This window comes from Bradyrhizobium sp. CCH5-F6 (assembly GCF_001556045.1).
In the GTDB taxonomy this organism is placed as follows: domain Bacteria; phylum Pseudomonadota; class Alphaproteobacteria; order Rhizobiales; family Xanthobacteraceae; genus Bradyrhizobium.
Genome location: NZ_LSIC01000056.1, coordinates 1 through 46,480 on the forward strand (window position 1 = coordinate 1; position 46,480 = coordinate 46,480).

At 65.3% G+C, this 46,480-nt stretch carries 50 protein-coding genes, 1 tRNA gene and 1 pseudogene; 26 read left to right on the plus strand and 26 right to left on the minus strand.

Annotated elements, in window-relative coordinates:
• Positions 1-129: 129 nt before the first annotated feature.
• Positions 130-642 carry a MarR family winged helix-turn-helix transcriptional regulator gene (locus tag AX729_RS09985; protein ID WP_061022474.1) on the minus strand — a complete coding sequence of 171 codons (513 nt, stop codon included), beginning with the start codon at positions 640-642 and terminating at the stop codon, positions 130-132.
• Positions 632-1,264 carry a maleylacetoacetate isomerase gene (maiA, locus tag AX729_RS09990; RefSeq protein ID WP_061022477.1) on the minus strand — a complete coding sequence of 211 codons (633 nt, stop codon included), beginning with the start codon at positions 1,262-1,264 and terminating at the stop codon, positions 632-634. The genes AX729_RS09985 and maiA overlap by 11 nt, the downstream gene beginning before the upstream one ends.
• A 179-nt stretch (positions 1,265-1,443) precedes the next feature.
• Between maiA and gtdA the strand changes: the two genes are divergently transcribed.
• The gene (gtdA, locus tag AX729_RS09995) at positions 1,444-2,484 is read left to right on the plus strand and encodes a gentisate 1,2-dioxygenase (protein ID WP_061022479.1); all 1,041 of its coding nucleotides are present in this window, start codon (positions 1,444-1,446) and stop codon (positions 2,482-2,484) included.
• A gap of 112 nt (positions 2,485-2,596) precedes the next feature.
• On the opposite strand, the gene AX729_RS10000 is transcribed toward gtdA, so the two are convergent.
• The 3 genes from AX729_RS10000 to AX729_RS10010 all read right to left on the minus strand — a co-directional run bounded on the left by AX729_RS10000 (position 2,597) and on the right by AX729_RS10010 (position 5,275).
• Positions 2,597-3,415 carry an ABC transporter permease gene (locus tag AX729_RS10000; protein WP_061022480.1) on the minus strand — a complete coding sequence of 273 codons (819 nt, stop codon included), beginning with the start codon at positions 3,413-3,415 and terminating at the stop codon, positions 2,597-2,599.
• Positions 3,408-4,181 (minus strand): ABC transporter ATP-binding protein, encoded by a 774-nt coding sequence (locus AX729_RS10005; protein WP_061022482.1) that lies wholly within the window; start codon positions 4,179-4,181, stop codon positions 3,408-3,410. Before AX729_RS10005 ends, AX729_RS10000 begins: the two co-directional genes overlap by 8 nt.
• An 89-nt stretch (positions 4,182-4,270) precedes the next feature.
• Positions 4,271-5,275 (minus strand): ABC transporter substrate-binding protein, encoded by a 1,005-nt coding sequence (locus AX729_RS10010; RefSeq protein ID WP_061022484.1) that lies wholly within the window; start codon positions 5,273-5,275, stop codon positions 4,271-4,273.
• Positions 5,276-5,396: 121 nt separating this feature from the next.
• Here AX729_RS10010 and AX729_RS10015 point away from each other — a divergent pair, with 121 nt between their 5' ends.
• The gene (locus AX729_RS10015) at positions 5,397-5,669 is read left to right on the plus strand and encodes a hypothetical protein (RefSeq protein WP_245325118.1); all 273 of its coding nucleotides are present in this window, start codon (positions 5,397-5,399) and stop codon (positions 5,667-5,669) included.
• Between the two features lie 3 nt (positions 5,670-5,672).
• Here AX729_RS10015 and AX729_RS10020 read toward each other — a convergent pair whose 3' ends face one another.
• Entirely contained in the window at positions 5,673-6,476 is an 804-nt protein-coding gene (locus tag AX729_RS10020) for an enoyl-CoA hydratase-related protein (protein ID WP_061022485.1), read from the minus strand.
• 154 nt (positions 6,477-6,630) lie between these two features.
• On the opposite strand from AX729_RS10020, the gene AX729_RS10025 reads away from it, so the two are divergent.
• The gene (locus AX729_RS10025) at positions 6,631-7,605 is read left to right on the plus strand and encodes a ketopantoate reductase family protein (protein WP_061022487.1); all 975 of its coding nucleotides are present in this window, start codon (positions 6,631-6,633) and stop codon (positions 7,603-7,605) included.
• A gap of 3 nt (positions 7,606-7,608) precedes the next feature.
• Here the strand turns inward: AX729_RS10025 and AX729_RS10030 are convergent, their stop codons facing one another.
• The 3 genes from AX729_RS10030 to AX729_RS10040 all read right to left on the minus strand — a co-directional run bounded on the left by AX729_RS10030 (position 7,609) and on the right by AX729_RS10040 (position 10,695).
• The gene (locus AX729_RS10030) at positions 7,609-8,283 is read right to left on the minus strand and encodes an alpha/beta hydrolase family protein (RefSeq protein WP_061022490.1); all 675 of its coding nucleotides are present in this window, start codon (positions 8,281-8,283) and stop codon (positions 7,609-7,611) included.
• A 115-nt stretch (positions 8,284-8,398) separates the two neighbouring features.
• Positions 8,399-9,955, minus strand: coding sequence for an acyl-CoA synthetase (locus AX729_RS10035; protein WP_061022491.1), 1,557 nt, complete (start codon positions 9,953-9,955; stop codon positions 8,399-8,401).
• Positions 9,952-10,695 carry a TetR/AcrR family transcriptional regulator gene (locus AX729_RS10040; RefSeq protein ID WP_063817239.1) on the minus strand — a complete coding sequence of 248 codons (744 nt, stop codon included), beginning with the start codon at positions 10,693-10,695 and terminating at the stop codon, positions 9,952-9,954. The genes AX729_RS10035 and AX729_RS10040 overlap by 4 nt, the downstream gene beginning before the upstream one ends.
• 88 nt (positions 10,696-10,783) lie before the next feature.
• Between AX729_RS10040 and AX729_RS10045 the strand changes: the two genes are divergently transcribed.
• From AX729_RS10045 to AX729_RS10065, 5 genes are read left to right on the plus strand one after another with little or no spacing between them, the layout of a single operon-like run.
• Positions 10,784-11,965, plus strand: coding sequence for a lipid-transfer protein (locus AX729_RS10045; protein ID WP_061022493.1), 1,182 nt, complete (start codon positions 10,784-10,786; stop codon positions 11,963-11,965).
• 8 nt (positions 11,966-11,973) lie between these two features.
• Positions 11,974-12,429 carry a MaoC family dehydratase N-terminal domain-containing protein gene (locus tag AX729_RS10050; protein ID WP_061022495.1) on the plus strand — a complete coding sequence of 152 codons (456 nt, stop codon included), beginning with the start codon at positions 11,974-11,976 and terminating at the stop codon, positions 12,427-12,429.
• Positions 12,426-12,836: a MaoC family dehydratase gene (locus AX729_RS10055; protein ID WP_061022497.1), complete on the plus strand. Its 411-nt coding sequence runs from the start codon at positions 12,426-12,428 to the stop codon at positions 12,834-12,836. The genes AX729_RS10050 and AX729_RS10055 overlap by 4 nt, the downstream gene beginning before the upstream one ends.
• 21 nt (positions 12,837-12,857) lie before the next feature.
• The gene (locus AX729_RS10060) at positions 12,858-13,685 is read left to right on the plus strand and encodes an SDR family NAD(P)-dependent oxidoreductase (protein ID WP_061022501.1); all 828 of its coding nucleotides are present in this window, start codon (positions 12,858-12,860) and stop codon (positions 13,683-13,685) included.
• A gap of 13 nt (positions 13,686-13,698) precedes the next feature.
• Positions 13,699-14,844, plus strand: a complete 1,146-nt coding sequence (locus AX729_RS10065; RefSeq protein ID WP_061022504.1) for an acyl-CoA dehydrogenase family protein — start codon at positions 13,699-13,701, stop codon at positions 14,842-14,844.
• Between the two features lie 16 nt (positions 14,845-14,860).
• Here the strand turns inward: AX729_RS10065 and AX729_RS10070 are convergent, their stop codons facing one another.
• Positions 14,861-15,841 carry a helix-turn-helix domain-containing protein gene (locus tag AX729_RS10070; RefSeq protein ID WP_061022506.1) on the minus strand — a complete coding sequence of 327 codons (981 nt, stop codon included), beginning with the start codon at positions 15,839-15,841 and terminating at the stop codon, positions 14,861-14,863.
• A gap of 140 nt (positions 15,842-15,981) precedes the next feature.
• On the opposite strand from AX729_RS10070, the gene AX729_RS10075 reads away from it, so the two are divergent.
• Positions 15,982-16,707: an alpha/beta fold hydrolase gene (locus tag AX729_RS10075; RefSeq protein ID WP_061022507.1), complete on the plus strand. Its 726-nt coding sequence runs from the start codon at positions 15,982-15,984 to the stop codon at positions 16,705-16,707.
• Positions 16,708-16,764: 57 nt separating this feature from the next.
• Here AX729_RS10075 and AX729_RS10080 read toward each other — a convergent pair whose 3' ends face one another.
• Positions 16,765-17,649, minus strand: coding sequence for a LysR family transcriptional regulator (locus AX729_RS10080; RefSeq protein WP_061022508.1), 885 nt, complete (start codon positions 17,647-17,649; stop codon positions 16,765-16,767).
• A 104-nt stretch (positions 17,650-17,753) separates the two neighbouring features.
• On the opposite strand from AX729_RS10080, the gene AX729_RS10085 reads away from it, so the two are divergent.
• Genes AX729_RS10085 through AX729_RS10095 form a run of 3 tightly spaced genes read left to right on the plus strand, consistent with a single transcriptional unit; the run spans position 17,754 to position 19,247 of the window.
• Positions 17,754-18,182: a DoxX family protein gene (locus tag AX729_RS10085; protein WP_061022510.1), complete on the plus strand. Its 429-nt coding sequence runs from the start codon at positions 17,754-17,756 to the stop codon at positions 18,180-18,182.
• Between the two features lie 14 nt (positions 18,183-18,196).
• The gene (locus AX729_RS10090; protein WP_061022513.1) at positions 18,197-18,658 is read left to right on the plus strand and encodes a DsrE family protein; all 462 of its coding nucleotides are present in this window, start codon (positions 18,197-18,199) and stop codon (positions 18,656-18,658) included.
• Positions 18,651-19,247 carry a TlpA disulfide reductase family protein gene (locus AX729_RS10095; RefSeq protein ID WP_061022515.1) on the plus strand — a complete coding sequence of 199 codons (597 nt, stop codon included), beginning with the start codon at positions 18,651-18,653 and terminating at the stop codon, positions 19,245-19,247. The genes AX729_RS10090 and AX729_RS10095 overlap by 8 nt, the downstream gene beginning before the upstream one ends.
• A gap of 6 nt (positions 19,248-19,253) precedes the next feature.
• On the opposite strand, the gene AX729_RS10100 is transcribed toward AX729_RS10095, so the two are convergent.
• The 8 genes and pseudogenes from AX729_RS10100 to AX729_RS10130 all read right to left on the minus strand — a co-directional run bounded on the left by AX729_RS10100 (position 19,254) and on the right by AX729_RS10130 (position 25,115).
• Complete coding sequence (locus AX729_RS10100) at positions 19,254-20,393, minus strand: amidohydrolase/deacetylase family metallohydrolase (RefSeq protein ID WP_061022517.1); 1,140 nt, start codon at positions 20,391-20,393, stop codon at positions 19,254-19,256.
• 120 nt (positions 20,394-20,513) lie between these two features.
• On the minus strand, positions 20,514-21,086 hold the full coding sequence (locus AX729_RS10105) for a DUF2569 domain-containing protein (protein WP_245325120.1): 573 nt from the start codon (positions 21,084-21,086) through the stop codon (positions 20,514-20,516).
• A 3-nt stretch (positions 21,087-21,089) separates the two neighbouring features.
• A pseudogene (locus tag AX729_RS41105) lies at positions 21,090-21,236 on the minus strand (DUF4339 domain-containing protein); the annotation flags it as partial.
• Between the two features lie 120 nt (positions 21,237-21,356).
• A tRNA-Arg gene (locus AX729_RS10110) sits at positions 21,357-21,433 on the minus strand.
• A gap of 103 nt (positions 21,434-21,536) precedes the next feature.
• Positions 21,537-22,493 (minus strand): tripartite tricarboxylate transporter substrate-binding protein, encoded by a 957-nt coding sequence (locus tag AX729_RS10115; RefSeq protein ID WP_061022522.1) that lies wholly within the window; start codon positions 22,491-22,493, stop codon positions 21,537-21,539.
• A 47-nt stretch (positions 22,494-22,540) separates the two neighbouring features.
• On the minus strand, positions 22,541-22,912 hold the full coding sequence (locus AX729_RS10120; protein ID WP_061022526.1) for a dimethylsulfonioproprionate lyase family protein: 372 nt from the start codon (positions 22,910-22,912) through the stop codon (positions 22,541-22,543).
• A 25-nt stretch (positions 22,913-22,937) separates the two neighbouring features.
• A complete protein-coding gene (locus AX729_RS10125) occupies positions 22,938-23,576 on the minus strand; it encodes an RraA family protein (protein ID WP_061022529.1) in 639 nt (212 codons plus the stop codon).
• A 21-nt stretch (positions 23,577-23,597) separates the two neighbouring features.
• Positions 23,598-25,115, minus strand: coding sequence for an AMP-binding protein (locus tag AX729_RS10130; protein WP_061022531.1), 1,518 nt, complete (start codon positions 25,113-25,115; stop codon positions 23,598-23,600).
• A gap of 231 nt (positions 25,116-25,346) precedes the next feature.
• Here AX729_RS10130 and AX729_RS10135 point away from each other — a divergent pair, with 231 nt between their 5' ends.
• Positions 25,347-25,970, plus strand: coding sequence for a hypothetical protein (locus AX729_RS10135; RefSeq protein WP_061022532.1), 624 nt, complete (start codon positions 25,347-25,349; stop codon positions 25,968-25,970).
• A 158-nt stretch (positions 25,971-26,128) separates the two neighbouring features.
• Here the strand turns inward: AX729_RS10135 and AX729_RS10140 are convergent, their stop codons facing one another.
• Together AX729_RS10140 and AX729_RS10145 are read right to left on the minus strand one after the other, a co-directional pair.
• On the minus strand, positions 26,129-26,344 hold the full coding sequence (locus AX729_RS10140; protein ID WP_061022534.1) for a hypothetical protein: 216 nt from the start codon (positions 26,342-26,344) through the stop codon (positions 26,129-26,131).
• Positions 26,345-26,363: 19 nt separating this feature from the next.
• A complete protein-coding gene (locus AX729_RS10145; protein WP_061022536.1) occupies positions 26,364-27,371 on the minus strand; it encodes a 2-dehydropantoate 2-reductase in 1,008 nt (335 codons plus the stop codon).
• Between the two features lie 161 nt (positions 27,372-27,532).
• Here AX729_RS10145 and AX729_RS10150 point away from each other — a divergent pair, with 161 nt between their 5' ends.
• Both AX729_RS10150 and AX729_RS10155 read left to right on the plus strand, forming a co-directional pair.
• Entirely contained in the window at positions 27,533-28,099 is a 567-nt protein-coding gene (locus AX729_RS10150; RefSeq protein WP_061022574.1) for a YidB family protein, read from the plus strand.
• 44 nt (positions 28,100-28,143) lie between these two features.
• The gene (locus AX729_RS10155; protein WP_197433568.1) at positions 28,144-28,416 is read left to right on the plus strand and encodes a GlsB/YeaQ/YmgE family stress response membrane protein; all 273 of its coding nucleotides are present in this window, start codon (positions 28,144-28,146) and stop codon (positions 28,414-28,416) included.
• A gap of 157 nt (positions 28,417-28,573) precedes the next feature.
• Here AX729_RS10155 and AX729_RS10160 read toward each other — a convergent pair whose 3' ends face one another.
• Positions 28,574-29,359 carry an SDR family NAD(P)-dependent oxidoreductase gene (locus AX729_RS10160; protein ID WP_061022538.1) on the minus strand — a complete coding sequence of 262 codons (786 nt, stop codon included), beginning with the start codon at positions 29,357-29,359 and terminating at the stop codon, positions 28,574-28,576.
• A gap of 248 nt (positions 29,360-29,607) precedes the next feature.
• On the opposite strand from AX729_RS10160, the gene AX729_RS10165 reads away from it, so the two are divergent.
• From AX729_RS10165 to AX729_RS10175, 3 genes are all read left to right on the plus strand, one after another.
• Positions 29,608-30,672, plus strand: a complete 1,065-nt coding sequence (locus AX729_RS10165; protein WP_061022540.1) for an acyl-CoA dehydrogenase family protein — start codon at positions 29,608-29,610, stop codon at positions 30,670-30,672.
• 16 nt (positions 30,673-30,688) lie between these two features.
• Positions 30,689-31,849 carry an acyl-CoA dehydrogenase family protein gene (locus AX729_RS10170; RefSeq protein WP_061022544.1) on the plus strand — a complete coding sequence of 387 codons (1,161 nt, stop codon included), beginning with the start codon at positions 30,689-30,691 and terminating at the stop codon, positions 31,847-31,849.
• 189 nt (positions 31,850-32,038) lie between these two features.
• Positions 32,039-32,851, plus strand: a complete 813-nt coding sequence (locus AX729_RS10175; RefSeq protein ID WP_061022546.1) for an enoyl-CoA hydratase/isomerase family protein — start codon at positions 32,039-32,041, stop codon at positions 32,849-32,851.
• Positions 32,852-33,037: 186 nt separating this feature from the next.
• Here the strand turns inward: AX729_RS10175 and AX729_RS10180 are convergent, their stop codons facing one another.
• From AX729_RS10180 to AX729_RS10190, 3 genes are all read right to left on the minus strand, one after another.
• Entirely contained in the window at positions 33,038-33,784 is a 747-nt protein-coding gene (locus AX729_RS10180; protein WP_061022548.1) for a VOC family protein, read from the minus strand.
• Positions 33,785-33,786: 2 nt separating this feature from the next.
• Positions 33,787-34,578, minus strand: coding sequence for an enoyl-CoA hydratase (locus AX729_RS10185; RefSeq protein ID WP_061022550.1), 792 nt, complete (start codon positions 34,576-34,578; stop codon positions 33,787-33,789).
• Positions 34,579-34,787: 209 nt separating this feature from the next.
• Positions 34,788-35,993 carry an ABC transporter substrate-binding protein gene (locus AX729_RS10190; RefSeq protein WP_061022552.1) on the minus strand — a complete coding sequence of 402 codons (1,206 nt, stop codon included), beginning with the start codon at positions 35,991-35,993 and terminating at the stop codon, positions 34,788-34,790.
• Between the two features lie 264 nt (positions 35,994-36,257).
• On the opposite strand from AX729_RS10190, the gene AX729_RS10195 reads away from it, so the two are divergent.
• Both AX729_RS10195 and AX729_RS10200 read left to right on the plus strand, forming a co-directional pair.
• Positions 36,258-37,109, plus strand: a complete 852-nt coding sequence (locus tag AX729_RS10195; RefSeq protein WP_061022578.1) for a thermonuclease family protein — start codon at positions 36,258-36,260, stop codon at positions 37,107-37,109.
• A gap of 133 nt (positions 37,110-37,242) precedes the next feature.
• Entirely contained in the window at positions 37,243-38,634 is a 1,392-nt protein-coding gene (locus tag AX729_RS10200; protein ID WP_245325119.1) for a M48 family metalloprotease, read from the plus strand.
• A 186-nt stretch (positions 38,635-38,820) separates the two neighbouring features.
• Here the strand turns inward: AX729_RS10200 and AX729_RS10205 are convergent, their stop codons facing one another.
• On the minus strand, positions 38,821-40,149 hold the full coding sequence (locus AX729_RS10205) for an MFS transporter (RefSeq protein WP_061022555.1): 1,329 nt from the start codon (positions 40,147-40,149) through the stop codon (positions 38,821-38,823).
• A gap of 179 nt (positions 40,150-40,328) precedes the next feature.
• Between AX729_RS10205 and cyoA the strand changes: the two genes are divergently transcribed.
• The 6 genes from cyoA to AX729_RS10235 form a co-directional block, all read left to right on the plus strand.
• Positions 40,329-41,489 carry a ubiquinol oxidase subunit II gene (gene cyoA, locus AX729_RS10210; RefSeq protein ID WP_061022558.1) on the plus strand — a complete coding sequence of 387 codons (1,161 nt, stop codon included), beginning with the start codon at positions 40,329-40,331 and terminating at the stop codon, positions 41,487-41,489.
• 12 nt (positions 41,490-41,501) lie between these two features.
• On the plus strand, positions 41,502-43,499 hold the full coding sequence (cyoB, locus tag AX729_RS10215; RefSeq protein WP_061022559.1) for a cytochrome o ubiquinol oxidase subunit I: 1,998 nt from the start codon (positions 41,502-41,504) through the stop codon (positions 43,497-43,499).
• Positions 43,500-44,129: a cytochrome o ubiquinol oxidase subunit III gene (gene cyoC / locus AX729_RS10220; RefSeq protein ID WP_061022561.1), complete on the plus strand. Its 630-nt coding sequence runs from the start codon at positions 43,500-43,502 to the stop codon at positions 44,127-44,129.
• Positions 44,126-44,506: a cytochrome o ubiquinol oxidase subunit IV gene (gene cyoD, locus AX729_RS10225; protein WP_061022563.1), complete on the plus strand. Its 381-nt coding sequence runs from the start codon at positions 44,126-44,128 to the stop codon at positions 44,504-44,506. Before cyoC ends, cyoD begins: the two co-directional genes overlap by 4 nt.
• Complete coding sequence (locus AX729_RS10230; RefSeq protein WP_061022566.1) at positions 44,503-45,351, plus strand: SURF1 family protein; 849 nt, start codon at positions 44,503-44,505, stop codon at positions 45,349-45,351. Before cyoD ends, AX729_RS10230 begins: the two co-directional genes overlap by 4 nt.
• Positions 45,323-46,480 (plus strand): ActS/PrrB/RegB family redox-sensitive histidine kinase (locus AX729_RS10235; RefSeq protein ID WP_061022568.1); only part of this gene is annotated, 1,158 nt, incomplete at its 3' end. The genes AX729_RS10230 and AX729_RS10235, both read left to right, overlap by 29 nt.

The following is a 46,480-nucleotide window of genomic DNA, read 5'->3' on the forward strand; positions in this document are numbered from 1 at the left end:
AATTGTTGCGCGAGATGGTCATGGTCAGTCGTCCAAACTGCTGCTGCGGCGTATGGGTCCCGGATCTGCGCTTCGCTTGTCCGGGACGACAGTTGAGAATGCGGCGCCTGTGTTACCTCACACGCCCGCTCATCCCGCCTTTCCCAGATGCTCCAGCGCATCCTCGGCCCGCAGTGGCACGCGCGAGGCCTCGTTGTTGAGATCGACGAGCTGCACCAGCAGCCCCATCAGCGTCTTGCGATCGGCCGGCTTCAGCGGCTCCAGCATGCGCGCCTGCGCGCGTTCGACCACCGGGATGATCTCGCGCAGGACCGCCACGCCCGCCTTCGTCAGGTAGAGCAGCTTGATCCGCTTGTCCTCGGGTGCCGGCTTGCGCTCGATATAGCCCTTGGCTTGAAGCCGCTCGATCACGCTGCCGAGCGTCGAGCGGTCGAACGCGATCACCGCCGACAGCCGCGTCGCGTCGATACCGGGATGCGTGTGGATCGCGACCAGCGCGGCATATTGCACCGGGGTGAGATCGAACGCCTTGCACTCCTCCATGAAGATCGAGACCGCAATCTGCTGCATGCGCCGGAACAGATAGCCCGGCGCGGCATAGACCGCGTCCATGGTGATCGGAGGGGCAGGCTTACTCGGCATCGGGCTGCTTCTCCGGCGCGGCATCGGCGAAGGCCGGCAGCGCCTTGGCGGCAGCCTCGGCCTTGAGCAGGCGCGGATAGGCGGAGACATCCACGCCGAAGCGGCGCGCATTGGCAAGCTGCGGCACCAGGCACAGATCGGCAAGCGTCGGCGCATCGCCGAAGCAGAACGGCCCGGGCTCCTCCCTGATCAGCGTCTCGCAGGCCGACAGGCCCTCGCGATTGACCCAGGCCGCCCAGTCCTGGACCTTCTCCTCGGGCAGGCCGAGCTCACGCAGCCGCGCCAGCACCTTGAGGTTCTGCACCGGATGGGTGTCGCAGGCGATCGCCAGCGCGAACGCCCTCACCTTGGCGCGGCGAAGCGGATCTTTCGGAAGCAAAGGCGGATTGGGGTGCGTCTCGTCGAGCCATTCGATGATCGCAACCGATTGCGTCAGCACCGTGCCGCCTTCGCTCTCCAGCGCGGGCACCAGGCCCTGTGGGTTGATGGCGAGGTAGGCCGGCGCGCATTGTTCGCCCTTGCGAAGGTGATGCGGCAGATGCTCGGCGCCGAGCCCCTTGAGGTTCAGCGCGATCCGCACCCGATAGGCGGCGCTGGAGCGGAAATAGCCGTGCAGCTTCATCAGGATCCTCCCTGTTTTCTCGTCATTCCGGGGCTCGCGAAGCGAGAACCCGGAACCTCGAGATTCCGGATTCGATGCTATCGCATCGCTCCGGAATGACAGCAACACCATCTGCCAGCATTGACGCTATCTAGATCGTCAGTATACTGTCAATCAACAAACGATCGGGAGCAGCAACCATGGAAGCCGTGACCAAGACGCCGGAGCGCGAGGCGTTCTACCGCAAGATCGACGGCGAAAATCTCACCGCACTGTGGACGGTGATGAGCGACCTGATCACGCCGGAGCCGAAGAGCGCCTGCCGGCCGCATCTGTGGAAATTCGACGTCATCCGCGACTACATGACGGAGGCCGGCAAGCTGATCACCGCCAAGGAAGCCGAGCGGCGCGTGCTGGTGCTGGAGAACCCGGGCCTGCGCGGGCAGTCCAGGATCACGACCTCGCTCTACGCCGGCGTGCAGATGGTGGTGCCCGGCGACGTCGCGCCCGCGCACCGCCACAGCCAGTCGGCACTGCGCTTCGTGCTCGAAGGCAAGGGCGCCCACACCGCGGTCGACGGCGAACGCACCGCGATGGAGCCCGGCGATTTCATCATCACGCCGTCGATGACCTGGCACGATCATTCCAACGAGACGGACCAGCCGATGTTCTGGCTCGACGGTCTCGACATTCCGCTGGTGCAGTTCTTCGACTGCTCCTTCGCGGAAGGATCGAAGGAAGACCAGCAGAAGATCACGAAACCGGCCGGCGACAGCTTTGCCCGCTACGGCCACAACCTCTTGCCGGTCGATATGAAGCGGAGCTCGAAGACCTCGCCGATCTTCAGCTATCCCTATGCCTACACCCGCGAGGCGCTGGAGAAGGCCCGCGCGAGCCAGGAGTGGGACGCCTGTCACGGGCTGAAGCTGAAGTTCAGCAATCCCGAGACCGGCGATTTCGCGATGCCGACCATCGGCACCTTCATCCAGCTCTTGCCCAAGGGTTTCAAGACCGCGCGCTATCGCGCGACCGACGCGACCGTGTTCTGCCCGATCGAGGGCAGGGGCCGCAGCCGCATCGACGACGCCGTTTTCGAATGGGGCCCGCGTGACCTATTCGTTGTGCCGAGCTGGCACTGGGTCACGCACGAAGCCGACGAGGACGCGGTGCTGTTCAGCTTCTCGGACCGGCCAGTGCAGCAGAAGCTGGACTTATTCCGCGAGGACCGCGGCAACGCGTGAGGGCACGCTGCTTGCCGCATCGTCATTGCGAGGAGCCCTTGCGACGAAGCAATCCACTGCCGCCGCGGACAGAGTCTGGATTGCTTCGCTGCGCTCGCAATGACGGGCTTGGCTAACGCCAGTGCAATAATTTGACCTCCAGCCAGCCGATCACCTTCCCCACCGCCAGTCCGAACACCGAGAGGATCACCACGCCCGCGAGCAGCTGATCGGTCTGCATCAGATTGCCGGCCTGGAGCACGAAGGCGCCGATGCCGTATTGCGCGCCGATCATCTCGGCGCTGACGACGAGCAGCAGCGCGACGGAGGCGGTGATGCGGAAGCCGGCGAGGATCGCCGGCAGCGCGCCTGGCCAGATCACCTTGCGCACGATCGTCGCGAACGGAACGTTGAAGCTCTGCGCCATGCGGATCAGGTTGCGCGGCACCGCATCGACGCCGCTATAGACCGAGATCGCGGTCGAGAAGAAGACGCCGAGCGCAATGGTCGCGATCTTCGGCTCTTCGCCGATGCCGAGCCAAAGGATCAACAGCGGCAGCAGCGCGATCTTCGGGATCGGGAACAGCGCGGAGATGAAGGTGATGCCGACGCTGCGCGCCAGACGCGACAGGCCGATGGCGAAGCCGACGGCGATACCAGCCGCCGTCCCGAGCAGCCAGCCGACACCGATGCGCAGCAGCGAGGCCGAGACGTGCTGCCAGAGTGCGCCCGAGATCGCGAGCTGGTAGATCGCGCGTGCGATCGCCGAGGGCGGCGGCAGGAATAGCGGATTGACGAGGCCGACGCTGCCGGCGGCCTGCCACACCGCGATGACGAGCGCGAGCGCGATCCAGCCGCCGTAGCGGCTCGAGGCCGGCACGAAGCCGGCGCCGCGGAAGCGGACGCGGTGCGCCGCCTCGTCATTCGCCGGTGTGCCCGCGCGGTCAAGCATGCTGGACCTCGCGCTCGGCATCGATCGCCTCGTTGCGGATCAGCGACCAGATCTGGTTCTGGAGCGCCAGCAGCTTCTCGCGCGCTGCCGCTTCGCCGCGCGCGGCGCGCGTCATCGGCACGGCCACGACCTCGCGGATGCGGCCGGGCCGCCGCGACAGCACCACGATGCGGTCGGCAAGCCGTGCGGCTTCTTCGAGATTGTGGGTAACGTAAACCGCGCCCATGCCGCCATCGGCGAGCAGGCGGACGAAGTCTTCCATCAGCAGTTCGCGGGTCTGCGAGTCCAGCGCCGAGAGCGGCTCGTCCATCAGCAGAATGGCAGGCTTCACTGCAAGCGCGCGCGAGATGCCAACGCGCTGGCGCATCCCGCCGGAAAGCTGCTTTGGATAGGTGGTGCGGAAATCGGTCAGGCCGGTGCGGCGCAGGGCGTCTTCGACCAGCGCGCGACGCTGCGTGGCGTTCGGCTGGGCGTGCAGCAGCGGGAATTCGACGTTCTCCTCGACCGTGGCCCAGGGCAAGAGCGCAAAATCCTGGAACACGAAGGTCAGCGGATTGAGACTGTCCGCCGGCGGCGCACCGCGCAGCTCCGGCGCGCCGGAGGTCGGCTCCAGCAGGCCGCCGAGGATCGACAGCAGGGTGCTCTTGCCGCAGCCGGACGGCCCCACGATCGCCACCACCTCGCCGGCGCTGACCGTGAAAGAGACGTCGTCGAGCACGGCGAGATCGCCGAAGCGATGGGTGATGTGGCTGGCGATCAGGTCCATGGGTGCCCTCGCACTTCCAATCCGTCATCCTGAGGTGCCCGCGAAGCGAGCTTCGAAGGATGACGGATCTGGGACGGTGCTCGCATCAATCAATCCGCCTTCACATAATCCTTGGCGATGATCGCGGTCGCGTCAAAGCCCTTGTCGACGAAGCCCTGCTCCTGCAGCCATTTGATCTGGTTGTCGACGTTCTTGACGTCGAGCTTGCCGTCGGGGTCGATATAGGCGCAGTTGCCGACCACCTGCTCGACCGGCAAATTGGTGTATTTGGCGATGATCTCCAGCAACGGTTTTGTCTGCTCGTTGATGGGCGCGACACCGTCCTTCATCGCGGCGAGGATGACGTCGTGATACTCGCGATCCGCCTTGGCGAGCGCGCCGAGCAGCTTCGTCACCAGCGCCTTGTTGGTGAGCGTCTTGGGCGAGGCGAACACCGCGCCCAGCTGCCACGGCGTCTCGTCGCCGACCCAGCCCAGGAATTTCGCGCCGCCCTCGTCCATCAGCTTCCGCGCCGTCGAGACCGGCAGCAGAGCCGCGTCAACAGTCTCGCCCTTGAGCGCCGCGGCTGCATTCGACAATGATTGCAGCGGCACAATCTTCACGTCGGCGAGCTTGAAGCCGTATTTGTCGGCGAGCAGGCCGAGCGAGTAGTGAAAGGAGGAACCAATCTGCGTCATCGCCACGCGCTTGCCGGCGAGATCCTTCGGCGTCTTCAGCCCGGCCGCATAGGCGTTGTTGCTGGCGAAATAGCCGATCAGGGGATAGCCGGCCTTCTCGCGGCTCATGCCGCCGATCACCTTCAGCACGCCTTTGCCAGCGAGATTGTAGAGGCCCGCGGTGAAGGCCGTAACGCCGAAATCGACATCGCCTGAGGTCGTCGCCACTGCGATCGGCTGCGCCGCGTCGAAGAATTTCAGCTCGACCTCCAGGCCGGCGTCACGGAAATAGCCCTTGTCCTGCGCGATGAAGACGGGCGCGGAGGACGACAGACGGAGCACGCCGATCTTCGTCTTCACCGCGTCGTCGGCCCGCGCCGTGCCCATCGCCAAGATCGCCAAAAGGCCGGCCATGGCGAGCCGCGCAATCCCGATCATCCCGTTTCTCCCTCGTCAGTTGAGGCCATCGAGCCGGTTGATCCGAACCATTAGCGCGGCTTGCATTGCTGTCACAAGTCGGTGGTTGCGCGGAGCGAGCAGACCTGAAACAAGGCTCGCCATGAACTGGAAACCCGCAAAGCTCGCCCTGGCCGGCACGATCCTGCTCACGATCTCCGTCGCCCCCGCCGCGGCCGTGGAACAAAACTGCCGCTTCATCCAGGCCAAGGCCGATCGCGAGGCTTGCTACAAGCGCCAGGAGGACGAGCTGGCCGCAAAGCGCAAGCCGGCGCCGACGACCGACAGTAGCAACACGCTCGAAACGCTGCGCCAGATGCGGCAGGACGACGACGCGGTCTATCGCAGCATCAACAACATCTGCCGCGGCTGCTGACGGTCAGGCTTTTTCGCCACCCCACCTCGCCGCCCGCTTCTCGGCAAACGAAGCCAGCCCTTCCGCCGCCTCCGCACTCTGGCGCTTGAGCGAATGCAGCTGGACGAGGCGGGTGTAAGCGGCATCGTCCACCGCCATGCCGCCGAACGAGCTTTCCAGGGCGAGCTTCTTGGTCTCGGCCATCGCCTCAGGGCCGTTGGCGAGCAGCTGCTCGACCACCTTGGCGCCTGCGGCCTCGAGATCGGCGAGCGGCACGACGTCGTGGACGAGGCCAATGCGGCGGGCATCCTCGGCGCCGAAGCGCTCGCCGGTCAGCGCGTAACGGCGCACTTGCCGGACACCGATGGCGTCGCAGAGCTGCGGGACGATGATGGCCGCCGTCAGGCCCCAGCGCACCTCGGTGATCGAGAACAGCGCGTTGTCGGCGGCGATCACGACGTCGCAGGCCGCGATCACGCCGGTGCCGCCCCCGAAACAGCCGCCCTGCACCAGCGCGACGGTCGGGATCGGCAAGGTATTGAGCCGCTGCACGGCCTCGAACGTCGCCCGCGACGCCGCTTCGTTCGCTTCAGCCGATTGCGGGCGCACGCTGTTGATCCATTTGAGGTCGGCGCCGGCCTGAAAATGCTTGCCGTTGCCCCTGAGCACGACGACGCGCAGGTTCGGCTTTCTGCCGAGATCGTCCATGGCCGCGAGCACGCCAGATATCAGCGCACCGTCATAGGCATTGTTGACCTCGGGCCGGTTCAACGTGACGGTCGCGACGCCGCGCTCATCTAACGTCCACAGGACAGGGTTGGCGGTCATCGGCGATCCTCCGGTCGGTCTGTTTGCCGCGCACTATGGCCGAGGCCGCGCGTCCTGATCCATATCTTTCCGGCGTGGGGCGGCCGCGTCCATCGCATGGCGGCTTGTGTCATGCTGGCCGCTGGGCGGCGAAAGATCAGGACGGGACATCAACATGCGCATCTGCATTTTCGGCGCGGGCGCCGTCGGCAGCCACATTGCGGTTCGGCTGGCGCGCGCCGGCCACGAGGTCAGTTGCGTGATGCGGGGGGCGCATCTGGAGGCGGCGCGCGCAGGCGGCCTCAAGCTGCGGGTCGGCGATTCCGAGGTCAGCGCCAAGGTGAACGCATCGGGCGATCCGGCCCAGCTCGGCCCCCAGGACGTCGTGATCTCGACGCTGAAGGCGACCGCGCTGACCGGGCTGGTCTCCAGCATCAAGCCGCTGCTGAAGGACGACACCGCGATCGTGTTCGCCCAGAACGGCATTCCCTGGTGGTACGGCATCGGCCTGCCGCCGCGTCACCCGACGCCGCCGGACATTTCCTTCCTCGATCCCGGCGGCCGCCTGCGCGCCTGCATCCCGAAGGAGCGGATCATCGGCGGCGTCGTCTTCTCCTCCAACGAGGTGATCGCGCCGGGCGTGGTGCACAACCTCACGCCCGAGCGCAATCGCCTCTTGATCGGCGAGTGCGACGACCGCCATTGCGAGCGCATCACCAGGCTGCGCGGCGTCTTCAACGATGCGCGGCTGGAATCGCCGCCGGTGGCCGAGATCCGCGAGGCGATCTGGTCAAAGCTGCTGACCAACATGTCGCTGTCGGTGCTGTGCCTGCTCACCGGCCAGACCGCCCGGGGCGTGCGCGACGACCCCGCCTTTGCGGAGGTGATTCCGCGCATGCTGAACGAGGCCAACGAGATCGCCCAGCACTTCATCCCCGAGGTCAAGCGCGTCACCCGCAGCGGCCCTGCCCCCAATCACAAGCCGTCGCTGCTGCAGGATTACGAGCTTGGTCGCGCCATGGAGATCGACGTGCTGGTGAAGGCGCCCCAAGCCTTTGCACGCACCGCCGGCCTGTCGACACCGACGCTCGACCTGATCGCCGCGCTCGCGATCCAGAAGGCGCGCGACAAGGGGCTCTACTCCGCGTGAAGTTCAGGTGAGCTGGTCGATCCACGCCGCCAGCGTGTCGAGCACTTCCGTCAGCGCCTCGTCGTTGCTACGGCCGGACTTTTTCAAGACCGCGAAGGAGTGATCGCCGCCTTCGATCTCATGTAGCGTCGCCTTCGGCCCGAGCGTCGCGATCACCGGCTTGAGATGGCCGAGATCGGCAAGCCCGTCGCGCGTGCCTTGCAGGAACAGCATGGGAATGGCGATGCCGGTGAGGTGTTCTGCGCGCTCGGATGAGGGCTTCTTCGCGGCATGCAAGGGAAAGCCGAGGAAGGAGAGGCCTTTGACAGCGGGCAGCGGGGCCTTCGACTGCGCCTGCGACGTCATGCGCCCGCCGAACGACTTTCCACCGGCAACGAGCTTCAATCCCGGGCACAGCCGCGCCGCCTCCTCCACCGCCGCGCGGATGGCGGCGTGCGCGACCGCCGGCTGGTCTGGACGCCCCAGCTTCTTCTCCATGTACGGAAAATTGAAGCGGAGCGTCGCGATGCCGCGCTCCGCGAGGCCTGCCGCGACCTTCTCCATGAAGGAATGCCGCATGTCCGCGCCGGCTCCATGCGCCAGCACGTAGCAGGCGCGCGCATGGTCCGGCTGCGTCAGCACTGCCGAGACCGTGCCGATGCGCTCGATGTCGAGCTTGAGCTCGCGCGTCTCGACCAAGGCTGAATGTTCCCGAATGGATCGGGGCCAATGCTACCTGCGCGACCGCGATCTGAAAACACGAAACTTCGCGCGCTCGTCGCGGGCGTGTGCACCTCGATGCGAGCGGAAGCCGTCAGCTGACCCTGCGTTCCCGCCCCTCCCAGAACGGCCTGCGCAGCTCGCGCTTCAGCACCTTGCCGGCGCCGGACAGCGGCAGCGGCGTCTCGGTGATCTCGATGCTGCGCGGGCACTTATAGCCGGCAATCAACGTCTTCGTGAACTCGATCAGCTCGCCGGTCGAAACCTCCACACCGCTGCGTCTGACCACGACGGCATGGACCTGCTCTCCCCATTGTTCATTGGGGATCCCGATGACGGCGCATTGCAGCACCGACGGATGCTGCGCCAGCGCGTTCTCGACCTCGACCGAGTATACGTTCTCGCCGCCCGAGATGATCATGTCCTTGACGCGGTCGACGACATAGATGAACCCGTCCTCGTCCATGTAGCCGCCATCGCCCGTGTGCATCCAGCCGTCGACGACGGCGCGCGCGGTCTCCTCCGGCCGTTCCCAATAGCCCATCATCACGGTATCGCCGCGCACGACGATTTCGCCGACGGACCCTGCCGGCACCGGCCGGTCGTTCTCGTCGACGATTCGGACCTCGCAGCCGAGCGTAGCACGGCCGGCACCGCGATGACGTCCCTTCCGGCGCCCCTCCCCGACATGCTCGCCGGCATGCAGCAGTGTCGCGATCGGCGACAATTCGGTCATGCCATAAGCCTGCGTGAAGCGCACATGCGGCAGCGCGCGCGCGGCACGGTCGAGCACCGCCTCGCTGATCGGCGAGGCCCCATAGATGATGTGCTTGAGCGACGACAGGTCGTAGTTTCCGATCGCGGGGTGATCGACGAACATCTGGATCATCGTAGGCACCAGCAGAACGTCGGTGACGCGCTCGCTCTGCATCGCAGCCATCACGCCTTCGGGCGTGAAGCCCTGAACGATCACGTTCGTGCCGCCGGAGAGCAGCAGCGAATACATCGCAGCGCCGTTGGCGAGGTGGAACATCGGCGCCGCATGCAGATAGGTCGTGCTCGCCGGAAACAGTCCTTCGCCGAGAGCGTTGAGCGCATTCGCCATCAGGTTCTGGTGGCTGAGCATCACGCCCTTGGAACGCCCGGTGGTTCCGCCGGTGTAGAAGATGCCGGCGAGATCGTCGCCCTTGCGCATGGCATCGGCAACCGCAGCACTGCCGGCCACCAGATCCTCATAGCTCTCCATGCCAGCCGGCACCTCGCCGTCGTCGGCATAGATCAGCTTCAACCCCGGAATGGCGCCGGCGAGCTGCGCGCCGACCTGGGCGAAGGCCTTGTCGACCAGCAGAACGGAGGCACGGCAGTCGCGCAGCGCATCCTCGTTTTCAGGGGCGCTCCAGCGGATATTGAGCGGCACGATTACGCCGCCCGCCCAGCCGGTCGCGAGGTAAAGCTCGAGATAGCGGTCCGAGTTGAAGGACAGCACGGCGACACGATCACCGTCTTTGACGCCGCGCGAGCGCAGGCCGCCGGCCAGCCTGGCAACGCGCTCCCCGACTTCGCCCCAGTTGCGGCGCCGCTGGCCATAGACGGTGGCGAGCCCGTTCGGGTTGATCTGCAGCGCGCGCCGTAGCCCGTGCGTGATGTTCATCGCGTTCCTCCTCCTGTGCGCTTCTTCCCTGTTGTCTTGCGTCCTGAGTTGCGCCCTTGCGGCGCCCTCGGCGTCTTCTTTGTCATCTGCGGCCTGCCCTCGGTCGCCAGACCTTCGGTCAGCCGAACCGTGAACTCGTCGGCGATCGCGGTCGGCGACAGTTCGCCGTCACGGCGATACCAGTGGCCGATCCAGTTGAGCGAGCCCGCGATCGCGAACGCCGCAAGCTTGGGGTCGCAAGGCCTGATCGAACCGTCGTCGATGCCGCCGGAGATGTACTTTCGGAAGGTGGCGTCGATACGCTTCTTGGCGGCGCGCGCGACACCGGCGTTCCGCTCGGTCAGGTCGCGCAGGTCGAAACGCACGAGGCTCGCGCCGAAATCGGTCGCCATCAGCCCGGCATAGGCGTGCACCAGCTTGCGCAGCTTGGCGAGACCCGAACCACCGCCGGCGTTGATCTCCGTGATCACGCTGTCGACGAGCTCGGCGCCCATCGACCAGCATTCGAACAGGATTTCGTCCTTGCCCCGGAAATAGTTGTACAGCGCGGGCTTAGTGATGTTCAGCCGATCGGCGACCTCGTTCAGGGTCACGCGATGATAGCCCTGCTCCAGGAAGAGCTGCACGGCGGCGCGCAACACCGCCTCGCGCTTTTCGTCGCGGGCGCGGCGCCGGCTCTCGAACGGCAGCCAGGGCGAAGGCGCCGGCGAGGGCGGCGGAATGGACGGCGCTGAAGCCATGCTCGATCGGTTGACTCTGGTGGGCATCGGGCGATATGTTACCCATGGGTAAGAAAAAGTCCAATGGGTAATTTATTCGGAGGAAGCGATGTCTGACGTCATCGTCGCAGGGGTCGGCATGATCCCCTTCGCCAAGCCGGGCGCCAGCGCGCCCTATCACGAGATGGGGACGGAGGCGGCCAGGCTCGCACTCGCCGACGCAGGCCTCGGCTACGAGACGGTCCAGCAGGCCTATGTCGGATACGTCTACGGCGATTCCACCTGCGGGCAGCGCGCGCTCTACCATGTCGGAATGACCGGCATCCCCATCGTCAACGTCAATAACAACTGCTCGACCGGCTCGACCGCGCTGTTCTTGGCGCGGCAGATGATCGCGAGCGGCGCGCTCGATTGCGTTCTGGCGGTCGGCTTCGAGCAGATGAAGCCGGGCGCCCTCGGCAGCGTCTATACCGATCGCCCGAGCGCTTTCGAAGAATTCGACGCGGCTGCGGACCGGCTGATCGACGCTCCCGGCATCCCGCTGGCGCTGCGCTATTTCGGCGGCGCCGGGCTCAGCCACATGAAGAAATACGGCACCCCGCTCGACGCCTTCGCCAAGGTGCGCGCCAAGGCGAGCCGTCATGCCAGGAACAATCCGCTCGCCCTCTTCCGCAAGGAGATCTCGGCGGATGACGTGATGAACGACCAGGTGATCTGGCCGGGGGTGATGACGCGCCTGATGGCGTGCCCGCCGACCTGCGGCGGCGCCGCCGCGGTACTGGTATCCGAACGATTTGCGGACAAGCATGGCATCGGCAAGCAGGTGCGCATCGCGGCGCAGGCCATGACCACCGACACACCCTCCACCTTCAAGGCCGGCGACATGATGCAACTGGTCGGCTACGACATGGCCAAGGAGGCGGCAAGCCAGGTTTACGAAAGCGCCGGCATCGGCCCTCGCGATCTCGACGTCGTCGAGTTGCACGACTGCTTCGCCCACAACGAGCTCATCAGCTACGAGGCCCTCGGGCTCTGCGACGAAGGAGAAGCCGGCAAGTTCATCAATGACGGCGACAACACCTATGGCGGCCGGATCGTGACCAATCCGTCCGGCGGTTTGCTGTCGAAAGGACATCCGCTCGGCGCCACCGGGCTTGCGCAGTGCTACGAGCTGACACGGCAATTGCGCGGCACCGCAGGCCCCACGCAGGTTGAGGGGGCGAAGATCGCGCTCCAGCACAATCTCGGCCTTGGCGGCGCCTGCGTCGTCACCCTCTACCAGCGGCACTGATCTACGCCATGGTCGATCAGTCCGCCGTAGGCCGCTGCTTCACGCCCGTCACCGCCCGCGTGGAGCCGGGTCGCCTTCGCTACTTCCTCAATACGCTGGGTGAGCAGAACAAGGTCTACCGCGACGCGGAGGCGGCGCGGGCGGCCGGATTCACCGGCGTGCCGGTACCGCCGACCTATTTGTTCTGCCTGGAGATGATGGACGTCGACGACCCCTTCGAAATGTTCACCGCGCTCGGCATCGACCTCGCCCGCGTGCTGCATGGCGAGCAGAGCTTCGTCTATCACGCACCGGTTCTGGTCGGCGACACCCTGACGTTTCGGCCGTGCGTGACCAGCGTGACGGACAAGAAGGGCGGCGCGATGACGCTGATCGGCATCCGGTGCGAGGTGACCAACCAGGACGGCGTGCATGTCGCCGATACCGCGCGTACCATCGTCGTCCGCAACGAGGTTGCGTCATGACGGCATCCGCAGACATCAAGGCCGGCGACCGCATCGTCCATAAGGTCTTTCCGCCGATCACCCGCCACACGCTCGCGCTCTACTGCGGTGCATCGGGCGATCATAATCCAATCCACGTCGACATCGACTTCGCCAAGTCGGCCGGATTTCCTGACGTGTTCGCCCACGGCATGCTGGTGATGGCCTGTCTCGGGCAGGCGCTCACGGATGCGGTGCCGCCATCGAAGCTTCGCGGTTTCTCGACCCGGTTCGTCGCCATCACCCAGCTCGGCGCCAAGCTGACATGCGAAGGCACCGTGACCGAGCTCTTTGCCGAAAATGGCGAGCGTCGCGCAAGGCTGGCGCTCACCACCAGGGACGATCGCGGCGAGGTCAAGCTCGAAGGCAGCGCCGTCATCGCGCTCTGACAGCAAAGAGGATTCATTGAAATGGCAAAACTGCAGGGAAAAGTCGCGCTCGTCACCGGCTCGGGCCGCGGCATCGGGCGTGCGATCGCACTCAAGCTCGCGCGCGAGGGCGCCAGGGTCGTCGTCAATGACCTCGATGCCGAGCCTGGCGATGCCGTGGTCGCAGAGATCAAGGCGCTCGGCGCCGACGCCGTCGCCGTGAACGGCAGCGTCTCGGAAGCGGGTTTCGCCGACCGCTTTGTCGGCGCCGCGCTGGACAAGTTCGGCGGGCTCGACATCATCGTCAACAATGCCGGCTACACTTGGGACTCCACCATCCAGAAGATGACGGACGAGCAGTTTCAGGCCATGCTCGACGTCCATCTCGTCGCGCCGTTCCGGATCCTGCGCGCGGCCGCCGAGCCGATTCGCGTCTTCGCCCGGAAGGAGGCCGAGGAGGGGCGCGAGGTGTTCCGCAAGGTCGTGAACATCTCCTCCATCGCCGGCCTCTACGGCAATGCCGGACAGGCCAGCTATTCCTCGGCCAAGGCCTCGCTGGTCGGGTTGACCCGGACCATGTGCAAGGAGTGGGGCCGCTACAAGGTCAACGTCAATTGCGTCGCCTTCGGGCTCATCAACACCCGTCTGACCCAGCCGATCGAGGCGCAGCAGAAGACCATCGACGTCGCCGGCCGCGACATCAAGGTGGGCGTGCAGCCCCACATGCTGGATGCCATGTCGCGCATGATCCCGCTCGGCCGCGGCGGCACGCCGGAAGAGGCGGCCGACGCCGTCTATCTGTTCTGCAGTCCGGAATCCAACTATATCAGCGGCCAGGTGGTCGTCGCCGGCGGCGGCCTGATTGTCTGAGAACGAGGCACCGATGCATTATCGATCGTCATGGATGACCGAAGAGCTGGACACGTTTCGCGACCAGTTCCGGAAATATCTCGCCAAGGATCTGGCGCCGCACGCCGAGAAATGGCGCGAGCAGAAGATGGTCGACCGCTTTGCCTGGCGGGGGCTCGGCGAGATGGGCGCGCTGCTGGCGAGCGTGCCGGAGGAATATGGAGGCCTCGGCGCGACCTTCGCCTATGACGCCGCGGTGCTGGACGATCTCGAAAGCACCGTGCCGGAACTGACGACCGGCGTCTCCGTGCACAGCGCCATCGTGGCCCACTACATCCTCAATTACGGCTCGGAAGAGCAGAAGAAGCGCTGGCTGCCGAAGATGGCCTCGGGCGAGATGGTCGGCGCCATCGCCATGACCGAGCCCGGCACCGGCTCGGACCTGCAGGCCGTCAAGACCACGGCGAAGAAGCAGGGCAATTCCTACGTCATCAACGGCCAGAAGACCTTCATCACCAACGGCCAGGCCGCCGATCTCGTCATCGTGGTCGCGCGCACCGGCGATGCCGGCGCCAAGGGTATTTCGCTGATCGTGGTCGAGACCGCGGGCGCGGATGGTTACAAGCGCGGGCGTAACCTCGACAAGATCGGACTGCATGCGTCCGATACGTCGGAGCTGTTCTTCGACAACGTGACGGTGCCGCCGGAGAACCTGCTCGGCAAGGAGGAGGGCCAGGGCTTCGTCCAGCTGATGCAGCAATTGCCGCAGGAGCGCCTCGCGCTCGCAGTCGGCGCCGTCGCCTCGATGGAGCGCGCGGTCAAGCTCACCACCGACTACACCAAGGAGCGGAAGGCGTTCGGCAAGCCGCTGATGGATTTCCAGAACACCGCCTTCACGCTGGCCGAGCGCAAGACCGAGGCGATGATCGCGCGCGTCTTCGTCGACTGGTGCATCGAGCGCCTGGTCGCCGGCGACCTCGACACCGTCACGGCGTCGATGGCGAAATACTGGTGCTCGGAGAAGCAGGTCGAGACCGCCGACGAATGCCTGCAGCTGTTCGGCGGCTACGGCTACATGCAGGAATATCCGATCTCGCGCATCTTCATCGATTCCCGCATCCAGAAGATCTATGGCGGCACCAACGAGATCATGAAGCTCTTGATCGCCAGATCCTTGTAGATCAGGTCGCTGTAGGTCATCGCGCACGCCAGTCGCGCGGCCGGCAGCCGAAGCGCTGCTTGAAGCGCCGGGTGAAGTGGGAGAGGTCCGAGAAGCCCCAGTCGAACGCGATGGCGCCGATCGCACGGTCCGCCATCGCGGGATCGCCGAGATCCCTGGCGATGCCATCGAGCCGATGTTCGATGACGTAATCGGTGAAGCTGGAGCCCGATCGTGCCAGCAGCTTGTGCACGTAGCGCTCGCTGATGCCGACGGCCTCGGCGACATCGGCGACCGCAAGACCGGGCTCGCGGAGCCGCCGGTGAATGGCACGCTTCAGCGCCAGCGTGGTTGCGTCGGCAAGACTTTCGGACTCCGCAGCGCCTGCCCGGCTGCGCCGCAACAGGCTCACGGCGACCAGCTCGATCAGCGCGCGGAACAGCCGCACGCCCTCGTCCTCGCTCATCCGCATCGCGCCGCCGCTGAGCGTGCGCGCGGTCTCGACGATGAGATGGCCGACGAAGGGATCGTCGGAGACGCGCGCCGCAGCGACGTCGAACGAAGCCGGCAGCCGTTCGCGCAGGGCCTCTGCCGGCACCCAGAACGAGGCGACCTGCAATTGCGGACCCCGATCGTGCAGGAGCGCAAACCGCCGATCGCTGTCGAAGATGCCGACCTGTCCGGGTGACAGGCTGATCTCGCGATCAGCTTGCTGGATGCGACAACGACCGGCCAGCTTCAAATTGAGGTAGAAGCAACTGCGGTTGGATGCCGCGATGTCGGCCGCAGAGCGCCGCACCACATGCTCGGGAAAGCTGACGCGGTTGATCGCGGCATCGCCGAGCCGGACGTGCTCGACGCTGGCAGGAAAGCCCGCTGCGGCCGCCGGCTCCGGCGTCAGATTCATGAAGGCCTGGCAGATCGCCTCGCGGTAGTAGGCGAATTGCTCGTCCGGCCGCACGCCCGCAGTATTCCAGGCCGATTGACGTGACGGAACGGCGCGCTCGATCTGCTGCATCGGTTCACTCCGAGACCAATCCGGTTCACTTCCAGCCAAGCGGCAAATCAGTCGCCGGTCCACAATCGACGCGCGGCAGCACCGCACCGGCCACAGCGGCGCGGCGTCAATCTAACCACATCCTCGGGAGGAGCCACAACATGTCGACCTACGTTCTCGTCCACGGCGCCTGGCACACCGGTGCCGAGTTCGAGCCCGTCGCCGCGCCGATCCGCGCGGCCGGCCATCAGGTCCATACGCCCACCATCAAGGGCAACCGCCCCGGCGATGCCAAGACCACGGGGCTGAAGGACGCGATCCAGTCGATCGCCGACTACCTTGCCGAGAACGATCTGAAGGACGTTGTCCTGCTTGGCCATTCCTATGGCGGCATGATCATTACCGGAGTTGCCGATCTTGCTCCCGATCGCATCCGCCGCCTGGTCTACTGGAATGCCTTTGTGCCCAACAATGGCGAATGCCTCAACGACATGGTGCCGCCGCACTATGTCGGACTGTTCGACGTGATCGCGGCCGAACGCGGCGACGGCTCGGTGGTGCTGCCATTCCCGATCTGGCGCGAGGCCTTCATCAACGATGCCGATCTGGAGACGGCGCAGCGCGCCTACGACGTCCTCAATCCGCATCCGCTCGCGACCTTCACCGACAAGATCGCGCTCAAGACAAATCCGGCGGAGATGCCGCTGGCCAAATCCTACATCAACTGCACCGAAGACACCGCCCTGCCGCACAGCTATGGCTGGCATCCGCGTCTGTCGGAGAAGCTCGGCCTGTTCCGCCTGGTGCAGGTGCCGGGAAGCCACGAGCTGTGCTTCTCCGACCCGGCGCGCCTTGCCAGGGCGATCATGGAGGCGGGACGCGACTGACCGTCGTGTCGCAGTCCGTCGATCGCCAGATCGCTGTCGGCAGCCCGCTTCAGCCGGTCACCTCATCCGCTTGTCGGCGGCAATGAAGTCGATGAAGGTCCGCACCTTCGCGGAAAGGTATTTGCGGCTCGGATAGACCGCGAACAGCTTGCCGGCGAAGATGATTCGCTCGGGCATGAGATGCTCGAGGCGCCCGGCGGCAATGTCTTCGGCAACGAGCCATCTCGGCAGGAAGGCGAGGCCCATGCCTTCGAGCGCGGCCATGTGCAGCAGCGTTTCGTTGCCGCTGCGCAGCACCGGATCGAGCTTGACGGTCTCGGGGCCGTGCTCGCCCTGGAAGGAGAAGCTCTCGCCGGGATAAAGCGCATAGTGCAACAACGCCTGGCCAGAGAGATCGGCGAACGTGGTCGGGCGGCCCGCGCGTTTGAGGAAGGCGGGAGCGGCCACGAGATAGAACGGAACGTTGGTGATGGGGCGGGCGATCAGCGCCTCGTCGGGTGTACCGGTCGCGCGCAGAGCGAGATCGAATCCCTCCTCGACGAGGTTGACGAGCCGTCCGCTGAGATCGACGTCGAGGCGCACCTCCGGGAAGCGCCCCTGGTAGTCCGCCAGCACGCCCGCAAAAATCGTGTTCGCCATCCAGACCGGCGCGGTCAGCCGCAGCGTGCCACGCGGCGCGACGGTCGCCCTGCTGACGGCGGCCTCGACCTCGTCGAGCGAATCCAGCATCTGCCGCACCTGCTCGAAATAGAGCGTTCCGCTCTCGCTCAGGCTGACGCGCCGGCTGGTCCGGTTGAGCAGCCGTGTCCCCAGCCGCTGCTCCAGCTGCATCACGTGCTTGCTGGCCATGGCCGGCGAGATGCGCAGGCGCTGCGCCGCGGCCGCAAAGCTCTTCAGCTCCGCCACCAGGCAAAACACCCTCATGCCGACCAAGGTATCCATACGATCATCAACTCTGAAGAAATGAATTCATCCTAAAGCCGATAATGATCAATGGAGCGGAAATTATCAAATGGTGGCAACCCTTCACATCCATGAGACCCGCCATGTCCGCCACGACCTTTGAGACCGCCACCCCCGGCCGCGCCCTTCGCATCGGCCTCTGGGTCGCCCAGGTCCTTCTCGCCTTCGTCTTCGTCTCGGCCGGCCTCGTCAAGCTGCTCACACCCATTCCCCAGTTGGCCGCCATGATGCCCTGGGCAGGCCAATATTCCGAAACCTTCGTCCGCTTCGTCGCGCTGGTCGATCTCGCCGGCGGGATCGGCATCTTGCTGCCAGCCCTGATACGGGTCCTGCCCGGGACGACGGTGCTGGCCGCGCTCGGCTGCGCGGTATTGCAGGTGTTCGCGCTGGTTTTCCACGTCTCGCGCGGCGAAGCGGAGGTGACGCCGCTTAACCTCGTCCTGCTCGCGCTCTGCCTGTTCGTGCTGTGGGGACGCGGTCGCAAGGCACCGATTGCGCCGCGTCGGTTCTGAGGGGCAGGAACGTCATGATCGCAGCCAACGGATGGTCCCGCAGAGGCCTGCTCGCCGGCACCGCGGTCCTCACGGCCGGCCGCGGGGCCGCGGCCAAGGAGGATCGTCTCGCCGACGGCGTCGTGATCCTGATCGATAGCAACGAGCCCTATGTCATGGGTCATGCGATCAGCTATTCGGCCAATCTCTCCAAGCATTTTGCCGAGAGGGGCGCGAGGTTGCTGATCGAGGTCGTCGCCAACGGCAAGGGCATCGACGTCTTCAGAGCCGACAAGACTCCGCTTGCCGAGCCTCTCGCCACGTTGCGGAGGTCGCTGCCGAACCTGACCTACAGCATGTGCGCATCGTCCAAAGTCATCGCGGAAGCCAAGGAACAGGTCTCAATTCCGTTGATATCGGGCGCGAGCCTCGTCCCGTTCGGCATTGGACGCGTCGTCGACCTCCAACTCAAGGGCTGGGCCTATATTCATGCATGACGAGAGGCTCGAAAGAATTACGGCTCCGTCGCGGCGAGCGATCCTGACGGCGGTGCCGGCGTTTCTTGTCTTCTTGCACGCGGCTCGCGCACAGGAAAGCTGGCCGCCGGTGTTCGAGGCCGGCCGCAGCCAGTTCACAATGGTGCGGCCGCGCGCGTTGATGCCACCACTCAGGCTTCAGGATCTCGCCGGCCGGGACGTTGCAGTGACGGCGAAGCCGAACCGAATCACATTGGTGAATTTCTGGGCGACCTGGTGTGCCGCCTGCCGGCTCGACCTGCCCATGCTCGCAAGACTTGCGGACTCGCGCTCCGACCGCCTCGACATCGTGGCGATCTGTACGGACACCAAGGATCTGCGCAAGATCCGCACCTTCCTTGGCGGCCTCGCCGTGCAAAACCTCACCTGCTATGTCGACACCTATGGCGCGGCAGCCGAAGCATCCGCCGCGATGTTCTCCCTCGTCGGCATGCCCATCACCTATCTGGTCGGAACCAGTGGCCGCGTCGAAGGCTATATCACCGGCACGCCCGACTGGCTCTCGCCTGCGGGCACGCGCCTGCTGCAATTCTATCGCGAACAGGGCTAGCGATCGTCAATTCGGATGCCACCAGCGGCCGCCGATGACGACGCCTTCCGAGACGATCTTGCGATCGCCGATCAGGTGCTCGCCGACGACGTCCTCATAATCGAACTGGCCCTGCCGAACCGAGATCAGCGTGGCGTCGCCGACGCTGCCCGGCTTGAGGCTGCCGAGCGCGGGCCGCCGCAGCGCCATCGCCGCGTTCACCGTCGAGGCCGCGATCACGTCGGACAGCTCCATGCCCATGCACAGGAACTTGGACATGGTGGTCACCTGGTCGTAGGCCGGGCCGTCGATGCAGAGCTGGTGGATGTCGGAGGAGATGGTGTCGGGATAGAAGCCGTTGGCGAGCATGGCGCGCGCGGTCTTGAAGGCGAACGAGCCCTTGCCGTGGCCGATGTCGAACAGCACGCCGCGTTCGCGCGCATCCAGCACCGCCTTCTTCACCGTGCCCTGCGCAGTCGCGGGCGTGTTGGGGAAGGGACGGAACGCGTGGGTGAGCACGTCGCCGGGACGTAGGCGGGCCAGCACCTCCTCGTAGCTCGGCGGCGGATGGTCGATATGCGCCATCAGGGGCATGCCGACCTCGTTCGCCACCTCCAGCGCGATGTCGAGCGGGACGGCGCCCGAGGTGCCCGAGGAATGCAAACCGACGCGCACCTTGATGCCGACGACGAGGTCGCGGTTGGCATCGGCCACCTCGGCCGCCTCGATCGGATTCATCAGCCGCAGCTCCTCGCTCTCGCCGACCATGATCCGGTGCGAGAAGCCGAAGATGCCGGCATGCGAGACGTGGAGATAGGCGAGGATGCGAACCTGGCTCGGTTCGATGACATGCTTGCGGAAGCCGGCGAAATTGCCGGGCCCTGCGCTGCCGGTGTCGACCGCCGTGGTGACGCCGGAGAGGCGGCAGAATTCCTCGGCATCGATGCCGAGTGATGTGCCGCCCCAATAGACATGGGTGTGGAGATCAATCAGCCCCGGCGTCACGATGAGCTGCGAGACGTCGCGCACCTCGGTGCCCGGATCCGCCTTGAGGGCGCTGCCGACGGCGGCAACCTTGCCGCCCGCAAAGGCGACGTCGGTCACGGCATCGAGCTTCTGCGAGGGGTCGATTACCCGCCCTCCGCGCAGGATCAAGTTGAAAGGCATTGTGATCTCCGGATATGGACAAGCATGGACGGAGCTGGAAGACATGCTCCCAGCCCGGCCTTTTTTGTTAGCAATTTTCACGCCGCCAAAGCAAATCGGGCGCGCCGTGTTTGTTGGAGCTTAGTTCGTGAACGTATTCGCGACTCTGCGAGAGCGAAGCACGTACGATATCCAAACTGCGGCACCGATCGCACCGACAGCGAAACGTGCGATCTGCAATGGTGACACGAGGAAAAAATCGCCGAATGGACGGTCTAGGCCCACGGAAAAGATTGATGCGACCCAGAACAGATCGATCAGCGGCATCAGCACCGCACAGATCGCCTGCACGATGAAGAAGGCTGGAAATCTGCGGGAATGCATGAACAGGAGCACCGCCGTCCAGACTGCGAGGCCGATCAGCGCAACGTTCATCGCAATCTCGCCCCAAAATACGATTGAGAATTGCGACCACATGTCGGCGCTGATCGACTGCACATATTGCGCAGCACTGACGACCATCCGCGCGATACCGATCATCTGACCGAAGGCCAGAAGCCCGAGCCAACCACTGATGCCGATCAGTTCGGGCCTGACGTTCTTGGATGCAGCAGCGTCTTCAGCGGGAATCGCAGGCGCGCGCGTAATCTCAACCGGCGATGATGCCGGGGCCGGCGGCGGCGATTGAAGAAGCTGCTGCGCGATCTCGTACACCTCCCCGGCCGGCTTCCATTGCTCGAAGCCGTGCCGCCAGATCAACACACGCTTGGGATCGGCGACATGAGCAAGGATCGTAAGCAGGTCCGAAATCGAGATCGGACCGCGCTTCTGGCCGCCGTCCGCGTAGAACCATAAGTCCGCCATGCAACGTCCCCCTGCACCCGGCGTATTTTAGCCGGCTGCCGGCACACGTCGCGATAGAAAAACGCTTGGAGGGATACCGGCCTTTAGGCGCCCCTGGCGCCCGCGCAAACGCTCGGAAACTGGCGATCCCGGCATGACTCGAACATGCGACCTACGGTTTAGGAAACCGCCGCTCTATCCGGCTGAGCTACGGGACCGCGGAACCCGCCGGCGAGGCGGATTGCCTAGAGGTGTACATATCAAAGCGAGGGCCGAATCGGAAGCCCTCGCCTCGATCAATGCAGACCTCATCCGACAGCCTCACGCCTTGATATTGTTGTCCTTCACCACCTTGCCCCAATAGGCGACCTGCTTGTCGAAGAAGGTCTTGAAGGCGGCGCCTTCCTGGAGCAGCAGCGTCATGTGCTGGGTCTCCTTGAGCTGGGTGGCAGTCGCGGGCTCGCTCAGCATCTCCCTGGACGCGGTCGCCATGGCCGCGACGATATCGGGCGGCGTGCCCGCGGGGGCGAAGATGCCCCACCAGGCCAGCGTCTCGAAATCGGGAAAGCCGGCCTCGATCGCGGTCTGCGTGTCCGGCAAGGCCTGCAGCCGCTCCCGGCCGAGCTGCAGGATCGGGCGCAGCATGTTGGTGCCGAGCTGGGCGGCGACCAGCGCGGCCGAACCCGCGATGAGATCGACATGACCGCCGAGCACGTCGTTCATCGCAGGCCCGCCGCCGCGATAGGGCACGTGCATGATCTCGACGCCGGCCTTGCTGCCGAGCACGGTCATGGCGAGATGGCCGAGCGTGCCGATGCCGACTGAGGCATATTTCACCGCGCCGGGCGTCGCCTTGCAGGCGGCGACCACGTCGGCAAAGCTCTTGTAGGGACGGCCGGCGCCCGCGGCGATCACATAAGGCGCGGTGCCGATCAGCAGCACCGGCATCAGCTCGCGCTCGACATCGACCGGCGGCTTGTCGAGGATCGACGGAATCACGGCGTGGGAATCGAACGTCACCAGGAAGGTCGAGCCGTCCGCCGGGCTCTTGGCGACCTGGGCCGCGCCGAGCGCGCCGGCCGCGCCCGACTTGTTCTCGACCACGACGATGCGGCCAAGCTTGGTTTGCAAATTGCTCTGGAGCAGCCGCGCCATCGCGTCGGTCGATCCGCCCGGCGGGAACGGCACCACCAGCGTGATCTTGCCGGCCTGCGCCATCGCCGGCGTCATTGCGAGAATGGCCGGCGCTGCCAGCAGCGCCCGTCGTGTGATCGTCATGGTCCCCTCCCTTTTGCCTTTTGCGCCCGGCTTTTGCTCTTTGGCGCTCAGGTCGTTCCGAAGCCCGACCCCGCTTTTTTGTATTCTGGCCGAGGAGGACTGAAGATGTCCAGTACGCGGGCGCCGTCGGGGCCGGCGCGCATGGTGTGCGGCACGTTGCCGGGCGTGCGCCAGAAGTCGCCCTTCTTCACCGGGATCTCCTCATCGCCCTGGACGCGGATGGCGGAGCCGTCGAGCAGCACGCCCCATTGCTCCTCGGGATGATGGTGCAGCGTACCCTGCGCATGCGGCGCCAGCGTCACCACCGACAGCATCGCCTGCTCTCCGGAGAAGATGCGCGTGGTCACGCCCGCTGCGAGCTCGCGGAACAGCCCGTCGGCGGGATTATCGATGTTGTGGAATTCTTCCTTCTGGCTCACGCCACCCTCCCTTCATTCATCTCTTTCAGGCCTTGCCATACGAGCCCTGGTAGCGGCCCTCGCGGATCGCCTTCAGCGTCTCCTCCTCGCGGGCCACCTGGGCGCGAACCGCGTCCAGCAGCGCGGCGGCACCGGCGGCGGGAAACGACACCACGCCGTCTTCGTCGCCGACCACGATGTCGCCGGGCGAGATCACGCTGCCGCCGATGGAGACCGGCACGTTGATCTCGCCGGGGCCGTTCTTGTAGGGGCCGCGATGGATCACCGCGCGGGCGTAGCAGGGAAAGTCGTCGGCCGCGAACGCCGCGACGTCGCGGATCGCGCCGTCGATGACGTAGCCTTCGGCTTTGCGCCACTGCGCGATGTTCTTCATGATCTCGCCGACGAGCGCCCGCGTCTCGTCGCCGCCGCCATCGACCACGATGACGTCGCCGGGCCCGACCAGGTCGAGCGCGCGGTGGATGGCGAGATTGTCGCCGGGACGGGTACGCACCGTGAAGGCCGTCCCCACCAGCTTGCCACCGCGATGATAGGGCTTGAGCCCGACCGCGCCCGGCAGCCGGGCGAGATTGTCGGAGATGACCGAGGTCGGCGCATCGCGAAAGCCCGCGATGATGTCGGCCGGCGGCTTCGGTACGCTGTTGGCTGCGATGGTGATCGTCATGCTCGTCCTTCCGTGTTTGCCTTACTCGACGTGAGCCCGCGCCTTCGCCGGCCAAATCCGGAAGGCACGCCCCTCCTTCATCCACGCCGCGCGCTCGTCGCGCAACAGGGTGCGGCGGACTTTACCGGAATCGTCGCGCGGCGGGGCGCTGACGAACTCGAAGCTTTCAGGGTGCTTGTAGCGGCTGAGCCGGTCCTTCAAAAACTCCGCCATGCCGTCGGCGATGGCCCGGCCATCGGCGTCGGGCTCCGGCTCGATGATGGCGTGGACGCGCTGGCCCAACTCGGCATCGGGCAATCCCACCACGACGCAGGAGCGCACGCCGGGGCAGGCTAAGACGGCAGCCTCGACCTCGGCAGGATAGATGTTGGCGCCGCCGCGCAGCACCATGTCGGCGAGGCGATCACCGAGATAGAGATAGCCCTCCGCATCCAGCCGGCCGATGTCGCCGAGCGATTCCCAGCCGTCGGCGCGGCGCTTCGGCTCGGCACCGAGATAGTGGTAGGTGGCATCCTTGCCGTCGTTGTTGAGGAAATAGATCTCGCCGGTCTCGCCGGGCGGGACGTCGTTGCCGTCCTCGCCGATGATGCGAAGCCTCGCCATATCGCCGATCTTGCCGACCGAGCCCTTGTGCGTCAGCCATTCCGTGCCGGAGATGATGCAGGCGCCCTGGCGCTCGGTGCCGCCATAGAGCTCCCAGATCCGCTCGGGCCCGAGCCAGGCGATCCAGTTCTCCTTCAACCATGGCGGCATCGGCGCGGCCATGTGAAAGACCGTCTGCAGGCTCGATACATCATAGGCGTTGCGCACGTTCTCCGGCAGCGCCCAGATCCGGTGCATCATGGTCGGCACGAAATTGACCCATTGCACGCGCTCGCGTTCGATCTGGCGCAGCGTCTCCTCGGCGTCGAACCTGGTCAGGCCGGTGAGCTGTCCACCCGTGAACAGCGCGTAATGCGACACGATGAACGGCGCGTTGTGATAGAGCGGACCGGGATTGAGCAGCGAGACGCCGACGGGAATATTGAGCGGCGGCGCGGCCGCGGTGTCGGTCACCGCCGGATGATGGTCGAGGATCACCTTGGGACGGCCGGTCGAGCCGCCTGACGTCATGGCCTTCCAGTACCGCGCCACCGGCGGATCGAGCCGCTCGTCAGAGAAGCCCTGCGGTACGAAATCAGCCGGAAGACGATTCGGCGCGTTCCAATCGGCCTCGCCGCCGACCACCAGCGCCGGCTTGAGGATGTCGAGCACCGCGGCGGCTTCGCCGCGCGGCAGCCGCCATGACAGCGAGGTCGGCGTCGCCCCGCACTTCCATACCGCAAAGGACGTCTCGAAGAACGCGTTACCGTTGGGCAATCCGATCGCGACGAAATCGCCGGGCTTGACGCCCCTCGTCATGAAGGCCCGCGCGCGCCGGTTGGCGCCGCGCTCGAGCTCGTCCCATGTCAGCGTGTCCTGGCCGTGACGGACAGCGATCGTGCCATGTGGTTTGCGTTCGGCGTACCAGCGCGGCACGTCGGACAGGGGCAGCAGCATCGGGCATTTCCACTTCGTGTTATTGGCGTCGGCTCGGAAGTGAGGCCTTTGCAGTCCAAGTGTAACAGCCTGCGGGCGCAACGCTGTGACTCCCGCGCCACGTCAAGTACAAAATGTCAGCATTCCAGACATGAAATTCCCGAGTTCCATGGGTGACAAGGCGGCGATAAAGGGGCAAAAATCCGGTTCGACTCAGTTTGGGTTGAGTCTTGCAAGGAATGCTCTCGTAGAATGTCGACCATGGCTTCATCGCGTCGTGCAACGCTGTTTCTCGTTGCCGCAGCAGGATTTTTCCTGCTGACGCATGCGCGTGCCGAGGCGCAATGGTGGAAACGCGCACCTGTCGATTTCGAGGAATGTGCCGACGCCGCCGAGAAGGCCGCAACCAAGGCGGAGAAGACGGCGGCGCTTGCCGATTGCAATGCCAAGTTTGCAGGCCGCCGCAAGCCGGGCGGCGGCTATTCCTATTACGATTTCCTCCAGGATCGCACCTTCGACATCGCCGGGCCGAATCCGACGCCTGAGGAGCAGAGGAAGATCGACGAAGCCTACACCGCCTATCTCGCCAAGCAGCGCCGCAGCAATGAAGCGGCCCAGGCCATGGCCCGCCAGCAGCGCGAGCAGCAAGAGCAACAGGTGCAGCAGCTTCAGCAGGTCGCGTTGCGAACCGAAGTCGAGCGCGTGCCTCTCCCGGTCGAGCGGCCAAAGGTCCAGCAGGCGGCAAGCCCGAGGCCGAAGAGCGCGACCTGCCTCAAGGGCTCATTTTCCTGCGAATGGCCGCGGCTATCGGAAAGCCTGAACGATCTCAAGAAGCTGTTCAACCCGACGCCGAGCAAGCCCGCGAAGAAGGGCTGAGCTGCCCCCACAACCGTCATTGCGAGGAGCCCTTGCGACGAAGCAATCCAGAGTCTTTCCGCTGCGGGATTCTGGATTGCTTCCGCCTTCGCCAACGGCTTCGGCGGACAAGTCGCTGCGCTCGCAATGACGAGTTGGATGGAGATCAGTTCTGACCCTCAGTTCGTGCGCTTCTTCTTGCCCCGCTTCGGTTTCGCCACCGGTGCGGTCGCTGGCTCTGTCACTGTCGCCGAACTGCCCAACTGCGACCGGCTTTCCTGCAATCGCCTGTCGTAGCCGGGAGAGTTCATGACCGTCGGCGGCCTGGCGTAGGCGAGCGCCGACGCGGCGCAGAGCGCGGCCAACGCGACTCCGATCGTCAAACAACGCTTCATCGCGCTCCTCCTTCGCAACTCACGCCCCCCTTCGGATCTGCTGTGGCGTCAGCCGCAGCGGGCCGTTGCCGGCCGCCTCGGCCTGCTTGATCAGCGCAACAATGCGGCGCATCAGCGGCACATCGACATTGTTCTGCTCGGCCAGCGCGATCACCGCACCCTGGAGATAGTCGATCTCGGTCTTGCGACCCTGTTTCAGGTCCTGCCACATCGAGGAGCGCGCTTCCGGATCGATCTTCATGGTGCGACCAAGGACCGCGTTGAAGATCACGTCGGGCAGCCGCAGCAAGGTCGGGCTCCACCTCATCGGGATCGGCGTCGCCGAGACGGGCGTGATGCCGGCCGCTTTCAGCACGGCGAGCCCTTCGGCCATCTGGTCGGCGAACAATCTGCGCCAGTCGCGGCTCGCCAGTTGTGCGGCGAGCGGCATGTCGGACAACGCGCTCAGCGCATTGTTCAGATTGATGATCAGCTTGCCCCACTGCACGCCGGAGATGTCGCCGCTGGCGTGCATTCTGAGCCCCGGCACCGAGAGCGCCGCGGCCGTGTTCGCCTCGTCCTCGCCAACATGAATGTCGCCGGAGGTCGCGCGGTGGAAACGGCCCTCGCCCATCGCGATGACGTTGAACGGCACCATGCCGGCGAGCACGCGGCGTCCGCCGAGGCGCTCGCGCAGCACCGCGACATTGCCGATGCCGTTCTGCAGGGACACGATGACGGCATCCTGCGGCGCATGCTGCGCGATCTGGTCCGCGACATCGGCGGTGTCGGCGCTCTTCACCGTGACCAGCACGATGCCGGCGCTGTGGAGGATCGCAGGATCGTCGGACAGCGCGAGCTGACCCGCGCCAAGCCTCTTCTCGGAGCCGTCGAAATCGGTCAGCCGCAGGCCAAACCGTTCGATCTCGGTCTTCACGCGCGGCCGCACCAGGAACGCAACGCGCCGGCCGGCGGCCGCCAGCGTGCCGCCGACGAAACAGCCGATGGCGCCCGCGCCGGCCACCACGATCGATCGATCCGTAACCACTGAGTTCGCTCCATGAGTGACCGGCCTTCGATAGCAGAGGTGAGACCGGCTGCCCATCGCGTCGCAGCCGCCTTGTAACCGTCATGAGTGCCCCATATGTTTTCGCCCCGGGGGCAGTCAGCGGCGAGCGCTCGCCGAACGAGACGCCAAAGGAGAGCACCATGGGTCTACTCGACGTCCTCAACGGCATGCAGAACGGCCCCCGCGGCCCGAGCAAGCCGAGCTCCGAGCAATCCTCCGGCGGCATGTCGCCGATGACCATGGCGCTCCTCGGCCTGCTCGCCTGGAAGGCATTCAAGCATTTGACGGGCAACCAGTCCGGCTCAGCGCCGCAGCCGTCTCCGACGCCCGCGCCTCCACCGGTGAACGCCGGTGCAGGTGGCGGTCTGGGCGACATGCTCAAGGGCGGTCTCGGCGGCCTGCTTGCGGGCGGCGCGGCCGGCACCGTGCTGAGCGGCGGACTTGCCGATCTGCTCAAGCAGCTCCAGCAGAGCGGCCACGGCGAGGCCGCGAATTCCTGGGTCGGCAAGGGCGAGAACAAGCCGATTGCACCGGGGGATCTCGCCAGCGCACTCGGCGCCGACCAGATCGAGGGCTTGTCCGCCCAGAGCGGCCTGTCGCGCGAGGAGCTGCTCTCCGGTCTCAGCCAATATCTGCCGCAGGTGGTCGACCATCTGACGCCGGAAGGACGGCTGCCGAGCGAGAACGAGATCTCGGGCAGGATCTAGTCAGAAATCCGAGCGACGCGTTCGCGGGGAAGGGGAGCACTCTCATGAGCATGAGCGGCCTGCTGTGGATCATCGTCGTCGGCTTCGTCGCCGGCCTCATCGCGCGCTGGCTTGCGCCGGGGCCGAACAAGCCGAGCGGCTTCATCCTTACAACCATCCTCGGCATCGCCGGCGCATTTCTGGCGACCTTGATCGGCCAGGCCATCGGCCATTACGGCCCCGACCAGGGCGCCGGCTTCATCATGGCCACGATCGGCGCCGTGGTGGTGCTGTTCATCTGGAACAGGCTGGTGGCGAGCGGCGTGATCAAGGGATAGTAGCGCGGGAAGTCGGGGCACGCCGTCGCTCCGCACTCGTCATTGCGAGGAGCGCTTGCGACGAAGCAATCCAGGCCGTTTCCGCGAAGGGATTCTGGATTGCTTCCGCCTTCGCCAACGGCTTCGGCGGACAAGTCGCTTCGCTCGCAATGACGAGCTAGGTAACCAGATGCATCCCCGCATCCATCCGCACGACCTCGCCGGTCATGTTGCTGGAAGCCGGCATCGCCAGGAAGCAGACGAGCTGCGCGATGTCTTCGGCGGATGAGGCAACCTGGAGCGGCACTTTCGCCACCACGCTGTCGCGCACCTGCTTGGCACCGGCTTCGCCACGGCCCTTGGTGAACCAGGGCGTGTCGATATAGCCGGGGCAAACGGTATTGACGCGGATCAGCGGCGCCAGCGCGCGCGACAGCGACAAAGTCATCGTGTTTAGCGCGCCCTTGCTGGCGGCATAGGCGATCGACGACCCGACGCCGCTGATGCCGGCGACCGAGGACACGTTCACCACCGCAGACGGACGCCCCGAGGCCTTAGCTCCGGCCTCCAGCAGGCTGCGCGCGGCGCGCACCATCTGGAACGGACCGATGGTGTTGACGCCGTAGATCCGCTGGAAATCCTCCGCCGACAATCCGTCGAGATCGGCGTGCGCGACATGCTTCGTGGTGCCGGCATTGTTGACGAGGATGTCGAGCCGCCCCCAGGGCGCGGCTGCCGCAACGATCTTGCGGCAATCCTCATCCTTTGAGACATCGCCCTGCGCAACCAGGACTTCCGCGGCGCCGGCCTTGCGGCAAACGTCCGCGGTGGCCTCGGCATCCTTCTGGCTCGACGAATAGTTGATGACGAGCCGCGCTCCGCTCCGCGCGAGAATCTCCGCAGTTGCCGCGCCGAGGCCGGACGCCGACCCCGTCACGATTGCGCACAGACTGTCCTTTGCCATCCCGAATTCCTTCCCCTGGTCCGACGTTGGTGTCCTCTTTAGCGAGTTTGCCGCGCCCTGCAAATCGAGCAAACTCCGCTAAGCGGAATTAGCCGCCGTCGGGCCCTCGCCCCATGCCCGCACCGCAGGTTGGCCTGCGATCAACGCTTGTCAGGGCCATGGCTTTTTCCGATCATCGGGCGCAAGAAGAATTGCGCGCTGGCCTCGTCTGAGGGGACGCGCGCCAAGGGTAAAACACGGGGAACGCTGTGGCGGAGAGTGACAATATCGTCGTCGAGACCGCGGAGAAGATCTTTGCCGATCTCGCCGATCCGCAGACCATCAACAACGACAAGACGGGTTCGTGGCAAGCGCCGCTGTGGCAGGCGCTGAGCGAAGCCGGCCTGCCGCTGTCCTGGGTGCCTGATGACCTCGGCGGCTCCGGCGCCAGCCTTGCCGACGGTTTTGCGCTCCTGAACGCCGCCGGCCGCTTCGCGGTCGCGGTGCCCCTGGCCGAGACCATGCTGGCTGGCTGGCTGCTGGCGCAGGCGAAGATCGCCTCGCCCGAAGGCGAGATGACGGTGCTGCCGGCCTCGCCGAAGGACCGCATCACCATCGATGCCGAAGGCGCGCTCTCCGGCCGCGCCCGCGGCGTGCCCTTTGCCAAGGCGGCGAAGCACTATGCGGTGCTTGCGCATGGAAAGGACGGCGCCGTGATCGCGCTGGTCGACGCGGCCAAGGCGCGCATCGAGGCCGGCCTCAATGTCGGCTACGACCACAGCGACACCGTGACGCTCGACAAGGTGCAGCCGGTCGCCATCAAGCCCGCTTCGAAGGGCTTTGACCAGACCACGCTGATGCTGATGGGCGGCGTCGCGCGCAGCCTTCAGATCGCCGGTGCGCTGGAATCCATGCTCGACATCTCCGTGCGCTATTCCAACGAACGCGTCGCCTTCGAGAAGAAGATCTCGAAGTTCCAGGCCGTGCAGCACAATCTCGCCCGTCTCGCCGGCGAGTCAGCCGCGGCACTCGCGGCTGCGACGTCGGCGGCCGATGCCATCGCGAACGCCAAGGCATTCAACGACGAGGTCTATCTCGAAGCCGCCTCCGCCAAGATCCGGTGCGCGGAAGCCGCGGAAAAGGGCGGCGCCATCGCGCACCAGGTGCACGGCGCGATCGGCTTCACCATGGAGCACATCCTGCATCGCTATTCGCTGCGGGCGCTGGCCTGGCGCGACGACTTCGGCTCGGAGAGCCATTGGGCCGTCGAGCTCGGCAAGCTGGTCGCAAATCGCGGCGCCGACGAATTGTGGCCGCTCGTGGCTTCGCGCTGATCAGGGAACGAGACCTATGACCGCTGCCCTCCGTTTCGATCCGATTCGCCTGCCGCCCGAATGCGAGCAGCTGCGCAAGGAAGTGCGCGCCTTCCTCGCCGAGGAAATCGCCGCCGGCACCTTCGATCCGAACAAGCCCAACCGCGAGGACACCGACGCGCCGGAATTCTCCCGCCGGGTCGGTGCCAAGGGCTGGCTCGGCATGACCTGGCCGAAGAAATATGGCGGCCAGGAGCGCTCCTTCCTCGAACGCTACGTCGTGACCGAGGAGATGCGCGTTGCCAACGCGCCGACGCGGCGCTTCTTCGTCGCCGACCGCCAGAGTGGGCCGGTGCTGATCAAATACGCGCCCGAGCATATCAAGATGGACATCCTGCCGCGCATCTGCCGCGGCGAGATCTGCTTCGCCATCGGCATGAGCGAGCCGAACTCAGGCTCCGACCTGTTCGCGGCGAAGACGCGCGCGACCAAGACCGAGGGCGGCTATCTCATCAACGGCACCAAGATCTGGACCTCGTCGGCGCACATTGCCGACTACATGATCGCGATCTTCCGCACGTCGCCGCCGACCAAGGAGAACCGCCGCCACGGCCTGACGCAGTTCCTGGTCAAGATGAAGCAGCCGGGCATCAAGGTGAACCCGATCGGCCAGATCACCGGCCAGTACGAGTTCAACGAGGTCGTCTTCACCGACTTCTTCGTCCCTGAAGATCACGTGCTCGGCGAGGTCGACGGCGCCTGGAAGCAGGCCACATCGGAGCTCGCCTACGAGCGCTCGGGTCCCGAGCGTTTCCTGGAGACCTATTACGTGCTGACCGAGCTGGTGCGCGCGGTCGGTCCCAATCCCGATACGCGCAGTGCCGAGGGCATCGGGCGCCTGGTCGCGCAGCTTCACACCATGCGGCGCATGTCGGTCTCGGTTGCCGGCATGCTGCAGGCCGGCAAGGAGCCCGTGGTGGAGGCCTCCATCGTCAAGGACATCGGCACGGTCTGGGAGCAGCAGCTTCCGCATCGCGTGCGCGATCTCGCCGCCTTCGTCGAGGAGACCGCGACCAACCGCGAGACGCTGGAGCAGCAGCTCGACTTCGCCATCAAGACCGCGCCGAAGCTCACCATCCAGGGCGGCACCACCGAGGTGCTGCGCGGCATCATCGCCCGCGGACTTGGCTTGCGGTAAGCTGATGGGATCGGACCTATCTCCTCGCGCTCCGTCCACCTCTCCCATCGAGAGAGGTCGGCGCGTAGCGCCGGGTGAGGGGTTTGGGTCCCACGATAGAGCTGATCCCCTCACCCGATTTGCTGGCGCAAATCGACCTCTCCCGATGGGAGAGGTGATTCTTCGCTACTGAGATACTGGAGATTGGAAATGAGCACCTACACAGATATCGGCGTCGAGAAGGTCGGGCATGTCGGCATCATCGAGATCCGCCGTCCGCCGCTGAACTTCTTCGACATCTCGCTGATCAACCAGATCGCGGATGCGCTCGAGGAATTCGATCGCGACATCGAGATCCGCGCCTCGGTCCTGTCGGCGCAGGGCAAGGCGTTCTGCGCCGGCGCCAATTTCGGCGATCCGGCGCGGCAGGCGCAGGAAGCGCGCGAAGCCGACAAGAAGGGCGATCCGGCCGACAGTCTCGGCCCGATCAACCATCTCTACATCCAGGCGGTGCGCATCTTCCGCGCCAAGAAGCCGATCGTTGCCGCCGTGCAGGGCGCGGCCATCGGCGGCGGCCTCGGGCTCGCGGTCTCCGCCGATTTCCGCGTCACCTGCCCCGAAGCCCGCTTCTCCGCGAACTTCACCAAGCTCGGCTTCCATCCCGGCTTCGGCTTGACGGTGACGCTGCCCGAGCTGATCGGCAAGAACAACGCCGAGCTGATGTTCTACACCAGCCGCCGCGTCACCGGCGAGGAGGCCTACAAATGGGGCCTCGCCAACGAGCTGGTGCCTCAGGACCAGGTCAAGTCGGCCGCGATGAAGCTCGCCGGCGAGATCGCCGAATGCTCGCCGCTCGGCCTGCTCTCCACGCGCGCGACCATGCGCAACGGCCTCGCCGACCGCGTCATGGCCGCGACCAACCACGAGCTCGCCGAGCAGACCCGCCTGCGCGCGACGGAAGACTTCAAGGAAGGCGTGAAGGCCACGGAAGAGCGGCGCGTGGCGAATTTCAGGGGAAGGTAGTTTACGCGGCGATGAGCGCCTCTTCTTCCTTCTCCCCTTGTGGGAGAAGGTGGCGCGAAGCGCCGGATGAGGGGTTGTCTCCGAGAGCTCTATCGCAAGAGAGTTGCGCGCAGAGAGAACCCCTCACCCGTCTCGCCGCTACGCGGCGATCCACCCTCTCCCACAAGGGGAGAGGGTGCAGCGCGATCAGCTCACGCGGAACGTCACTCCGCCCAGCACAAACTCGTTGCCGGCGACCGTGAGCCCCTTCGCCCTGGCGGCATCCAGCACCTGCGCGACGTCGGTCACACGAAACTCCAGCGCGCTCATCATCTCGCTGGCGCCCTTCACGAAGCGGAAGGTCGCGTTCGGCAGCTTCAACGCGGAGCCATCAACCGCAACTCCGATGATCTTGCCCCAGTGCTCAGCGAGCCCTTGCGGGTCCGGGCTCTGCATCTCCACCGTCGTGAGCGCCTGCGTCACATCCTTGCGGATGAATTTCTGCCAGTCGGGCCCCGCCGGCGGATAGGGGCCCAGAATGTCGTCGCTGCCTTCGGTGTGGTTGAACTCGATGAAGGCGGCGCGGCAGTCGCGTGGATGGAGCTGCACGCCGTGATAGGGCGCATGGTCGATGACGTTGGCGGTTCGCACGCCCATGGCGTTGGCGTTGCGTCCGCGCTCGTCAGGATCGTTGCAGCAGAAGATCGCCATGTAGCCGCCGCGGCCGCCGGTCTTCGCGATGAAGCGGCCGGCCGTGGTGCCCTCCTTGAACGGCGCGACCACCTCCAGCAGGATCGTGTCGACCGGGAGCAGCGCGTTCTCCAGGCCGTATTTAGCGACATTGCCGTCGCGATAGCACACAGCGAGGCCCATGATCTCCGCGATGTCGGAGATCACCGGCTCGAGCTGCGGCGCGACCAGACATATCTGCCGCAGCCGCACATAGGGCGCCATGGTCATGCGCCCTTGAATGTGGGCTTGCGCTTCTCGACAAAGGCCCTGGCGGCCTCCTTGTGGTCCTCGGTGTCGCCGCAGCGGGTGTGATGGATCGCCTCGCCGTCGAAGCAGTCTTCCAGCGCCAGATGCTCGGCGTTGTTGATGTTGCGCTTGATGAAGCCGAGCGCGATCGAGGGGCCCTGTGCCAGTGACAGCGCGAGCTCGTGCGCGGCGGCGTCGATCTCCGCATCCGGCACGACCTTGGTCACCATGCCGATCGCATGCGCTTCCTTCGCCGTGAGCACCGGCGACATCAGGTAGAGCTCGCGCGCCCTTGCGCTGCCGAGCAGTTGCGTCAGGAAATAGGTCCCGCCGTAATCGCCGGAGAAGCCGACCTTGGCGAAAGCCGTGGTGATCTTGCAGGATTCAGAGGCGATGCGCAGGTCGCAGGACAGCGCCATCGACAGGCCCGCACCGGCCGCCGCGCCGTCGAGCTGCGCCACCACGGGCTTGGGCATCTGGTGCAGGATGCGCGAGACCTCCATGCCGCGGCGCAGATTCGCAAGCTTCTGCTCGAACGGCAGCGGTGCGCGGCCCTCCGCCATCGACTTGACGTCGCCGCCGACGCAGAACGAGCCGCCGGCGCCCTTGAACAGCACCGCCCGCACCTCCGGATCGTCGGCCGCGCGCCGCGCCGCCTCGACCAGCCCGCGCACCATGTCCGGGTTGAGCGCATTCTTGCGCTCGGGACGGTTCATGGTGATCGTGAGGAGCCCGGCTTCGAGCTTCTGCAGGACCATGTCGTTGCTCATGGGCGTCTCCCTTTGTTTGTTTTACTCTGTCATTCCGGGGCGCGCCCCTTGGCGCGAACTACGGTGCGCAATTGCGGTGCGCAATTGCGCACCTGAGAATCCATTCCTCAACCGTCATTGCTGCTCGATGGATCCCGGGTTCTCGCTGCGCGAGCCCCGGGATGACGACCTATTGCTGGGCGCGCTCGTCACCACGACGGCTCACGCCCTTATTTCTTCACCAGCGGGCAGCGCGACTGCTCCAGCGGCTGGAACGCCTCGTTGCCGGGGACGGTGGTAAGCAGCTTGTAATCGTCCCAGCGGCCCTTGGACTCCGACGGCTTCTTCACCTCGAACAGGTACATGTCGTGGATCATGCGGCCGTCCTCACGGATCTTGCCGCCCTTGGCGAAAAAGTCGTTGATCGGCGTTTCCTTCATCACCTTGATCACCGCCGCGGCGTCGGTCGTCCCGGCCGCCTTCACGGCTTTCAAATAGTGCGTGACGGAGGAATAGACGCCGGCCTGCGCCGAGGTCGGCACCCGCTTGGTACGCTCCATGAAGCGCTTGGAGAACGCACGCGTGTCGTCGTTGAGGTCCCAGTAGAACGCCTCGGCCAGCAACAGGCCCTGCGCGGTCTCGAGCCCGATCGAGTCGATATCGGTGACGAAGGCGAGCAGCGGCGAGACCTTCTGGCCACCCTTGGTGATGCCGAACTCGGCCGCCTGCTTGATGGCGTTGATGGTGTCGCCGCCGGCATTGGCGAGCCCGATGACCTTGGCCTTCGAAGCCTGGGCCTGGAGCAGGAAGGACGAGAAATCCGACGTGTTGAGCGGATGGCGGACGCTGCCGAGCACCTTGCCGCCGGTCTTGGTCACGACGGCGCTGGTGTCCTTCTCCAGATCCTGGCCGAAGGCGTAGTCGGCGGTGAGGAAGAACCAGCTGTCGAGGCCCGACTTCACGGCCGCAAGGCCGGTGACGTTGGCCTGGCCGTAGGTGTCGAACACATAGTGGATGGTGTAGGGACCACAGGCCTCGTTGGTGAGACGGATCGAGCCCGGGCCGTTGAACATGATGATCTTGTTGCGCGCTTTCGCGATCTCGCCGGCGGCAAGCGCGGTCGCTGAGGCCGCGACATCGTAGATCATCTCGACGCCCTGGTTGTCGAGCATGTCGCGGGCGATGTTTGCGGAGAGGTCGGCCTTGTTGAGATGATCGGCCGCCAGCACCTGGATCTTGCGTCCCAGCACCTCACCGCCGAAATCCTCCACGGCCATCTTGGCCGCGGTCTCGCTGCCCGAGCCGGTGATGTCGGCATACAGGCTCGACATGTCGAGAATGCCGCCGATCTTCAGCGTCGGCTTGTCCTGGGCCTGCGCGGCGCTTGCGCTCAATGCAAAAGCGGCGACGAAAATGCCCGGCAAAATTCTCTTCATCGAAAAAGACCTCCTTTATCGCGCCGTACTCTGATGGCGGCTTGGTTGTTGCTCTTGGCAATCGTGATTGCCGCAATCATGCCGCATGCGCAAGAGCGCAGCAAGCGCTGCGGTGCGATGAAGATCAATGATCATTGTGTGCTTTCCGCAAAGCGGAATGGAGAGACGACGCAAAATGTTTTCGCGTCATTGCGAGCGCAACGAAGCAATCCAGAGTCTTTCCGCGGAGGGACTATGGATTGCTTCGTCGCTCCGCACCTCGCAATGACGGGGCATGAGGAAGCGTCTTCGCGAAACGCTACACTTGAGGTAAAGCTGAAGCACAACGCAACCTCTCCGGGTCACGTGGCACGACTGCTTCACCTTATCGTGGCAACTCTTCTCATCGCGAGCCACACCGCGCTCGCGGCGCCGTGCCAGCTCGAGTCCCAGGGCGAAGGTCGCGTCGCCGCGATCGTCGATGCGCGCAGCGTCCGTCTCGACGACGGCCGCGATATCCGCCTCACCGGCATCGAGCCCACGGCGACGACGAAGCAGGCGCTGACATCGCTGCTCGCCGGCCGCGACGTGACACTCCGCGGCACCGACGACACGCCCGACCGCTACGGCCGCCAAAGCGCGCTGGTCTTCGTCGGTGAGAGCGACGTCCCGGTGCAGGCGACGCTGCTCGCCCAAGGCAACGCCATTGCCTCCGCCGAGATCATGGACAAGGACTGCGCGGCCTCCCTGATGGCGTCCGAAGCCGCAGCGCGGCGCCAGAAAATGGGTAGCTGGACTGACCCGTCGGCCATAAAAAACGCGGAAAGTCCGGACGATATTTTGGCGGAGATCGGGCGCTTTGCGGTGGTCGAGGGCAAAATCCTGTCGGTCCGTCAGGCTGGGGCAGTAACCTACCTCAACTTCGGACGGAACTGGACTCGTGGCTTTGCCGCGACTATTTCAAAGCGTACACTATCGGCGTTCGAAAGCGCTGGTATAGCCCTTAAGTCCCTGGAAAATCGGCGTATTCGCGTTCGGGGCTGGGTTGAGGGGAATGCGGGGCCGCGCATCGAGGTACGCCTTGTGGGGCAGATCGAGTTGCTGGGCGCAAACGAGCCGGCAGGGGTAAGGCCTTAGATCAGGCCAGGCACGGGTTAACGACGTGGATGGGGTGCTAGAACGGCACGTACGGACCGAACGCCGCCGACTGCGGGCGGCGCCGGCCGCGCTATGCCTCGTCCTGGGCGCGGCCCTCGGCGGTTGCGGCGACATGGGGAGGTTCCAGACCGCCACGGCCCCGGCAACCGTCGCGATGCCGAAGCCGAAGCCGGCCATCGCGCAGACCCCCGCCACGGAGAAGGAGCACGAGCGCATCCTGGCGAGCTATGGCGGGACCTATGACGATCCCAAGCTCGAGGCGCTGGTCAGCAAGACCGTCGACCGGCTGGTGGCGGCTTCCGACCGTCCCGACCAGGGCTACAAGGTCACCATCCTCAATTCCGGCGCGGTGAACGCCTTCGCGCTGCCGAACGGCCAGCTCTACGTCACGCGCGGCCTGCTCGCGCTCGCCAGCGACACCTCCGAATTGTCCTCCGTGCTCAGCCACGAGATGGCGCATGTGCTGTCCAAGCACGCCGCGATGCGCGAGGACCAGGCCCGCCAGGCCGCGATCGTCACCCGCGTCGTCACCGACATGAGCAACGATCCCGATCTCACCGCGCTCGCGCTGGCCAAGACCAAGCTCACCATGGCGAGCTTCTCGCGCAAGCAGGAGATCGAGGCCGACGGCATCGGTGTGGGCATTTCCGCCAAGGCACATTTCGATCCCTATGGCGCGGCGCGTTTCCTCTCGGCGATGGAGCGCAATGCCGAGCTGAAGGCCGGCAAGAGCTCGCTCGATCCGCGCGCGCAGGATTTCACCTCGTCGCATCCGGCCACCCCGGAACGCGTGCAGAACGCGCAGAATATCGCGCGGCAATACACTGCGCCGGAGGGCGCCGAGCGCGATCGCGAAAGCTATCTCGCCGCGATCGACAACCTCGTCTATGGCGAAGACCCCAGCGAAGGCTTCGTGCGCGGCCGCCGCTTCCTGCATCCGAAGCTCGGCTTCACCTTCCAGGCGCCGGACAATTTCACGCTCGACAACACAGCCCAGGCCGTGATCGGCGTGCGCGAGGGCGGCGCACAGGCGATGCGCTTCGACGTCGTGCGCGTGCCGGCCGAACAATCGCTCGGCGACTACCTGAATTCCGGCTGGATGGAAGGCGTCGAGAAGGCGTCGACCGAGGATCTCACGATCAACGGTTTTCCGGCGGCATCCGCGACCGCCAAGGGCGACCAGTGGCAGTTCAAGGTCTATGCGTTGCGCTTCGGCAGCGACGTCTACCGCTTCATCTTCGCGGCGCGGCAGAAGTCGACCGAGAGCGAGCGCAACGCGCGCGAGACCGTCAACTCATTCCGTCGCCTGACGCTCGAGGAGATCCAGGCCGCGCGCCCGCTGCGCATCAAGGTCATCACCGTGCAGCCCGGCGATACCGTGGAATCGCTCTCCCACCGCATGGCCGGAGTCGATCATCCCGCCGAGCGCTTCCGTGTCCTGAACGGCCTCGAGCGCAACGCGCAGGTGAAGGTGCGCGACCGCGTGAAGATCGTGGCGGATTGAGGCTGCGCTAAGCGCGCGTAGCGCGGGGCGCGCTTAGCGCGACCTCGGAATCTGGAGCTACAAATCGCGCTACCGTAGGGTGGGTTAGGCGAAGCCGTAACCCACCTCTTCTCTCGCCTTAGAAACTGACATTGGTGGGTTACGCTTCGCTAACCCACCCTACGAGACCGCGAGCCTGGGTGGACCTCAGCGCCCCGCGTCCATGTCGCCGGCCTCGCGCTGGCCGCTGAGCCAGAGCGCGAGCAGGGTCCAGAACGCGCCCGAGAGCAGATACGCACCGGAGGCGATGACGCCGAGATTGGTGGCGAGCAGCAGCGCCACCAGCGGCGCGAAGCCGGCGCCGAACAGCCAGGCCATGTCGGACGTCAGCGCCGAAGCCGTGTAGCGGTAGGTCTGCCTGAAGTTCGAGGCGATCGCACCCGAGGACTGGCCGAAGGACAGGCCGAGCAAAATGAAGCCGATCACCATGTAGATGGTCTCGCCGAACGCGCCGGCGTCGAGCAGCTGCGGTGCAAAGCCGCTGTAGATCGCGATCGCGATCGCCGATCCCATCAGCAGCGATTTGCGGCCGACGCGGTCGGCGATGATGCCGGAAACGACGATCGCGGCGACGCCGAACACGGCGGCGACGATCTCGATGATCAGGAATCGCACCGGGCTCTCATGGGTGAACAGGAACACCCAGGACAGCGGAAACACCGTGACCATGTGGAACAGCGCGAAGCTCGCGAGCGGCGCGAAGGCGCCGAGCATGATGGTCTGGCCTTCGTTTGCAACCGTCTCGGAGATGCGCGAAGGCTGCAATTCGCGGGTCTCGAACAGCGTGGCATATTCTTCCGTCGTCACCATGCGCAGGCGCGCGAACAGCGCCACGACGTTGATGGCGAAGGCGACGAAGAACGGATAGCGCCAGCCCCAGTCGAAGAAATCATCGGCCGACAAGTTTCCGGCGAAATAGGCGAACAGCGCGCTCGCCACGATCAGCCCGAGCGGAGCCCCGAGCTGCGGCACCATCGCGTACCAGCCGCGCTGGGAGGGCGGAGCGTTCAGCGCGAGCAGCGAAGCCATGCCGTCCCAGGCGCCGCCCCAGGCCAGACCCTGCGCGATACGCGCCAGCGCCAGCAGCCAGATCGCCGCGACGCCGATCTCGTGATAGCCGGGCAGAAACGCCAGCGCGACGGTGGCGGTGCCGAGCAGGAATAGCGCCGAGATCAGCTTCGCCGTCTTGCCGTAGGCACGGTCGACCGTCATGAAAATGATGGTGCCGATCGGCCGGGCCATGAAGGCCAGCGCGAAGATCATGAAAGAATAAAGAGTGCCGGTCAGTTCGCTCGCGAACGGAAACACCAGGCGCGGAAACACGATCACCGAGGCGATCGCGAAGACGAAGAAGTCGAAGAATTCCGAGGTGCGGCCGATGATGACGCCGATGGCGATCTCGCCGGGACTGGCCTGATCGTGGCCATGCTCGCCGGTAGGAAGATCTGTCATTGCGGGGGTCCGTGCCGTCGCCATTCGCGCGCCCTTAACGTCCTGAAAACCAAGCCGGTTGCCCGGCAAGAGGCCAGGCAACTACCTCTGTCTGATCCAACATCCCGCACTGCAACATTGGACAAATTGTCCAATGTCCGGGTTGCTGCGCCGCAGCTACCCGTTGGCTTCGCAAAGGAAACTCATTCTCAAAGGCTCGGCCCGTGTCTCGTCTCAAGATCCTGGCGCTACTACCTCTGGCCGCTGCACTCAGTGGCTGCAACTACGTTGTGCTGGCGCCGGCCGGCGACATCGCAGCCCAGCAGCGCGACCTCGTCATCATCTCCACCGTCCTGATGCTCCTGATCGTCCTCCCCGTGATGGCTCTGACGGTGCTGTTCGCCTGGCGCTACCGCCAGGCCAACACCGAGGCCCGCTACGAGCCGGATTGGGATCATTCGACCGCTCTCGAGCTGGTGATCTGGTCGGCGCCGCTTCTGATCATCGTCTGCCTGGGCGCGCTGACCTGGATGGGCACGCACCTGCTCGATCCCTATCGCACGCTCGGCCGCATCCATGCGGAACGCGCCGTGGACCAGTCCAAGGCGCCGCTCGAGGTCGACGTCGTCGCGCTCGATTGGAAATGGCTCTTCATCTATCCGGACTACGGCATCGCCACCGTGAACGAGCTCGCAGCGCCGGTCGATCGGCCCATCACCTTCCGCATCACCGCGTCCTCGGTGATGAACTCGTTCTACATCCCCGCGCTCGCCGGCCAGATCTACGCAATGCCGGGCATGGAGACCAAGCTCCACGCCGTCGTCAACCACGTCGGCACCTACAAGGGTTTCTCGGCGAACTACAGCGGCGCCGGCTTCTCCGGCATGCACTTCAACTTTAGGGGTCTCGACGACAAGGGCTTTGACGCCTGGATCGCCAGCGCCAAATCGGCCGGTGGCTCGCTCGGCCGCGCCGAATATCTCCAGCTCGAAAAGCCGAGCCAGAACGAGCCGGTGCGGCGCTGGGGCACCGTCGATGCCGATCTCTACCGCCTGATCCTCAACATGTGCGTCGAGACCGGCAAGATGTGCCAGAGCGAGATGATGGCGATCGACGCCAAGGGCGGCGCCGGCCATCAGGGCCTGAACAACACGCTGCCGCTGGCCTACGACAAATACGCCCGCCGCGGCACCGCGCTTGGGCCGGAGCCGAGCTTCGTCGCCGGCACCTGCACGCCGGATGCGCCGCAGGGCAGGACCACCGCCTCGATCACGGCCCCGACCGACACCGCGCCGCTGCTCGGCGCCGGCCTGAAGCGGCCGTCGTTCACGCCGCTCAAGTCCTCGTCCTTCTTCCTCGGACTGCGTCCGAAATCAGACTCCTAGTAGAGATCCCGCATGTCTCCTGATCTTCCCAAGCTCATCTTCGGCCGGCTCGGCTTCGAATCGCTGCCGCTGCACGAGCCGATCGTCGTCGGCACCTTCGTGGTGGTCGCGCTCGGCGGCGCCGCGCTGCTCGGCGGCCTCACCTATTTCCGCCTCTGGGGCTATCTCTGGCGCGAATGGTTCACCAGCGTGGACCACAAGCGCATCGGCATCATGTACATGATCCTCGGCATCGTGATGCTGTTGCGCGGCTTCGCCGACGCGCTGATGATGCGCGGCCAGCAGATGCTCGCCTTTGGCGGCTCCGAAGGCTATCTCAACGCCCATCATTACGACCAAGTCTTCACCGCCCACGGCGTGATCATGATCTTCTTCGTGGCGATGCCGCTGGTCACCGGCCTGATGAACTACGTCGTGCCGCTCCAGATCGGCGCGCGCGACGTGTCGTTCCCGTTCCTGAACAATTTCAGCTTCTGGATGACGGTCGGGGGCGCGGTGCTGGTGATGGCCTCGCTGTTCATCGGCGAATTCGCCCGCACGGGCTGGCTGGCTTATCCGCCGCTGTCGAACATCGGCTACAGTCCCGATGTCGGCGTCGACTATTACATCTGGGCACTCCAGATCGCCGGCGTCGGAACGACGTTGTCCGGCATCAACCTGATCTGCACCATCGTCAAGCTGCGGTGCCCCGGGATGACGATGATGAAGATGCCGGTGTTCACCTGGACCTCGCTCTGCACCAACGTGCTGATCGTCGCCTCCTTCCCCGTCCTGACCGTCGTGCTCGCGCTGCTGTCGCTCGACCGCTACGTCGGCACCAACTTCTTCACGAACGATTTCGGCGGCAGCCCGATGATGTACGTGAACCTGATCTGGATCTGGGGCCACCCCGAGGTCTACATCCTGGTTCTCCCCGCCTTCGGCATCTTCTCCGAGGTTACCTCGACCTTCTCCGGCAAGCGGCTGTTCGGCTACACCTCGATGGTCTACGCCACGGTGGTCATCACCATCCTGTCGTACCTCGTCTGGCTGCACCACTTCTTCACGATGGGCTCGGGCGCCAGCGTCAACTCGTTCTTCGGCATCACGACGATGATCATCTCGATCCCGACGGGCGCGAAGATGTTCAACTGGCTGTTCACGATGTACCGCGGCCGCATCCGGTACGAATTGCCGATGATGTGGACCGTCGCCTTCATGCTGACCTTCGTGATCGGCGGCATGACCGGCGTGCTGCTGGCGGTGCCGCCGGCCGACTTCGTGCTGCACAACAGCCTGTTCCTGATCGCACACTTCCACAACGTCATCATCGGCGGCGTCGTGTTCGGCGCGTTCGCCGGCATCAACTACTGGTTCCCGAAGGCGTTCGGCTTCAAGCTCGATCCGTTCTGGGGCAAGATGTCGTTCTGGTTCTGGGTCACCGGCTTCTATCTCGCCTTCATGCCGCTCTACGTGCTCGGCCTGATGGGCGTGACCCGCCGCCTGCGCGTGTTCGAAGATCCCTCGCTTCAGATCTGGTTCGTCATCGCCGCGATCGGTGCCCTCTTCATCTTCATCGGCATTCTCTCGATGCTGATGCAGTTCGCAGTCAGCCTGCTCAGGCGCGAGCAGCTCAAGGACGTCACCGGCGATCCCTGGGACGCGCGCACGCTGGAATGGGCGACCTCTTCGCCGCCGCCGGACTACAACTTCGCCTTCACCCCAGTCGTGCACGACAATGACGCGTGGTGGGACATGAAGAGGCGCGGCTACCAGCGTCCGCTGACCGGGTTCAAGCCGATCCACATGCCCCGCAGCACCGGAACCGGCATCATCCTCGCCGGCCTTGCCACCGCAATGGGTTTTGGCCTGGTCTGGTACATGTGGTGGCTCGCCGCCGTGAGCTTCATCGCGATGCTCGCCGTCGGCATCGGTCACACCTTCAACTATCACCGCGACTTCGACATTCCGGCTGAAGACATCATCCGGACCGAAGACGCGCGCACCAAGCTGCTCGCCGGAGCCAAGTAAATGACCATCGCTGTCAATCCCTCGCAGGCCGGCGAGCCGGTCTTCTACCTCGCCGACGAACATCCGCACCCGGAAGGCTGGAGCACGTCGCTCGGCTTCTGGATCTACCTGATGAGCGACTGCCTCATCTTCGCGATCCTGTTCGCCACCTACGGCGTGCTCGGCGGCAATTACGCCGCCGGGCCCGCCCCGAAGGACCTGTTCGACCTGAACCTGGTCGCGTTGAACACCTCGATGCTGCTGCTGTCGTCGATCACCTATGGCTTTGCGATGCTGACGATGCAGCAGAACAAGGTCGCGCAGACGCAAGCGTGGCTGGCGATCACCGGCCTGTTCGGCCTCGCCTTCATCGGCATCGAGCTCACCGAGTTCGCCCACATGATCCACGAGGGCGCCACCCCGCAGCGCAGCGCCTTCCTGTCCGCCTTCTTCACCCTGGTCGGCACCCACGGCCTGCACGTCACCTGCGGCCTGATCTGGCTGGTGACCCTCATGGTGCAGGTCCAGAAGTTCGGCCTGATCGAGGCCAATCGCCGCCGCCTGATGTGCCTGTCGATGTTCTGGCATTTCCTCGACGTGATCTGGATCGGCGTCTTCACCTTCGTCTATCTCCTGGGAGTTCTGCGATGAACACCGATGCCCATGCCGCCCATGCGGACGACCATCACCACGGCGACGGCCACGCCCATGGCTCCTTCTCGAGCTACATGCTCGGCTTCGTGCTCTCGGTCGTGCTCACGGCGATTCCGTTCTGGCTCGTGATGAGCGGTATACTGCCGAGCAAGCAGATCACCGCGCTGGTGATCATGGCCTTCGCGGTCGTGCAGATCGTCGTGCACATGATCTACTTCCTGCACATGAACACGGCCTCCGAGAACGGCTGGAGCATGATGGCGTTGATCTTCACCATCGTCATGGTGGTGATCGCGCTGTCGGGTTCGCTGTGGGTGATGAGCCACCTCAACAACAACATGATGCCGATGCACCAGATGAGCGGGATGAAGTGAGCGAGGCCGGGATCGTAACAGTCAAGGCAGAGGGGACGCGCGGCCATGCCGTGCGCCCTTCGCTGTGGCTTACGGTCCTCTCGCTCGCGGCCTTCGCGACCCTGATCGCGCTCGGCGTCTGGCAGATCGAGCGCCGCGCCTGGAAGCTGGCGCTGATCGAGCGCGTCGAGCAGCGCGCTCATGCCCCGGCGGTGCCGATCCCCGAGCCCGCGTCATGGCCCTCGATCTCCGCAGCGAACGACGAATACAAGCATGTCCGTGTCACCGGCCGCTTCCTGCACGACCGCGAGACGCTGGTTCAGGCCGTCACCGAGGAAGGTCCCGGTTATTGGGTGCTGACGCCGCTTGAGCGCGACGACGGCACGCAGATCCTGGTCAACCGCGGCTTCGTGCCATCCGAGCGGCGCGACGCATCGACGCGCCGGGACGGCAATTCCGACGGTCAGGTCGAGATCACCGGCCTCCTCCGCATGACCGAGCCGAAGGGCGGGTTTCTCCGGAACAATGTGCCGCAGCACAACCGCTGGTACTCGCGGGACGTCGCCGCCATTGCGGCGGCGCGCGGCCTGCGCGACGTCGCGCCCTTCTTCGTGGATGCCGATGCCAGATCACAAATTGCCGGCGGGCCTATCGGCGGATTGACCGTGATCCGCTTTCCCAATAACCACCTGATCTACGCGCTGACGTGGTTTGCCCTGGCTTTCATGCTGGCTGGCCGGCTTTTCGTCACATTCGGCGGCGGGCTGTTCCGCCGCAGGCGCTTCGTCCAGGAACCGGACGGCGGCTCGGATGCCGCCACCCGCAGGACGGGATCAGATGCTGGAACGATCGTCGAGCCTGGCTGACGACGGGAAGACGCTTTCCCAAACACTTGCGCGTGGCGAGACCGTCGTCACGCGGCAATCGCAGGCGGACGCGCGCGGTGAGCTGATCGGCACGGCGCCCGCCGACGATGAGACCAATCGCAAGAACATGGCGCTGCTGATCCAGCTGCGCTGGACCGCCGTGGTCGGCCAGATCGTGACCATCGGCGTCGTGCATTTTGGCTTGGACATTCCTCTGCCGCTGGAGCGGATGGGCGCGGTGATCGGCGCGCTGGTGCTGCTCAACGCCTCGAGCCTGGTCTGGGTGCGCCACCGCGCTGCCATCACCAACAACGAGCTCCTGGTCGCCTTGATGCTGGACGTCGCGGCGCTGACCGCGCAGCTCTACCTGTCCGGCGGCGCCACCAATCCCTTTACCTCGCTGTTCCTGCTCCAGGTGACGCTGGGTGCGGTTTTGCTCGATGCCCGCTCAACCTGGTCGCTGGTGGCCCTGACCTGCGCGAGTTTCGTGTGGCTGACGCTTGCCTACCGGCCACTCGACCTGCCGCCAAATCCCTTCAGCGAGGCCTACAGCCTCACCGTGACGGGCATGCTGCTCGGCTTCGTCCTCAATGCCGTGCTGATGGTGGTGTTCGTCACCCGCATCAACAGGAATTTGCGCGAGCGCGACGCGCATCTGGCGGCGCTGCGCCAGCATGCGGCCGAGCAGGACCACATCGTGCGGATGGGCCTGCTCGCCTCCGGCGCGGCGCACGAGCTCGGCACGCCGCTGGCCTCGCTGTCGGTGATCCTCAGCGACTGGCGCCGCATGCCGGATCTTGCTGCGGATCAGGAGCTCGCCGAGGATCTTGCGGAGATGGAGACCTCGCTGCAGCGCTGCAAGTCGATCGTGACGGGCATCCTGGTGTCGGCGGGCGAAGCGCGCGGCGAAGGCTCCTCGCCGACGACGGTGACGGCCTTCGTCACCGCGCTGGTGGAGGAATGGCGCGACGCGCGCTCGGCACGCACACTTTATTTCGTCAACACGTTCGGCGAGGACGTCGCGATCGTCTCCGACGTCGCGCTGAAGCAGGTGATCTTCAACGTGCTCGACAACGCCTATGAGGTCTCGCGTGACTGGGTCGAGCTCGTCGCCGAGCGCGAAGGCGAC

Coding starts and splice junctions, on each gene's coding strand:
- AX729_RS09985 (WP_061022474.1), bottom strand. CDS start 642: ATGCCGAGTAAGCCTGCCCCTCCGATCACCATGGACGCGGTCTATGCC.
- maiA (WP_061022477.1), bottom strand. CDS start 1,264: ATGAAGCTGCACGGCTATTTCCGCTCCAGCGCCGCCTATCGGGTGCGG.
- gtdA (WP_061022479.1), top strand. CDS start 1,444: ATGGAAGCCGTGACCAAGACGCCGGAGCGCGAGGCGTTCTACCGCAAG.
- AX729_RS10000 (WP_061022480.1), bottom strand. CDS start 3,415: ATGCTTGACCGCGCGGGCACACCGGCGAATGACGAGGCGGCGCACCGC.
- AX729_RS10005 (WP_061022482.1), bottom strand. CDS start 4,181: ATGGACCTGATCGCCAGCCACATCACCCATCGCTTCGGCGATCTCGCC.
- AX729_RS10010 (WP_061022484.1), bottom strand. CDS start 5,275: ATGATCGGGATTGCGCGGCTCGCCATGGCCGGCCTTTTGGCGATCTTG.
- AX729_RS10015 (WP_245325118.1), top strand. CDS start 5,397: ATGAACTGGAAACCCGCAAAGCTCGCCCTGGCCGGCACGATCCTGCTC.
- AX729_RS10020 (WP_061022485.1), bottom strand. CDS start 6,476: ATGACCGCCAACCCTGTCCTGTGGACGTTAGATGAGCGCGGCGTCGCG.
- AX729_RS10025 (WP_061022487.1), top strand. CDS start 6,631: ATGCGCATCTGCATTTTCGGCGCGGGCGCCGTCGGCAGCCACATTGCG.
- AX729_RS10035 (WP_061022491.1), bottom strand. CDS start 9,955: ATGAACATCACGCACGGGCTACGGCGCGCGCTGCAGATCAACCCGAAC.
- AX729_RS10040 (WP_063817239.1), bottom strand. CDS start 10,695: ATGGCTTCAGCGCCGTCCATTCCGCCGCCCTCGCCGGCGCCTTCGCCC.
- AX729_RS10045 (WP_061022493.1), top strand. CDS start 10,784: ATGTCTGACGTCATCGTCGCAGGGGTCGGCATGATCCCCTTCGCCAAG.
- AX729_RS10050 (WP_061022495.1), top strand. CDS start 11,974: ATGGTCGATCAGTCCGCCGTAGGCCGCTGCTTCACGCCCGTCACCGCC.
- AX729_RS10055 (WP_061022497.1), top strand. CDS start 12,426: ATGACGGCATCCGCAGACATCAAGGCCGGCGACCGCATCGTCCATAAG.
- AX729_RS10060 (WP_061022501.1), top strand. CDS start 12,858: ATGGCAAAACTGCAGGGAAAAGTCGCGCTCGTCACCGGCTCGGGCCGC.
- AX729_RS10065 (WP_061022504.1), top strand. CDS start 13,699: ATGCATTATCGATCGTCATGGATGACCGAAGAGCTGGACACGTTTCGC.
- AX729_RS10070 (WP_061022506.1), bottom strand. CDS start 15,841: ATGCAGCAGATCGAGCGCGCCGTTCCGTCACGTCAATCGGCCTGGAAT.
- AX729_RS10075 (WP_061022507.1), top strand. CDS start 15,982: ATGTCGACCTACGTTCTCGTCCACGGCGCCTGGCACACCGGTGCCGAG.
- AX729_RS10080 (WP_061022508.1), bottom strand. CDS start 17,649: ATGGATACCTTGGTCGGCATGAGGGTGTTTTGCCTGGTGGCGGAGCTG.
- AX729_RS10085 (WP_061022510.1), top strand. CDS start 17,754: ATGTCCGCCACGACCTTTGAGACCGCCACCCCCGGCCGCGCCCTTCGC.
- AX729_RS10090 (WP_061022513.1), top strand. CDS start 18,197: ATGATCGCAGCCAACGGATGGTCCCGCAGAGGCCTGCTCGCCGGCACC.
- AX729_RS10095 (WP_061022515.1), top strand. CDS start 18,651: ATGCATGACGAGAGGCTCGAAAGAATTACGGCTCCGTCGCGGCGAGCG.
- AX729_RS10100 (WP_061022517.1), bottom strand. CDS start 20,393: ATGCCTTTCAACTTGATCCTGCGCGGAGGGCGGGTAATCGACCCCTCG.
- AX729_RS10115 (WP_061022522.1), bottom strand. CDS start 22,493: ATGACGATCACACGACGGGCGCTGCTGGCAGCGCCGGCCATTCTCGCA.
- AX729_RS10125 (WP_061022529.1), bottom strand. CDS start 23,576: ATGACGATCACCATCGCAGCCAACAGCGTACCGAAGCCGCCGGCCGAC.
- AX729_RS10130 (WP_061022531.1), bottom strand. CDS start 25,115: ATGCTGCTGCCCCTGTCCGACGTGCCGCGCTGGTACGCCGAACGCAAA.
- AX729_RS10135 (WP_061022532.1), top strand. CDS start 25,347: ATGTCGACCATGGCTTCATCGCGTCGTGCAACGCTGTTTCTCGTTGCC.
- AX729_RS10140 (WP_061022534.1), bottom strand. CDS start 26,344: ATGAAGCGTTGTTTGACGATCGGAGTCGCGTTGGCCGCGCTCTGCGCC.
- AX729_RS10150 (WP_061022574.1), top strand. CDS start 27,533: ATGGGTCTACTCGACGTCCTCAACGGCATGCAGAACGGCCCCCGCGGC.
- AX729_RS10155 (WP_197433568.1), top strand. CDS start 28,144: ATGAGCATGAGCGGCCTGCTGTGGATCATCGTCGTCGGCTTCGTCGCC.
- AX729_RS10160 (WP_061022538.1), bottom strand. CDS start 29,359: ATGGCAAAGGACAGTCTGTGCGCAATCGTGACGGGGTCGGCGTCCGGC.
- AX729_RS10170 (WP_061022544.1), top strand. CDS start 30,689: ATGACCGCTGCCCTCCGTTTCGATCCGATTCGCCTGCCGCCCGAATGC.
- AX729_RS10175 (WP_061022546.1), top strand. CDS start 32,039: ATGAGCACCTACACAGATATCGGCGTCGAGAAGGTCGGGCATGTCGGC.
- AX729_RS10180 (WP_061022548.1), bottom strand. CDS start 33,784: ATGGCGCCCTATGTGCGGCTGCGGCAGATATGTCTGGTCGCGCCGCAG.
- AX729_RS10185 (WP_061022550.1), bottom strand. CDS start 34,578: ATGAGCAACGACATGGTCCTGCAGAAGCTCGAAGCCGGGCTCCTCACG.
- AX729_RS10190 (WP_061022552.1), bottom strand. CDS start 35,993: ATGAAGAGAATTTTGCCGGGCATTTTCGTCGCCGCTTTTGCATTGAGC.
- AX729_RS10195 (WP_061022578.1), top strand. CDS start 36,258: ATGACGGGGCATGAGGAAGCGTCTTCGCGAAACGCTACACTTGAGGTA.
- AX729_RS10200 (WP_245325119.1), top strand. CDS start 37,243: ATGGGGAGGTTCCAGACCGCCACGGCCCCGGCAACCGTCGCGATGCCG.
- AX729_RS10205 (WP_061022555.1), bottom strand. CDS start 40,149: ATGGCGACGGCACGGACCCCCGCAATGACAGATCTTCCTACCGGCGAG.
- cyoB (WP_061022559.1), top strand. CDS start 41,502: ATGTCTCCTGATCTTCCCAAGCTCATCTTCGGCCGGCTCGGCTTCGAA.
- cyoC (WP_061022561.1), top strand. CDS start 43,500: ATGACCATCGCTGTCAATCCCTCGCAGGCCGGCGAGCCGGTCTTCTAC.
- cyoD (WP_061022563.1), top strand. CDS start 44,126: ATGAACACCGATGCCCATGCCGCCCATGCGGACGACCATCACCACGGC.